The 57,003-nt window shown below is 61.6% G+C and carries 51 protein-coding genes (2 of these 51 cut by a window edge); 38 read left to right on the top strand and 13 right to left on the bottom strand.

Going from position 1 to position 57,003, the window contains the following annotated elements; genetic code table 11:
• From ACA046_RS13315 to ACA046_RS13330, 4 genes are all read left to right on the top strand, one after another.
• Nucleotides 1-5,522, top strand: partial view of an autotransporter-associated beta strand repeat-containing protein gene (locus ACA046_RS13315; RefSeq protein WP_497677077.1) — the 3' portion only. 4,903 nt of this gene lie to the left of the window's left edge; 5,522 of the gene's 10,425 nt are visible here — the last part of the coding sequence; its start codon lies off the left edge, out of view; it ends in the stop codon at nucleotides 5,520-5,522.
• 217 nt (nucleotides 5,523-5,739) lie between these two features.
• On the top strand, nucleotides 5,740-6,054 hold the full coding sequence (locus tag ACA046_RS13320; RefSeq protein ID WP_459029262.1) for a type II toxin-antitoxin system RelE/ParE family toxin: 315 nt from the start codon (nucleotides 5,740-5,742) through the stop codon (nucleotides 6,052-6,054).
• Nucleotides 6,047-6,352, top strand: coding sequence for an XRE family transcriptional regulator (locus tag ACA046_RS13325; protein WP_076016282.1), 306 nt, complete (start codon nucleotides 6,047-6,049; stop codon nucleotides 6,350-6,352). The genes ACA046_RS13320 and ACA046_RS13325 overlap by 8 nt, the downstream gene beginning before the upstream one ends.
• A gap of 117 nt (nucleotides 6,353-6,469) precedes the next feature.
• The gene (locus tag ACA046_RS13330) at nucleotides 6,470-7,345 is read left to right on the top strand and encodes a LysR substrate-binding domain-containing protein (RefSeq protein WP_497676734.1); all 876 of its coding nucleotides are present in this window, start codon (nucleotides 6,470-6,472) and stop codon (nucleotides 7,343-7,345) included.
• Nucleotides 7,346-7,356: 11 nt separating this feature from the next.
• Here the strand turns inward: ACA046_RS13330 and ACA046_RS13335 are convergent, their stop codons facing one another.
• Complete coding sequence (locus ACA046_RS13335) at nucleotides 7,357-7,758, bottom strand: RidA family protein (protein WP_076016281.1); 402 nt, start codon at nucleotides 7,756-7,758, stop codon at nucleotides 7,357-7,359.
• A gap of 107 nt (nucleotides 7,759-7,865) precedes the next feature.
• Nucleotides 7,866-8,411 (bottom strand): hypothetical protein, encoded by a 546-nt coding sequence (locus ACA046_RS13340; RefSeq protein ID WP_459028367.1) that lies wholly within the window; start codon nucleotides 8,409-8,411, stop codon nucleotides 7,866-7,868.
• A 117-nt stretch (nucleotides 8,412-8,528) separates the two neighbouring features.
• Here ACA046_RS13340 and ACA046_RS13345 point away from each other — a divergent pair, with 117 nt between their 5' ends.
• Together ACA046_RS13345 and ACA046_RS13350 are read left to right on the top strand one after the other, a co-directional pair.
• Entirely contained in the window at nucleotides 8,529-10,082 is a 1,554-nt protein-coding gene (locus ACA046_RS13345) for a DUF726 domain-containing protein (protein ID WP_497676735.1), read from the top strand.
• Between the two features lie 41 nt (nucleotides 10,083-10,123).
• Nucleotides 10,124-11,443 carry an Nramp family divalent metal transporter gene (locus ACA046_RS13350; protein ID WP_497676736.1) on the top strand — a complete coding sequence of 440 codons (1,320 nt, stop codon included), beginning with the start codon at nucleotides 10,124-10,126 and terminating at the stop codon, nucleotides 11,441-11,443.
• On the opposite strand, the gene ACA046_RS13355 is transcribed toward ACA046_RS13350, so the two are convergent.
• Nucleotides 11,444-12,376: a LysR family transcriptional regulator gene (locus ACA046_RS13355; protein ID WP_459029264.1), complete on the bottom strand. Its 933-nt coding sequence runs from the start codon at nucleotides 12,374-12,376 to the stop codon at nucleotides 11,444-11,446.
• Between the two features lie 118 nt (nucleotides 12,377-12,494).
• Here ACA046_RS13355 and ACA046_RS13360 point away from each other — a divergent pair, with 118 nt between their 5' ends.
• The 3 genes from ACA046_RS13360 to ACA046_RS13370 all read left to right on the top strand — a co-directional run bounded on the left by ACA046_RS13360 (nucleotide 12,495) and on the right by ACA046_RS13370 (nucleotide 13,703).
• Entirely contained in the window at nucleotides 12,495-12,980 is a 486-nt protein-coding gene (locus tag ACA046_RS13360; protein ID WP_497676737.1) for a DMT family transporter, read from the top strand.
• Nucleotides 12,981-12,984: 4 nt separating this feature from the next.
• Nucleotides 12,985-13,440: a DMT family transporter gene (locus tag ACA046_RS13365; protein ID WP_003208100.1), complete on the top strand. Its 456-nt coding sequence runs from the start codon at nucleotides 12,985-12,987 to the stop codon at nucleotides 13,438-13,440.
• 92 nt (nucleotides 13,441-13,532) lie between these two features.
• Nucleotides 13,533-13,703 (top strand): metallothionein, encoded by a 171-nt coding sequence (locus tag ACA046_RS13370; RefSeq protein ID WP_076016274.1) that lies wholly within the window; start codon nucleotides 13,533-13,535, stop codon nucleotides 13,701-13,703.
• Between the two features lie 126 nt (nucleotides 13,704-13,829).
• Here ACA046_RS13370 and ACA046_RS13375 read toward each other — a convergent pair whose 3' ends face one another.
• On the bottom strand, nucleotides 13,830-14,072 hold the full coding sequence (locus ACA046_RS13375) for a DUF6555 family protein (RefSeq protein WP_076016273.1): 243 nt from the start codon (nucleotides 14,070-14,072) through the stop codon (nucleotides 13,830-13,832).
• Nucleotides 14,073-14,187: 115 nt separating this feature from the next.
• On the opposite strand from ACA046_RS13375, the gene ACA046_RS13380 reads away from it, so the two are divergent.
• From ACA046_RS13380 to ACA046_RS13390, 3 genes are all read left to right on the top strand, one after another.
• The gene (locus ACA046_RS13380; protein WP_497676738.1) at nucleotides 14,188-14,952 is read left to right on the top strand and encodes an AraC family transcriptional regulator; all 765 of its coding nucleotides are present in this window, start codon (nucleotides 14,188-14,190) and stop codon (nucleotides 14,950-14,952) included.
• Between the two features lie 89 nt (nucleotides 14,953-15,041).
• The gene (locus tag ACA046_RS13385) at nucleotides 15,042-15,215 is read left to right on the top strand and encodes a DUF1427 family protein (protein WP_497676739.1); all 174 of its coding nucleotides are present in this window, start codon (nucleotides 15,042-15,044) and stop codon (nucleotides 15,213-15,215) included.
• 30 nt (nucleotides 15,216-15,245) lie between these two features.
• A complete protein-coding gene (locus ACA046_RS13390; protein WP_497676740.1) occupies nucleotides 15,246-16,205 on the top strand; it encodes a quinone oxidoreductase family protein in 960 nt (319 codons plus the stop codon).
• A 126-nt stretch (nucleotides 16,206-16,331) separates the two neighbouring features.
• Here ACA046_RS13390 and ACA046_RS13395 read toward each other — a convergent pair whose 3' ends face one another.
• Entirely contained in the window at nucleotides 16,332-17,369 is a 1,038-nt protein-coding gene (locus ACA046_RS13395; RefSeq protein WP_497676741.1) for a purine-nucleoside phosphorylase, read from the bottom strand.
• 20 nt (nucleotides 17,370-17,389) lie between these two features.
• The gene (locus ACA046_RS13400) at nucleotides 17,390-18,346 is read right to left on the bottom strand and encodes a nucleoside-specific channel-forming protein Tsx (RefSeq protein ID WP_167663875.1); all 957 of its coding nucleotides are present in this window, start codon (nucleotides 18,344-18,346) and stop codon (nucleotides 17,390-17,392) included.
• A gap of 224 nt (nucleotides 18,347-18,570) precedes the next feature.
• On the opposite strand from ACA046_RS13400, the gene ACA046_RS13405 reads away from it, so the two are divergent.
• Nucleotides 18,571-19,380, top strand: coding sequence for an aminoglycoside phosphotransferase family protein (locus ACA046_RS13405; RefSeq protein WP_497676742.1), 810 nt, complete (start codon nucleotides 18,571-18,573; stop codon nucleotides 19,378-19,380).
• Here the strand turns inward: ACA046_RS13405 and ACA046_RS13410 are convergent.
• Nucleotides 19,350-20,297, bottom strand: a complete 948-nt coding sequence (locus tag ACA046_RS13410) for a cupin domain-containing protein (RefSeq protein ID WP_497676743.1) — start codon at nucleotides 20,295-20,297, stop codon at nucleotides 19,350-19,352. The two genes, ACA046_RS13405 and ACA046_RS13410, sit on opposite strands and share 31 nt — an antisense overlap.
• 265 nt (nucleotides 20,298-20,562) lie before the next feature.
• Between ACA046_RS13410 and ACA046_RS13415 the strand changes: the two genes are divergently transcribed.
• Both ACA046_RS13415 and ACA046_RS13420 read left to right on the top strand, forming a co-directional pair.
• On the top strand, nucleotides 20,563-21,822 hold the full coding sequence (locus ACA046_RS13415; RefSeq protein WP_497677078.1) for an ABC transporter substrate-binding protein: 1,260 nt from the start codon (nucleotides 20,563-20,565) through the stop codon (nucleotides 21,820-21,822).
• A 22-nt stretch (nucleotides 21,823-21,844) separates the two neighbouring features.
• Complete coding sequence (locus ACA046_RS13420) at nucleotides 21,845-22,618, top strand: L-iditol 2-dehydrogenase (protein WP_459028387.1); 774 nt, start codon at nucleotides 21,845-21,847, stop codon at nucleotides 22,616-22,618.
• Nucleotides 22,619-22,781: 163 nt separating this feature from the next.
• On the opposite strand, the gene ACA046_RS13425 is transcribed toward ACA046_RS13420, so the two are convergent.
• Nucleotides 22,782-23,489: an NUDIX hydrolase gene (locus tag ACA046_RS13425; protein ID WP_445575317.1), complete on the bottom strand. Its 708-nt coding sequence runs from the start codon at nucleotides 23,487-23,489 to the stop codon at nucleotides 22,782-22,784.
• A gap of 147 nt (nucleotides 23,490-23,636) precedes the next feature.
• Between ACA046_RS13425 and ACA046_RS13430 the strand changes: the two genes are divergently transcribed.
• Genes ACA046_RS13430 through nadE form a run of 3 tightly spaced genes read left to right on the top strand, consistent with a single transcriptional unit; the run spans nucleotide 23,637 to nucleotide 26,338 of the window.
• The gene (locus ACA046_RS13430) at nucleotides 23,637-24,284 is read left to right on the top strand and encodes a nicotinamidase (protein WP_459028391.1); all 648 of its coding nucleotides are present in this window, start codon (nucleotides 23,637-23,639) and stop codon (nucleotides 24,282-24,284) included.
• Nucleotides 24,285-24,294: 10 nt separating this feature from the next.
• Complete coding sequence (pncB, locus tag ACA046_RS13435; protein WP_497676744.1) at nucleotides 24,295-25,521, top strand: nicotinate phosphoribosyltransferase; 1,227 nt, start codon at nucleotides 24,295-24,297, stop codon at nucleotides 25,519-25,521.
• 1 nt (nucleotide 25,522) lies between these two features.
• A complete protein-coding gene (nadE, locus tag ACA046_RS13440; RefSeq protein WP_497676745.1) occupies nucleotides 25,523-26,338 on the top strand; it encodes an NAD(+) synthase in 816 nt (271 codons plus the stop codon).
• Here nadE and ACA046_RS13445 read toward each other — a convergent pair.
• Nucleotides 26,335-26,697, bottom strand: coding sequence for an NUDIX hydrolase (locus ACA046_RS13445; protein ID WP_459029268.1), 363 nt, complete (start codon nucleotides 26,695-26,697; stop codon nucleotides 26,335-26,337). The genes nadE and ACA046_RS13445 overlap by 4 nt on opposite strands.
• 141 nt (nucleotides 26,698-26,838) lie before the next feature.
• On the opposite strand from ACA046_RS13445, the gene ACA046_RS13450 reads away from it, so the two are divergent.
• Nucleotides 26,839-27,819 carry a Gfo/Idh/MocA family protein gene (locus tag ACA046_RS13450; RefSeq protein WP_497676746.1) on the top strand — a complete coding sequence of 327 codons (981 nt, stop codon included), beginning with the start codon at nucleotides 26,839-26,841 and terminating at the stop codon, nucleotides 27,817-27,819.
• A gap of 36 nt (nucleotides 27,820-27,855) precedes the next feature.
• On the top strand, nucleotides 27,856-28,494 hold the full coding sequence (locus ACA046_RS13455) for a ribonuclease T2 family protein (RefSeq protein WP_459028415.1): 639 nt from the start codon (nucleotides 27,856-27,858) through the stop codon (nucleotides 28,492-28,494).
• 6 nt (nucleotides 28,495-28,500) lie between these two features.
• Here the strand turns inward: ACA046_RS13455 and ACA046_RS13460 are convergent, their stop codons facing one another.
• Genes ACA046_RS13460 through ACA046_RS13470 form a run of 3 tightly spaced genes read right to left on the bottom strand, consistent with a single transcriptional unit; the run spans nucleotide 28,501 to nucleotide 31,790 of the window.
• Nucleotides 28,501-29,343: a metal-dependent hydrolase gene (locus tag ACA046_RS13460; RefSeq protein ID WP_497676747.1), complete on the bottom strand. Its 843-nt coding sequence runs from the start codon at nucleotides 29,341-29,343 to the stop codon at nucleotides 28,501-28,503.
• Nucleotides 29,344-29,358: 15 nt separating this feature from the next.
• On the bottom strand, nucleotides 29,359-30,258 hold the full coding sequence (locus ACA046_RS13465) for an SDR family NAD(P)-dependent oxidoreductase (protein WP_497676748.1): 900 nt from the start codon (nucleotides 30,256-30,258) through the stop codon (nucleotides 29,359-29,361).
• Nucleotides 30,255-31,790, bottom strand: a complete 1,536-nt coding sequence (locus ACA046_RS13470) for a flavin-containing monooxygenase (protein ID WP_497676749.1) — start codon at nucleotides 31,788-31,790, stop codon at nucleotides 30,255-30,257. Before ACA046_RS13470 ends, ACA046_RS13465 begins: the two co-directional genes overlap by 4 nt.
• 303 nt (nucleotides 31,791-32,093) lie before the next feature.
• Here ACA046_RS13470 and ACA046_RS13475 point away from each other — a divergent pair, with 303 nt between their 5' ends.
• The 10 genes from ACA046_RS13475 (at nucleotide 32,094) to ACA046_RS13520 (ending at nucleotide 45,965) form a co-directional block, all read left to right on the top strand.
• Complete coding sequence (locus ACA046_RS13475) at nucleotides 32,094-33,092, top strand: alpha/beta fold hydrolase (protein ID WP_497676750.1); 999 nt, start codon at nucleotides 32,094-32,096, stop codon at nucleotides 33,090-33,092.
• A gap of 317 nt (nucleotides 33,093-33,409) precedes the next feature.
• Complete coding sequence (locus tag ACA046_RS13480) at nucleotides 33,410-34,690, top strand: alkane 1-monooxygenase (protein ID WP_497676751.1); 1,281 nt, start codon at nucleotides 33,410-33,412, stop codon at nucleotides 34,688-34,690.
• Between the two features lie 147 nt (nucleotides 34,691-34,837).
• Nucleotides 34,838-35,332: an alkane oxidation protein activator PraA gene (gene praA / locus ACA046_RS13485; protein ID WP_017479886.1), complete on the top strand. Its 495-nt coding sequence runs from the start codon at nucleotides 34,838-34,840 to the stop codon at nucleotides 35,330-35,332.
• 134 nt (nucleotides 35,333-35,466) lie between these two features.
• On the top strand, nucleotides 35,467-35,952 hold the full coding sequence (gene praB, locus ACA046_RS13490; RefSeq protein WP_497676752.1) for an alkane oxidation protein activator PraB: 486 nt from the start codon (nucleotides 35,467-35,469) through the stop codon (nucleotides 35,950-35,952).
• A gap of 343 nt (nucleotides 35,953-36,295) precedes the next feature.
• Nucleotides 36,296-37,741, top strand: coding sequence for an outer membrane protein transport protein (locus tag ACA046_RS13495; RefSeq protein ID WP_076016240.1), 1,446 nt, complete (start codon nucleotides 36,296-36,298; stop codon nucleotides 37,739-37,741).
• 259 nt (nucleotides 37,742-38,000) lie between these two features.
• On the top strand, nucleotides 38,001-40,538 hold the full coding sequence (locus ACA046_RS13500) for an acyl-CoA dehydrogenase (RefSeq protein ID WP_497676753.1): 2,538 nt from the start codon (nucleotides 38,001-38,003) through the stop codon (nucleotides 40,536-40,538).
• A 159-nt stretch (nucleotides 40,539-40,697) separates the two neighbouring features.
• A complete protein-coding gene (locus tag ACA046_RS13505) occupies nucleotides 40,698-42,041 on the top strand; it encodes a 3-oxoacyl-ACP reductase (RefSeq protein ID WP_497676754.1) in 1,344 nt (447 codons plus the stop codon).
• 3 nt (nucleotides 42,042-42,044) lie between these two features.
• Entirely contained in the window at nucleotides 42,045-42,935 is an 891-nt protein-coding gene (locus tag ACA046_RS13510; protein WP_497676755.1) for a MaoC/PaaZ C-terminal domain-containing protein, read from the top strand.
• Nucleotides 42,932-44,230 carry an acetyl-CoA C-acetyltransferase gene (locus ACA046_RS13515; RefSeq protein WP_497676756.1) on the top strand — a complete coding sequence of 433 codons (1,299 nt, stop codon included), beginning with the start codon at nucleotides 42,932-42,934 and terminating at the stop codon, nucleotides 44,228-44,230. Before ACA046_RS13510 ends, ACA046_RS13515 begins: the two co-directional genes overlap by 4 nt.
• Before the next feature lie 31 nt (nucleotides 44,231-44,261).
• Nucleotides 44,262-45,965 carry an AMP-binding protein gene (locus tag ACA046_RS13520; RefSeq protein WP_497676757.1) on the top strand — a complete coding sequence of 568 codons (1,704 nt, stop codon included), beginning with the start codon at nucleotides 44,262-44,264 and terminating at the stop codon, nucleotides 45,963-45,965.
• 99 nt (nucleotides 45,966-46,064) lie between these two features.
• On the opposite strand, the gene ACA046_RS13525 is transcribed toward ACA046_RS13520, so the two are convergent.
• A complete protein-coding gene (locus ACA046_RS13525) occupies nucleotides 46,065-46,961 on the bottom strand; it encodes a MurR/RpiR family transcriptional regulator (protein WP_076016234.1) in 897 nt (298 codons plus the stop codon).
• 303 nt (nucleotides 46,962-47,264) lie between these two features.
• Here ACA046_RS13525 and ACA046_RS13530 point away from each other — a divergent pair, with 303 nt between their 5' ends.
• The 8 genes from ACA046_RS13530 to ACA046_RS13565 all read left to right on the top strand — a co-directional run.
• Nucleotides 47,265-49,202, top strand: a complete 1,938-nt coding sequence (locus tag ACA046_RS13530) for a bifunctional 5-dehydro-2-deoxygluconokinase/5-dehydro-2-deoxyphosphogluconate aldolase (protein ID WP_497676758.1) — start codon at nucleotides 47,265-47,267, stop codon at nucleotides 49,200-49,202.
• A 167-nt stretch (nucleotides 49,203-49,369) separates the two neighbouring features.
• A complete protein-coding gene (iolE, locus tag ACA046_RS13535; RefSeq protein WP_497676759.1) occupies nucleotides 49,370-50,263 on the top strand; it encodes a myo-inosose-2 dehydratase in 894 nt (297 codons plus the stop codon).
• Nucleotides 50,260-51,054 (top strand): 5-deoxy-glucuronate isomerase, encoded by a 795-nt coding sequence (gene iolB, locus ACA046_RS13540; RefSeq protein WP_003214687.1) that lies wholly within the window; start codon nucleotides 50,260-50,262, stop codon nucleotides 51,052-51,054. The genes iolE and iolB overlap by 4 nt, the downstream gene beginning before the upstream one ends.
• 22 nt (nucleotides 51,055-51,076) lie before the next feature.
• Entirely contained in the window at nucleotides 51,077-52,579 is a 1,503-nt protein-coding gene (locus ACA046_RS13545; RefSeq protein ID WP_017479898.1) for a CoA-acylating methylmalonate-semialdehyde dehydrogenase, read from the top strand.
• 28 nt (nucleotides 52,580-52,607) lie between these two features.
• The gene (locus ACA046_RS13550) at nucleotides 52,608-53,423 is read left to right on the top strand and encodes a TIM barrel protein (protein ID WP_421526154.1); all 816 of its coding nucleotides are present in this window, start codon (nucleotides 52,608-52,610) and stop codon (nucleotides 53,421-53,423) included.
• Nucleotides 53,424-53,433: 10 nt separating this feature from the next.
• Nucleotides 53,434-55,365, top strand: coding sequence for a 3D-(3,5/4)-trihydroxycyclohexane-1,2-dione acylhydrolase (decyclizing) (iolD, locus tag ACA046_RS13555; protein ID WP_497676760.1), 1,932 nt, complete (start codon nucleotides 53,434-53,436; stop codon nucleotides 55,363-55,365).
• Nucleotides 55,366-55,384: 19 nt separating this feature from the next.
• On the top strand, nucleotides 55,385-56,395 hold the full coding sequence (gene iolG / locus ACA046_RS13560) for a bifunctional inositol 2-dehydrogenase/D-chiro-inositol 1-dehydrogenase (RefSeq protein WP_167663850.1): 1,011 nt from the start codon (nucleotides 55,385-55,387) through the stop codon (nucleotides 56,393-56,395).
• 160 nt (nucleotides 56,396-56,555) lie between these two features.
• A protein-coding gene (locus tag ACA046_RS13565; RefSeq protein ID WP_063029368.1) for a sugar phosphate isomerase/epimerase family protein crosses the window boundary here: on the top strand, nucleotides 56,556-57,003 show its 5' portion. 413 nt of this gene lie beyond the right edge of the window; the window shows 448 of its 861 coding nt (coding positions 1-448); it begins with the start codon at nucleotides 56,556-56,558; the stop codon falls past the right edge of the window.

Below are 57,003 nucleotides of genomic sequence, written 5' to 3' on the forward strand. Positions count from 1 at the left end.
AGGGCGGGACATTAGTGGTGGGCAGCAACACGGCCCTTGGCAGCGGACAACTGAGCACTTCGTCCGGCACCACGCTGGACAGCAACACGGCCGTGACCCTGGGCAACGGGGTGAGCCTGCTCGGCAACCTGACGGTCGGCGGCAGCAATGCACTGACCCTCAATGGCGTGATTGGCGGTGTGGGCGGGCTGGTCAAGAACGGCGCGGCCAACCTCACCCTGGGAGGCAATAACGCCTTCCTCGGCCCGGTTGCGCTGAATGCCGGCGGGCTGATCCTGGCGTCGAATTCGGCACTGGGCAGCGCCACACTCAATGCCGCCAACGGCACCACGCTGGATGCGGCCACTGCAGTGAGCGTGAACAACGCGATCAACCTGGCCGGTAACCTCGGGATCGGCGGCACGGCCGACCTGACCCTGGGTGGCGCCCTTAACGGCGCCGGCAGCCTGACCAAAAACGGCGGGGCCAACCTGATCCTGAATGGCACCAACGGCTTCCTCGGCGGGATTAACTTGACCGCCGGGACACTCACGGCGGGGAACGCTTCGGCGCTGGGCCTGGGTAACCTGACGGTGGCTGGCGCTTCGAACCTGGACAGCAACACGGCGTTGAGCCTGGCCAATAACATCGTTCTGAACGCCAACCTGGGCGTCACCGGCAGCAATGACCTGACCTTCGGCGGCGTGATCAACGGCGCAGGCGGCGTGAGTAAAAACGGCAGCGCCAACCTGACGCTCAATGGCACCAATACCTACACCGGCGGTACCACACTGAACGCCGGCACCCTGACCCTCGGCGGTGCAACAGCACTCGGCTCAGGCACCTTGACGGTGGCGGGGCCTTCGATGCTGGACAACAGTTCGGCGCTGGTGCTGGCCAACAACGTCACGGTCAACGACAACCTGAGTCTGGCCGGTACCAATAACCTGACCCTGGGCGGCGTGCTGGATGGCGCTGGCACCCTGACCAAAAATGGCGCAGCCGACTTGACCCTCGGCGGCAACAACACTTTCAGCGGCAACTTCAATGTACTCGGCGGTAGCCTGACCACCACCAGTGCCACGGCGCTCGGCAACAACGCCGGCTTGACCCTCGGCGCCGGTACCCAGCTCAACCTCGGCGCTTCTGCGAGCCTTGGCAGCCTGACCGGCAACGGCACGGCACTGATCGGCGCAGGCAATACCCTCAGCCTGGGCGGCGGCAACCAGAGCGGTACCTTTGACGGGGTACTCGACGGTGCCGGGCAACTGAACAAACTTGGCACCGGCACCTTGACCCTCAGTGGCATCAACACCCTGGCCGGCGACTCCAGCGTCAACGGTGGCACCCTGAACGTCAGCGGCTCCCTGGCCAGCGGCAATGTCGCGGTCAACAGCGGTGCGACGCTCACGGGCACTGGCAGCCTTGGCGGCGCCGTCACCGTGGCCGATGGCGGGCACCTGGCAGGCTCGACCGGCAGTACCTTGTCGGTGGGCTCGCTGGTGTTGTCAAGCAACTCCAACCTGGATGTCGGGTTGGGTACACCGGTAGTAGGCGGCGGTAATGCGCTGATCAATGTCGGCGGTAACCTGACCCTCGACGGTAACCTCAACGTCAGCGATATCGGCGGCTTTGGCAGTGGTGTGTATCGCATCATCAACTACACCGGCGGCCTGACCGATAACGGGCTGGTGGTCGGCGCGGTGCCCGGCAGCGTGACGCCGGGGGATCTGCAAGTGCAGACGGCAGTCGGCAATCAGGTCAACCTGCTAGTGACGGCACCCAACAACACCGTGCAGTTCTGGGATGGCAGCCAACTGGTGGGCGACGGCACCATCAACGGCGGCAGCGGCACCTGGGGCACTGGCACCACCAACTGGACCAGTGTGGACGGTACCGTCAACCAGGCCTGGGGCAACAGTTTCGCGGTGTTCCAGGGCACGGCGGGCACGGTCACGGTCAATGGAACGCAAAGCATCACCGGCCTGCAGTTCGCCACCGACGGCTACAGCCTGGTGGACGGCACGGCGGGCGCGTTGAACCTGGTCAATGGCGGCACGGGGAATGCGGCGATTCGGGTCGACCCTAACAACACCGCCACTCTCGGCGTAGCCATCAACGGCGCCGGCACGCTGGGCAAATACGACACCGGCACCCTGGTACTCAATGGCACCAACGGCTATACCGGCGGCACTGCCCTCAACGGCGGCAAGCTGGTGGTGGGCAATGACAGCGCACTCGGCACCGGCGTATTGACGACGGCCAACGGAACAGCGCTGGACAGCAACACGGCGGTCAACCTGGCTAACGCGGTGGTACTGAATGGCGCCTTGAACGTCGCCGGGTCCAACGCCTTGACCCTGGGCGGTGTGGTCAGTGGCAGCGGTAGCCTGGTCAAGAACGGTGCGGCCAGCCTGACCCTCAATGGCAACAACACCTACAGCGGCGGGACGCAGTTGGCGGCAGGCACGCTGATCCTCGGCAATAACAATGCCCTCGGCAGTGGCGCCCTGGGTGTTACCGGCAATTCAGTGCTCGACAGCACGGCGGCGTTGCAACTCAACAATGCGATCAACCTCGGTGCACAACTGGGCCTCGCGGGCACGCAAGACACCACCCTCGGTGGCGTCATCAGTGGCACCGGCAGCCTGGTGAAAAACGGCAATGGTTCACTGCTGCTGACGGGTGCCAACACCTACAGCGGCGGCACCACCTTGAACGGCGGTATCACTTCGGGTGACACCAGCAGCCTGCAGGGCGCGATCGCCAACAATGCGACCCTGACCTTCGAACAGGCGGCGGATGGCACCTACACCGGCAACCTCACCGGCGCCGGGGTGCTGAATAAAAGCGGCACGGGTGACCTGCTGCTCAGTGGCAACAACACCTTTACCGGCGATACCAACGTCAACGCCGGCGGCCTGTTGGTCAATGGCTCGTTGAACAGTGCCAATGTGCTGGTGGGCAGCGGCGCCTCCCTGGGCGGTTCGGGACAACTGGCGGGCACCGTCACGCTGGCGAACGGCTCGACCCTGACCGCAGGCACCGGCGGCACCCCGTTGTCGGTAGGCGGCCTCAACCTGTCCTCGGGAACCAACCTGGACTTCAGCCTCGGCGCGCCGGGCGCTTCTACCTCGGTGGTGAATGTGGCCGGCAACCTGACCCTGGACGGCACGCTGAATGTCACCGACGCCGGTGGCTTCGGCACCGGGGTTTACCAACTGTTCCGCTACGGCGGCAGCCTGACCGACAATGGCCTGGCTTACGGCACGCTGCCTTCGGGCATCCTGCCGGGCGCACTGACCTTGCAAACCGCGCTGGCCAATCAGGTCAACCTGCTGGTGCAAACCACCCCGGGGCAAATCCAGTTCTGGAACGGTGGCACCACCAACCCTGACGGCACGATCACCGGCGGCAACGGTACGTGGGGCCCGGGCACCAACTGGACCGATCCGAACGGCACCCAGGGCCAGGCGTCGACTAACCAGTTCGCAGTGTTTGGCGGGCAGGGCGGGACGGTAACTGTGCTCGGCAATCAAGGCTTTACCGGCCTGCAATTCCTAGATCCGGGCTACTCGCTGGTGGCCGGCGCAGGCGGCACTCTGAGCCCGACCAATGCGCCGGACGGCAGCTTGGCCGCAGCACGGGTTAACGCTGGCGTGACCACGCAGATCGATGCGCCGCTGGTGGGCACAGGCGGTATCAACAAACTGGATGCGGGCACCCTGGTACTGACGGGGGCCAATACCTACACCGGCGGCACCACCGTCAGTGGCGGGACCTTGGCCGGTAACACCACCAGCCTGCGGGGCAATATCCGCAACAACGCACGGTTGCTGTTCACGCAACTGAGCAGCGGGCAATTCAACGGAGTGCTGAGCGGTACCGGTGCGCTGGTCAAGCAGGGCGCGGGTACGCTGCTGCTGACCGGCAACCAGCCGTTCAGCGGCACGGTGGCGGTGGATCAGGGTGTGTTGCAAGTCGGCAACGCGGCCAATCCCAATGCCGTATTCGGCGGGCAGGTTACCGTGGCCAATGGTGCCGGGCTGACGGGCAATGGCAGCGTCGGCTCGCTGGTCAACCACGGTTCGGTGACGCCTGACAGTGGCAAGCTGAGCGTCGCCGGCAATTTCACCAACGCCGCCGATGGCGCGCTGAACCTGGTCATCACCCCGTCCGCCGCCGGCGCCCTGGCGGTAGGCGGCACGGCGGACCTGGCGGGCACGCTGAATGTGGTCAACCTGGCACCGTATGCCGGGCCCACCAGCTACACCTTGTTGACCGCCAGTGGCGGGGTCACCGGTACGTTTGCCGCTACCAACCTTGAGAACCTGGCGTTCCTCAATACCGCGCTCAGCTACAGCCCGAACCAGGTTGCGCTGGCGGTCAGCCGCAATAACGTCAGCTATGCCAGCGTGGCGGCCACCGGCAATCAGCGGGCGGTAGCCGCAGCACTGGGCAGTGGCGCAGCGGTGGGCGGTGAGGCCGTGCAAAACGCATTGCTTAGCGGCAGCGTCGCCGGGGCTCGCGCCGCGTTCGACAACCTGTCGGGGGAAATCCACGCCAGTACCGCCAGCGCCTTGCTCGAAGATTCGCGTTACATCCGTGACGCGGTCAATGAGCGCCTGCGCCAACCCGGTTGCTACCGCCAGGACGATCCACGCAGCAGCCTGGCACCGAGCGAAAATCAGTTGAGCAGCGCCGGTTGCCATGGCGAAATGGTCGGCTGGGCACGTGTGCTGGGCACCTGGGGGCATATGGGCGGCGACAGCAACACAGCCAGCCTGGACCGCAACCTCAGTGGCTTCCTGCTGGGTACCGACAAACAACTGGATGACGCCTGGCGCGCCGGTGTTGCCGCCGGCTACACCCGCAGCGACCTCGACGCCAAGCACCGCAACTCCAGCGCCGACGTCGACAGCTATCACCTGATGGCTTACACCGCGTATCAGCAGGAAGCTTTCGCCGCACGGATGGGCGTGGCCTACAGCTGGCACGACATCGAGAGCAAGCGCGATGTGGCGGTGGGGGGTGTCGGTCAACGTCTGAAGGCCGATTACAAGGCCCGCAGCGCGCAAGTCTTCGGTGAAGTCGGCTACACCATTCAAACCGGCAGCGTCGCACTGGAACCGTTCGCTGGCCTGGCCTACGTCAACTACGACAGCGACACCATCAAGGAGAAAGGCGGCTCGGCAGCCCTGCGCGGTGATGCCGATCAGGACATTACCTTCTCTACCCTGGGCCTGCGTGCCGGCCAGACCATCACCTTGGGCAACGGCTCGAAAATCACCCCGCGGGGCAGCATCGGCTGGCGTCATGCCTTCGGTGATACCAAGCCGGATGCCGACCTGAGCTTTATCAACGGCGGTGGAACTTCATTCAGCACCCAAGGCGTGCCGATTGCCAAAGACAGCGCCGTGCTGGAAGCCGGCATCGACTATCAGATCAGCCCCAACGGCAAGCTGGGCCTGGGTTACTCCGGCCAGGTCTCGCGCAACGACAAGGACCATGCGATGACCCTCAGTTTCTCCCTCGGTTTCTGATCACGACCGAGTTTCTTCAACCGCCCGAAAGGGCGGTTTTTTTTGGGGCGGATAATCGTGCGGGAATAATCTACAAACACTTTCCCGGGGAAAACGGGAGGCTGTGCGCCCCTCAGGCTTCTACAGTTATGCACTTGAGTTTATATTCCATAGACGGCATATTTACATGAGTTGGGACGTTGAATATACGGACTAGTTTGGAGGCTGGTGGGGCGATCTGGATACGAAGGAGCAATCCTCGGTATCGGCCAGCGTGGAGTTGCTGGGCCTTTTGGGGCCAGGCCTGGGGTTTCCCCACAGCAGTGATATCAAGGGGTCGCGGCATGGCAACCTGCGAGAACTGCGGATACAGCACGCGGGGCGACCTTATCGGGTGCTGTACGCATTTGATCCACGCCGGTGTGCCTTATTGCTGATAGGCGGGGACAAAACAGGACGAGGCCGCTGGTATGACGAATACGTCCCGCTGGCTGAGACGTTGTATGACGAACATTTGGAAACACTGCGTAAAGAGGGCCGTCACCATGGCTAAAAAATTCAGTGAGCTTCAAGCTGGCATGACACCGCAAGCTCGGGCCGATGCAGAGCGCATCCTCCAGCAGCACCTGAAAGAAATGCCTCTGCATGAACTGCGCAAGGCGCAACAGATGAGCCAGGACACGTTGGCCAAGGCGCTGAATATCAACCAGGCGGCAGTGTCCAAAATGGAGCGTCGCACCGACATGTATATCAGCACGCTGCGTAACTACATTCGCGCCATGGGAGGGGAACTGGAGATTGTCGCCACGTTTCCTGATGGCCAGGTAAAGATCGAAAACTTTGCCAACTGAGTCATTTTTTCCGTCAGCGCCCGGCCATGTGCCGGGCTTTTTGTTATCTGGAATACCTGTCGCCATTGTGCAGATTTATAGACAATACTTGGCATTCTCGCCCTATCGGCCATCACCATGAACCAACTCCTCGCCATGCGTGCCTTCGTCCGTGTCGTCGAAACCGGCTCCTTCAGCCGCGCCTCCGACCAGCTGGCACTGCCGCGCTCCACCGTCAGCAAACTCATCACCGACCTGGAGAAGCACCTTGGCGTCAAGCTGATGCACCGCACCACCCGTGCGCTGGCGGCGACGCCAGAAGGGTTGGCGTACTACAACCACGCGCTGTGCCTGGTGGCCGAGCTGGATGAACTGGACAATGCCCTGCGCGGGCAGAAGCTCAAGCCCAGTGGTCACCTGAAGGTGGATGCGCCGGCGTCCTTTGCCAATTGCCTGTTGATTCCTGCGCTGGTGGATTTTCATCGCGAGTATCCCGACATCACCATCGCCCTGGGCATCAGCGACCGCGCCGTGAATATTGTGGGGGAGGGTGTGGATTGCGTGCTGCGGGTTGGCAAGCTGGATGACATGGCCATGATCGGCCGCAAGGTTGCGGACCTGGAATATGTCACTTGCGCTGCACCGGGCTACCTGGAACGCATGGGTACGCCCGAGTCTCCCGAAGACCTCGAAAAAAACCACCTCAAGGCCGGCTATTTTTTTGCCGGATCGGGCAAGCCGGAACCATTGATTTTCGAGCAAGGCACGACTCGGTACGAGGTAGGCCAATGCGCCTTTTCGACCAACGAAGGCAACGGCCTCAAGGAAATGCTGCTCGCTGGCCTGGGCGTCGGGCAGCATTTCAAGTCCATCGTTGACTACTACGTCGAGACTGGCCAACTCGTCCCGGTGCTGGCGGACTGGACTCGGCCCGCCACCCCGTTGCACATCATCTACCCCCCCCAATCGACATCAGAACGCGCGGCTGAAGGTGTTTATCGACTGGGTGATTGAGCGGTTCGGCGTCAGGCAATAATTGCCGTCACGCGGATTTCAATACGCATCGCAGGCAGTCCCAGGGCTTCCACCCCCAGTTCGGTCCAGATCGGTGCGTGATTGGGCATGTAATGGCGGTACCACTTGACCATCTGCTCGTTCACCTCGGGAGGAAAACCGCCCACGTGGTAGGAGTTGACGTGAATCACATGCTCCCAGCCGGCACCCGCTTCTGCCAGGGTGCGATCCAGGTTGTGAAAGGCCAGGGCGATCTCGTCGGTGAGGGATTCGGGGATTTGAAACTGGTCATCCCAGCCGCCCTGGCCCGAGGTTTCGACGCGGTTACCCACTTTTACCGCTTGGGCGTAATGCAGGGTTTCGCGGGCAATGTCTCCGTAACCGGGCGTGATGAAAAATTCGGGCTTGCTCATGGTGTTCCTCGGCTTCAATTGACTACCCGGTGACTGTAGTGGACTGAATCCGTGAACAAAATCCCTGGTTTATGTCATCACTGTCCATGGCTGTGCACAATATGCACCTAGCAGTTAAAGACCGGTGCGTAGCGCTCTTCACGTTTTTTGAAGTGGATGGGTGCCATGGGGACTTTTTCACCGTTCACGAAGATATCGGGAAATGTCAGGGTGAAATCGTCCATATCGCCTTGCCCCAAACGCGTACCCGGTTCCTCGCTGCTGTAACGCACCCGGGGATCAAAGCCGGCTTCAAGTGGTTTGATGCTGAGCTGATAGGTTTTGCCCGACGCCAGTTGCACGGTGACCAGTGGCGACGCGGCGCTGACCCACAAAGGCGTGTCAGCTTTCCTGGCCGAGGGGTACAGTCGGCCGAACAGGCGCAATTCGGTGCTGGTTGAGCCGTCCGTCGCCTTAGGCGAGGCGACATACACTAATACGTGCACCCCTTTGAGTTCCGCAGAGAGTGGAGCGAAGCTGATAGCCGCCTTTGGGCCCGGGCAGGTGCGATAGAGCACGGCGTTTTGGCCAACGCTGGATTCAGGGTGCAAATAGGGGCCGGTGCTGCATCCGGCCAGAAGGGCCAGCAGAGAATAGAAAACGTAGCGTTTCAAAGGAACCACTCCATGGTGCATTGAGGGCGCTTGCTGCCCGGGCGGGCAGTTTTTCACATTTACCCCGGCAGTGCTTTGATACTATCGCCCTCCGTCGTCACCAGGAGTCACCGCCACATGCAACACCAGTGGGATGAAATGCACCGTACCCGCAAGCCCACGTTTGTGTTGTGTGGCGAGCCCCAGGGGGATGTGCTCAATCTCTATGTCCATGGTTATTCGGCGTTCTTCAGCCAACAGCAACTGGGCAATTTCTCGCAGCAACTGGCAACCATCGAAGGCTCGACCAACCTGATGCTTTTCTGGCCGGCGGGGCACTTCCTGGAAAACCTGTTTGCACCGTTCAAGGATGTGATTGCTTCGATGCTCGGCGGTGGCGCCCTGGGTGCGGCGACTATCGGGGTGGGCAAGGCGATTGCCTATTTCCTCGACCACTACAAAAGCGTCGAGGCGCGGGTGGATGAGGTCGCCAAAAGTCTGCTGCCCGAGTTGGCCAACTACCTGCACGGCGAGTCGATCAAGGTGCGGCAGATCAACCTGATCGGCCATTCCCTGGGCGCGCGGCTCCTGGTCAAGAGCCTGCTGGCGAGCCCCGAAGTGGCGCGTGAGTTGCCGCTGAACAACCTGTTGCTGATGGGTGGCGCGATTTGTACGTCCAGCCCTTGGGACCTGGTGTCGGCGCCGCTCAAGGGACGAGTGATCAACTGCCATTCGAGCAAGGATTGGGCGCTGGCGCTCAAGCCCGACACCGAGCGCTGCATCGGCCGTTATGCCATCCCGCTGACACCCGCGCTCAAGGCCAAGGTCGCCAATGTGCACCTGGCCAATTTCGACCATGCCGCTTACTGGCCGCAGTTGAAGACGGTGGTGCAGTACACCGACCTGCTGCAGGAGCGCCGGGGCATGATCCGCGCCGATCAGCGCAGCCCTGAAGTGCGCTTTGCCGAAGAGGATGTGGACCTGTTCCCGCTGCTGGTGCAGGCGCGGCCGGAGGAGCTGAAGTTCTTCGCCGAGCTGATGGCGCAAAAGCGCAGTGCCTCGATCGACGCCACAGTGCGCGAACCCTTGAAGCTGGCCATCGAGCTGCAGCGTATGGGCGGCGATACCTTTATGAACCTGGCCCGGGGTCACGGCGTGAGCTATCGCGAAATCGCCCAGGACGTCGCGCAGCGGGTCGGCATCAAGTTTGATGAACCGATCGAGAAAATGGCCCTGGCGGATCTGGAACTGCAAATCGCCGAGCGGCTGATCGAGCAATACAAGGACAAACTCAGCCAGGCCGATCGCCAGGTGTTCGAGGCGGAGCTGAAGGCTGCCGCGCAAAAGGAGCAGGGCTTTTTCAATCGTTTCGATGTCGGGCGTTCAGCCACCACCGCCCTGAGCGGCACCGCGCTGGCCGGGTTGACCGGGTTTATCCTGCGCCGGGGTGCGGCCACGGCCATTCCCGTGGTAGGGCAGGCGCTGGCGGCGGCGATGCTGCTGGTGAGCGGCGTGCGTGCGTTTTCCGGGCCGGCGTATTCCATCACCACCCTGGCGGTGCTGGTGATCGGGGTGATTCGCGAGCGCCTGGAGCGTGAGGCACTGAACCAGGAGATGGATCTGGTGGTCCAGGTGGTAGAGGCATTTGATCTGCCCCGGGAGACGGTGATGCGTACCGTCGCGTCTGACTGATAAGCTGCGTTCACGTCTTGTGTGAAAGCCTGGTACCCCGCGTGAAATTCAGCCTGCCAAAAATCGCTACTGCACCGTTCTGCCCGCCGGAAGTCGCCGGCTCCATCGTCGTTGATCCCCGTGCGTCGTTTTTCAAGCGCGTGCTGAAGTTCGCCGGCCCCGGCTTGCTGATCTCTATCGGCTACATGGACCCGGGCAACTGGGCCACGGCCATCGAGGCCGGTTCGCGCTACGGCTACAACCTGTTGTTCGTGGTGCTGCTGGCCAGCCTGGCGGGGATGGCGGTGCAGTGCCTGTGCTCGCGGCTGGGCATCGCCACCGGCAAAGACCTCGCGCAACTGAGCCGCGAGCGTTACAGCCGGCGCTCGTCGTTTGTGCAGTGGATCCTCGCGGAAATCTCGATCATCGCCACCGACCTCGCCGAAGTCCTCGGTTGCGCCCTGGCGTTTCACCTGTTGTTGGGGGTGTCGCTGACCACCGGGATTGTCATCACTGCCTTCGATACGTTGCTGATCCTGGCCCTGCAAAATCGCGGCTTCCGCCGACTGGAAGCGATCATGCTGGCGCTGGTGGCAACCATCGGCGTGTGTTTCTTTGTCGAGCTGGTGCTGATCAAGCCTTATTGGCCCGACGTGTTCCGTGGTTTCACCCCGTCGCTGTCGGCCATCAGTGACGCCGCACCGTTGTACCTGGCCATCGGCATATTGGGCGCCACGGTGATGCCCCATAACCTGTACTTGCACAGCTCCATCGTGCAAACCCGGCTGTTCGGCAAGGACCTGGCCAGCCGCCAGGATGCGGTCAAACTGGCGCGTATCGACACCATTGGCTCACTGGCACTGGCGCTGCTGGTGAATGCGGCGATCCTGGTACTGGCCGCTGCGGCTTTCCATCAGACCGGCCACACCGACGTGGTGGAAATCCAGGACGCCTACCACCTGCTCGACCCGCTGGTGGGCGGTGCCTTCGCCAGTGTGCTGTTTGGTATTGCGCTGTTGGCTTCCGGCCAGAGTTCCACGTTCACCGGCACCATTGCCGGGCAAGTGATCATGGAAGGCTATCTCAACCTGCGCATTCCCTGCTGGCAGCGGCGCTTGATCACCCGCGGCCTGGCGCTGATCCCGGCGTTTCTCGGGGTGTGGCTGATGGGTGACGATGCCATCGGCAAACTGCTGATCCTCAGCCAGGTGGTGTTGAGCCTGCAGTTGCCATTTGCGTTGTATCCGCTGATCCGCATGACGGGGGACAAGCGCCTGATGGGGCCGTTCGTGAACAGTTTGCCAACGCGGCTGTTGGCTTGGGGTTTGTTTGTGGTGATCAGCGGGGCGAATGCGTGGCTGATCGGGCAGTGGTTGTTTTGATCAACGGTCCCAATACGGCACCGTTCCAAAACACTCGACGAAGTAGTCAATCACCGTCCGCACCTTCAACGACAACCGCCGACTGCCCGGCCACAGCGCCGCAATCTGTTGCGGCTCCAGGGTTGTCGCCACTTCATAGTCGGTCAGCACCGCCTGCAGCGTGCCGGCGCGCAGGCTTTCACCGATCAACCAGGATGGAAACACCACCAGCCCCAGGCCCTGCTCGGCGGCGTGGGTCAGGGTGTCGGCGTGGTTGCCGGTGATCGGCCCCTTGACGCTGTAGGGGGTCCAGTCGTCCTGGTCGCGGCGGAAGAACCAGCGTTGTTGGCCGGTGACGCCCTTGTAGGCCAGGCACTGGTGGTTCACCAGTTCGTCTGGATGCCGGGGCGTACCGAAACGCTCCAGGTAGCCAGGGCTGGCAGCTAGGCGAAAGCGCTGGGGGGCGAAGATTCGCGCCTGCATGCCGGAATCGTTCAGCACGCCAATGCGAAACAGCAGGTCGGTGCCGTCTTGCAACGGGTCGACGTAGGTGTCGGTTTGCTGGATATCCAGTTGCAGCTTCGGATACCGCCGGCACAACTCCCCGAGCCACGGCGATAGATGGCGCTGGCCAAACACCATCGGCGCATTGATACGCACCAGGCCACTGGGTTCGCTTTCCTGTTCCTGCAATGCCTGGCCGGCGACTTCCAGTTGCTCCAGCATCAACCGCGCATGATGCCCCAGCAGGCGGCCGGCTTCGGTAGGGCTGACCGCGCGCGTATGGCGGTACAGCAACTGTTGGCCCAAGGCCTGCTCCATCAACTGGATTTGCCGCGAAATGGAGGAGGGCGCCAGCCCTTCACGGCGTGCGACTTCGGAGAAGCTGCCGTAATCCAGTACCGCGACAAACAGGCGAAGCGCCTTGAAACTCAGTTCGTTCAAGCCCTGCATCATGACTCCGTTCTGTGCGAATTGCGCAAAGGTGTTGTCGGCATGCTCCCATTTATCGCACAGCAGTGCCACCGGATAATGCGCGCCATTGTTCCTCTCTCTAACGCGCAGGTGATGTATGCAGGCTTCTTCAGTGGCGGGTGTGGCTCAGGCCAGGCCCAAGACGTTTCTTCGGTTGTTGCTATTGCCGCTGGTGATTTTCGCCGGCATGGGCTTGTCGGTGGAGGCCGGCTTGCTGGGCCCGCTGGGTGTGCAGGTCGGCCACTTGTGGGCGACCTTGAGTATCTTCGGCGTCGGCTCGGCGATCCTGTTTTTGCTGTTGCTGTTCAGCGGCCCGCAAAAGGGCCCGGCGTTGACCGACCTGCCGCGCTGGCAACTGATCGGCGGCTTCCTGGGGCCGATGTACGTGGTGGTGTTGACCCTGGCTACGCCACATATCGGCATCGCGATGACCATGATTGCGATCTTGTCGGGGCAGGTAGGCAAAAGCGTGTTGATCGACCATTTCGGCTGGTTCGGTGCCGCCCGCAAGCGGGTCAACGTTGAGCGCTGGATTGCACTGGCGTTGATTGTGGTGGCACTTGTTCTGATTGCGCGAGGTTAAGGCGATGAACCTGATTCTATTGTTGGTGTTGGTCGTGGCCGCCGGGGCGGTATTGAGTGTACAGGCCGCCATCAACGGCCGTCTCGGGCAGGCGGTGGGTGTATTGCGCAGCAGTCTGCTGACCTTTGTGGTGGGCGCGATCAGTACGGGCTTGCTGATTCTGTTCTTCGAGCCAGCCCACGCCGTCAGCCTGCTGGACGTGCCGAAATGGCAACTGACCGGCGCGTTATTCGGCGTGGTGTACATGATGGTGATGGTCGGCGCGGTACCGATTGTCGGCACGGCGGTGGCGACAGTGGCGGTGATTGTTGGGCAGTTGGGCATGGGCATGCTGATCGACAACTTTGGCTGGCTCGGCAACCCGGCGATCGAACTGTCCGGCAGCCGGATCGTGGCGATGCTCTGCCTGGCGCTGGCCCTGGTGTTCATGTATCGCAGCAACGCTCGTCGGGCTGACTGAGGGGCCTTTGAACCTTGAATCATTGCCTATAGTCACTGCTTGAGGTGCCGGCGTTCGCCACACCTGGACGACCACGAAAAAGGAGTCTGACCATGCAAGAGAAAACATGCGCCTGCCCCCACTGCAATTGCCAGTTGGGGAAAACCGCGGTGATGAAGGATGGCAAGGGGTATTGCTGCCAAGGCTGCGCCGAGCATCATGCCCATGGTGAGCCTTGTGCTTCGGCGACCGGGTGCGAATGCGCCAAGTCCGCCCACGGCTAACGCTGGCCCCCCGTAGGAGCGAGCTTGCTCGCGAAAAACCTGAGAGCGACGCGGGGTACCAGGTACCCCGCGTTATCGTTAACGACCTTCGCGAGCAAGCTCGCTGCTACTGTTTGCAGACGGTTTTCAGGCTGTGGAGCGCGCATCCGAGCGGCGCCACTGCACGTTTTCGATGCCGAATTTCTCGGCCTGGGGCTGGCTCGTCTTCTTCACCTGCTCCCGGGCAAAGCGCCCAATACGGCCTACGCCGGCATCGCAACTTGCCCAATGCCAGGCTTCGGCGTTGTCGAGTTTTTCCAGACGGATGATGAACGACTTGGGCTGGCCATGCAGCGTGTAGTCGATCACGAAAAGTTTTGCGTTAGTCATGGACCCGTTAACCCTCCCTGTGTCTTCAAGTGACCCTCCTGACGCGGTAAAAATTCACTCGGATTATCTACCGCAGGTCTTATCATGGCTCTCCGCCCTGAATGATGTGCCCTCCATGGCCCTTGCCGCGCCGCCCGACCTCAGTGATCACGCCGTCCCCGTGCAACCTTTGGCGCGCACTTACCCGCGCGGGTTGTACATCGAGCCCCATCAACACGATTGGGGCCAGTTGCTCTATGCCATGAGCGGCGTGATGTGGGTCGAGACACCCCAGGAAGCGTTGGTGGTGCCGCCCCAGCGTGCAGTGTGGCTGCCGCCGGGTGTCGAGCACGGGATACGCGTGGTGTCGGACTTGCAGATGCGCAACATCTACCTGCGCCCGGCGCTGGCAGCGACCCTGGACAGCCAGGTGCAAGTGATCGAGGTCGGCGGGCTGCTTCGCGAACTGATCGTGGCGCTGGTGGAGCAGGGCGACCAGGGAGACCAAGCCTACTACGAGGCCGTGGCTGGCCTGGCCCTGCTGGAACTGCAACGGGCCCGGCGCTCGCCGATCCGTGTCGCCTTGCCCGTGGGTGCCGACCGACGCCTGACGAGTGCCTGTCAGGCGGTAATGGCGTCACCGTCCCTGGATATTCCTTTTGAACAGCATGCCGAAGCGGCCGGTGCCAGCGTGCGTACGTTGGCCAGGCTGTTTCAGAACAGCCTGGGTATGGGCTTTGCCGAGTGGCGCCGCCAGGTGCAGTTGGCCACCGCCGTGGCCGAGTTGATCCAGGGCCAGCCGGTCAGCGCTATCGCCCGTTCCCTGGGGTATTCGCCGAGCAGTTTCAGCGACATGTTTCGCCGCGAACTGGGGATGGCGCCGTCGCAGTATCCCGTCTGAGGCTTGGCCGAAATCCTGAAGCAGTTGGCCGATGCTTCGGATTTGGCTTCCCTACACTGCCCGCATCAACCCTTGCTGCGGAGTGTTCCATGAATTACCTGATTTCCCTGGCCATCGGCCTGTCGGTCGGCGTGATTTACGGTGCCCTGGACTTTCGCTCGCCCGCGCCTCCTGCCATCGCCCTGGTTGGGCTGATGGGCATGTTGGTGGGAGAGAAGCTCTGGCCCATGGGCCGGCAGATGGTCAGCGCCTGGTTGTCCTGAAACCCTTTTTAACCTCGATGGATATTGGCCATGAAAGCACTGCAATTTTCCGCCACCGGCGATCTCGCTGCCCTTGCTTACGTCGACGTCGCCACGCCGGTGCCGGCGGCCGGTGAAGTCCTGGTGCAGATTAAGGCCGCCGGGTTGAACCCCAGCGACGTGAAGAACGTGCTCGGGCGTTTTCCCTACACCACCTTGCCACGCATTCCCGGGCGGGACTTCGCCGGGGTGGTGGTGGAAGGTCCGCAGGAGCTGGTCGGCCAGGAAGTCTGGGGCACCGGTCGCGACCTGGGCTTTTTCGCTGACGGTTCCCACGCCCAGTACCTCACCGTGTCGGCCAAGGGCGTGGCGCACAAACCCAGCCATTTGAGCTTTGCCCAGGCTGCCAGCCTCGGCGTACCGTACACCACGGCGTGGGATGCCCTTGAGCGCAGCGGTGTCGGCAAAGGCACTCGCTTGTTGGTGATAGGTGCCAACGGGGCGGTAGGCAGCGCGGCTTTGGCCCTGGCGAAAATTCGTGGGGCCCAGGTGCTCGGGGCGGTGCGTCGGCCGGAACAGGTCGAGGCCTTGCGTGAGCAGGGGTTCGAGGGCTTGTTACTGGGCCAGCCGGAGGCGCTGGGAGGGCAGGTTAATGCGCTGTTCGGTACGGGCGCCGATGTGATCTTTGACACCACCGGCTTCTGGTTGCCGGCAGCGGTGGCTGCACTCGCACCTTTTGGCCGCATCGCAATCATTGCCGCGCCGGTTGACGGGCACGTGCAACTGCCGGCCCTGGCGTTGTACCGCAAGGGTGGTTCGGTGGTGGGGATCAATTCGTTGCTCTACAACTGCGAACAGTGCGCGGTGATGCTGGAGCAATTCGGGCGGTTCTTCGATGAGGATTTGCTGCCGCTGCCGACCGGTTTGCGGGAAGTGTCGCTGGCTGAAGGTGTGCAGTGCTTTGAGGACGTGAATCAGGGCAGTGCAGACAAGATTATCTTCCTGCCCTGACCCGCTCATTGTGGACGCGGGCTTGTGTGGGCGCGGGCTTGCTCGCGAATACGGTGTGTCAGCCAATACATTCGGCACTGATCCACCGCTTTCGCGAGCAAGCCCGCTCCCACATTTGATCTTTATTCAGGCTTCGGGAACGCCTTTTTCCCACGCCGACCAGTTCTTCAGAATCGCCTGTACCAGCGGATTGCCGGTGCGGTACAGGTTCTCCAGCGCCGGCACGAAACCGCCCTGGTCTGCGTACTTCAACAGGTTGTCCACTTCACTGTAGCCCGGGTACGGCCGATCAAAGTCGGAACCGGCCCGCACCACCGCCAGGCGCTTGATGTCCACCAACCCTTCACGGCTGGCCCGCAGCAACGCTTCATAGGTGGAGTTGTCTTCCTGCTGGGTGGTGCAGTACACGCCTTTATTGTCCGTCAGCAACTTGGTCCAGACTTCGGCGCGCTCACTCAGGCGCGTCCCGGAGAACCAGGTATTGCCCGCCAGGGTGTCGCACTGGGTGACCTGCGGCGGTTGATTGGCCGGCGCGTAGGGATAGTGTTTGCGCCAGGCCGTGGACTCCTTGCTTTCACTGAGCTCGACTTTCTGCGACAGCGCAAACGCCTTGGCTTGCAGCTTGGGATTGAGTTCGAACACCTCGGTCTTGTAGTCCAGTGGCGGCTTCTCGTTCGGCCCCTTGGTATTGATGCCGATGTAGCCGGTCGGCCAATCCTTCGGCGCGTCCCGTGAATCCAGCTCCCATTGGGTGCCGAACTCCACCAGGTAATGCGCCCACGCGGCGGTGCCGATGGTGCCGTGGTGCGGGTTGATCCCGGCAATCCCGGCAATCAGGAAGTAGCTCTGGCGCAGATCGAACTTGGGCGACAACGCCAGTGCCAGGGTCGAGGCGGCGGCGTTGGTCTGGCCCATGCCGGTGACCAGCAGGCACACGTCCTGGGTGTTGCAGCGAATCACCGGATACTCGGCCGACAAGCCCGGCACGCGTACTTCCTGCTTGAGCTCCAGGCGGTCGATCCAGTTCTGCGCCTCAGGGGCGAACATGGTGATCAGCATCACCTTGGGCTTGATCGGGGCCTGTGCATCGGCCAGCACGACCTGCGGCAACAGCGCCCCGGCGGCCAGACCGATGGCGATAGAAAGGCGGGTAAAGGTCTTCATCTACTGCTCCTTGTTCACACTCAGAATTGATAGCCCACACCGGCGTAGTAACCCCAGCCGTTGGAGCGGGCGCGGAAATTACCGTCGCCAAAGTTCAGCTCGCTGCCGTCTTCCCAGTTGCCGCCATTGTGGAAGTAACGGCCTACCAGGGTGAAACGCAGGTGAGTGAACGAATACAACAGCACGTTTGTTGCAACCAGGGAGTTGGCGGTGCGCGCAGGGTTGTCTTTATGCAGGTCCGAGCCGAAATCGTAGTTGGTGAAGCCGATATAGGTCAGCGACGCACCATTGTCGAAGCTGCCGATGGGCACGATGTATTTCATCTGCGCACGGTAGCCGTCCCACGAATACTCGTTGCTGGCGCCGTAGTTTTCCCACTGGTAACGGCCGTAGAAGTTGGCCGACAGGTTGACCCGCGAGTGGGTCTCGATGTCGGTGCCGAGGCCGCTGTACAAGGTGTTGGCGCGGTTGGCCTTGTTGCTGCCGTGGTCGTAGATCCAGTCAAACGCCACATACCACTCTTTGAACGGCCCGATGGCCAGGCTGCGGCCCGCCAGGTAGTCAATGGAGATACGCGGCTCGTGCTCCATGAACACTGGGGAGCCGTGGTCCCACGCGCCTTTGTCATTGCTGTTGCCGATGCCGAAGATCTTCGGGATGTCGACGTAGCCATACAGTTCGAACGGGCCCTTGCGGCCGAAGTATTCGTACTCCAGGTACACGTCATCGGCGGGTTTGGGGCCGAAGCTGATGTCTTTGCTGCCGATTACCGTCAGGTCCTGGTTGAACCAGTCCGACAGGTACACGCCTTTTTTGGAAGGGCTGGCTTCCGGGGCCAGGGTTTCGCCCTGTGCTGAGTCATCGGAGGGTTTTTCCTGCGCCAAAATGGGTGCACTGAGTACTCCCGTAACGGCAGCCAGTAGCAGGGAAACAGCAAAAGGGGTGGCCGACGCGGGCCGTCTGGAAGTGGGTTGCATTGAAAATCCCTGTTCTTACGCGGTTGTGGCCCGATTCTTCGGGATGAGGTGAACCTGGTGGCCAAGTTCGTTCCGCAAACGTTTGCACAGGTTGTACCAATTTGTGTCAATTGCATGAAGGAATTGAGAAAAGTGCGATTTAGTCGGCCTTTTGGTCAGAAACGTAACGGACCGGGTAAAGGCGTGTGTGGCATCCTGCAGGACCTCGCACTGGGAGTCGTCCGATGTTCGATCACTATTTGAACCGCTGGAACCTGACACCCGAGGGTGACGCCATCATCACCCCCGGCAGCGACCTGCTGCCGGTGCGCTGGGACGGGCAGCCGGCGATGCTCAAGATCGCCCGCGAGCCCGAGGAAAAGCTCGGCGGCGAGTTGATGACCTGGTGGGCCGGCAAGGGCGCCGCCCGCGTGTTTTTCCATGATGGCGATGCCGTGGTGATGGAGCGTGCAACCGGCGCGGGTTCACTGATGCACATGGCCCTCAATGGCCAGGACGATGAAGCCAGCCGCATTGCCTGCGCCACCGTGGCGTTGTTGCATGCGCCGCGCCCGTCGCCACCGGCGGGCTTGCACTCATTGGAGCACTGGTTCCGCTCCCTGTGGCTCGCCGCTGAGGGCAAAGGCGGGCGGATACGCGAGTGTGCCTCCACGGCCCGCACCCTGCTGGCTTCACCTCAAGACCCGGTGGTGCTGCACGGTGATGTGCACCACGACAACATCCTCGATTTCGGCCCCCGGGGCTGGCTGGCGATTGATCCCAAGCGGGTGACCGGCGAGCGTGGCTATGACTACGCGAATTTGATCTGCAATCCGGATTTGCCCACTTGCACCGATCCGGCGCGATTTGCACGCCAGGTCGAGATCATCGCCGGGGCCGCGGGCCTGGAGCGCCAGCGCCTGTTGCAATGGGTGGTGGCGCACGCCGGCTTGTCCGCGGCGTGGTTTCTGGAGGATGACCAGCGGCACCGAGCCGATAGGGAGCTGGAAGTGGCGCGCCTGGCTCAGTGCGCCTTGGTAAACGGCAGCGCCTGATCACCGTTGCGGTTGAACAGGTACATCGCCGTCTCCCTGCGATACTCGCTGGGGGTCTGGTTCATCTCGATGCGAAAGTGCCGGTTGAAGTTGGAGAGGTTGGCGTAGCCCACTTCAAAGCAGATATCAGCCACTGACATTTCACTTTGCAGCAACAGTCGGCAGGCGCGCTGCACCCGGAACTTGCGCATCAGGTCGATAAAGCCGTGGCCGGTGACGCGCTTGAAGAACCGCGAGAAGCCCGGCTCGCTCATGTCCAGCCGTTGGGCGATCACCGACAGCCGCAGGTCGCCGGTCAATTCCGTCATCAGGTAGTCGAAAGCCTTGTGAATGCGCTCCGAACTGCGGGCGTCCAGGCTTGGCGTATAACAGGCACTGGCCAGGCAATGGGCTTCCGCGGAGGGCGCCTGCATCAAGGTGTGCAGCAGCTGGATGAACAGAATCAGACGCGCAAGCCCTTGGGCCGAGCCGATGGATTCCAGCAGTTGCGCGGCCTTAAGTGCCGTCTCGCCGGTGAACTCCAGGCCGCGCCGGGCCCGGTCAAACAGGCCTTGCAGGTCGCCCAGCTCAGGCAGCGTTGTGCGCAGGGCCAGCAGCGCGGCACCGTCGAACTGCAACACCACATCGCGCCCTGTCAGGTACTCGCCCGGGGCGAGGTCACCGATCCAGTCGTGGGGCAGGTCGGGGCCGATCAGCGCCACATGGCCGGCGCAAAATGCGCCGATATAGTCGCCCGCCACCAGCTTTCCGCTGCCTTGGCGGATCAGGTGGATTTCGAATTCGGGGTGATGGTTCCAGCGGGCGAGTTCGAACGGATAGTCATGTTCGTACCAGCGAAAGCCATGCTCGGGCTCGGCCAGAATCACTTCCAGCTCGGCGGGGCGTTGCTCGAAAAGGGCGGATCGGCTTGCGGGCATGGGCTTGGCCCTTCTGGGCTTTTTGGAATGGCACCAAAATACGCCCTTTGTCCAAGTAGCCGCTACCCCGGGTTTTGCCCGCTACTGATACTTTTTTGATCTTCGCGATGCGGTTAAAAAAGTATCAGCCGGGCATCCGCCAGTCGTTTGTCCGGCCCTGGGCAAGCTGCTGTAATCGGGCCGTCAACAACAAAAACAATAAGTGGAAACCGCCATGTTCAAGATTCCGAAAGCGCTGTTCCTGCTCTCCGGCCTCACACTCGCGATGGCCGCCCATGCTGCCGACACCGTGACCATCGCCACGGTCAACAACAGTGACATGATCCGCATGCAACGCCTGTCCAAGGTGTTCGAACAGCAGCACCCCGAGGTGAAGCTCAACTGGGTGGTGCTCGAAGAAAATGTGCTGCGCCAGCGCCTCACCACCGACATCGCGACCCAGGGCGGCCAATTCGACGTGCTGACCATCGGCACCTATGAAACCCCGTTGTGGGGCGCCAAGCACTGGCTGGAACCGATCACGCCGCTGCCCGCCGATTACGACGTGGAAGACATCTTCCCCGCAGTGCGCCAGGGCCTGTCGGTGAACAACACCCTCTACGCCTTGCCGTTCTATGGTGAAAGCACCGTCACTTATTACCGCACCGACCTGTTCAAGCAGGCCGGCCTGACGATGCCGGAACATCCAACCTGGACCCAATTGGGCGAGTTCGCCGCCAAGCTACACCAGCCCGCCAAGGACCAATACGGCATGTGCCTGCGGGGCAAGGCCGGCTGGGGTGAAAACGTCGCGCTGCTGAGCACCATGGCCAACGCCTTTGGTGCGCGCTGGTTTGACGAGCAATGGAAACCCGAGCTGACGAGCCCGGAATGGACTGCGGCGGCAAACTTCTACGTCAGCACCCTGAAAAACTACGGCCCGCCGGGGGTTTCCAGCAACGGTTTCAACGAAACCCTGGCGCTGTTCAACAGCGGTAAATGCGCGATCTGGGTCGACGCCAGTGTCGCCGGCTCCTTCACCACCGACAAAACCCAAAGCAAAGTCGCCGACAGCGTGGGCTTTGCTGCCGCGCCGACCGAGGTCACCGACAAGGGGTCGTCGTGGCTGTACGCCTGGTCCCTGGCGATCCCGGCTACCTCCAAGCACAAGGACGCCGCCAAAGCCTTCATCACCTGGGCCACTTCCAAGGAATACATCCAGCTGGTGGCGGACAAGGAGGGCATCACCAACGTACCGCCGGGCACGCGCCAGTCCACCTACAACGCGGCGTACCTGGCCGCTGCGCCTTTTGCCAAGGTGACCTTGCAGATGATGCAATACGCCGACCCGGCGCACCCGTCGGCCAAACCCGTGCCGTACGTGGGCATCCAATACGTGACGATCCCCGAGTTCCAGGCCATCGGCACCTCGGTGGGCAAGCTGTTTTCGGCGGCGCTCACCGGCGGCATGACCGTCGACAAGGCACTGGCCGAGGCGCAGTCCACCACGATGCGCGAAATGAAACGCGCCGGCTACCCGAAATAATCACCTTAGGGACACTGCATTCATGAAACGACTGGAAGGTAAAAGCGCGCTGGTCACCGGCAGCGCCCGAGGCATTGGGCGGGCGTTTGCTCAGGCCTACATCAATGAAGGTGCCACCGTCGCCATCGCCGATATCAACCTGGAACGGGCCCGGGCCACCGCCACGGAGTTGGGCCCGAAAGCCTACGCGGTGGCGATGGATGTCACCGACCAGGCGTCCATTGACGCCGCGATCGCCGCCGTGGTGGCGCAGGCCGGCAAGCTCGACATCCTGATCAACAACGCCGCCTTGTTCGACTTGGCCCCCATCACCGATATCACCCGCGACAGCTTCGACCGGCTGTTCTCGATCAACGTCGCCGGTACGCTGTTTACCTTGCAAGCGGCGGCCAGGCAGATGATCAAACAGGGCCATGGCGGCAAGATCATCAACATGGCCAGCCAGGCCGGGCGTCGGGGTGAAGCGTTGGTGGCGGTGTACTGCGCGACCAAGGCGGCGGTGATCAGCCTCACGCAGTCGGCGGGGCTGAACTTGATCAAGCAGGGGATCAACGTGAACGCCATCGCGCCGGGTGTGGTGGATGGTGAGCATTGGGACGGGGTGGACGCGATGTTTGCCAAACACGAAGGGCTGCCGCTGGGCGAGAAGAAAAAACGCGTGGGGGCCGAGGTGCCGTTTGGGCGGATGGGCACGGCGGAGGATTTGACCGGGATGGCGGTTTTTCTGGCCTCGAAAGATGCCGACTATGTGGTGGCACAGACCTATAACGTCGACGGCGGCAACTGGATGAATTGAGCAGGGCGCATCTCCTTGAACCACCGCAGATCAAAAAATGTGGGAGCGGGCTTGCTCGCGAAAGCGGTGTATCAGTCAACCTATCCGGCGACTGACACTCCGCATTCGCGAGCAAGCCCGCTCCCACAGTGGATCTGCATTGCCCAGGGAAGGGTGCTTGGTCTTATTCGGCAAAGCTGCGATCAAAAAAGTACACCGCCCCAGGCTTCAGGTTCTCCACTGTCGCCTGCGGCCGTCCGCCCTCGCCATGCTTCTTGCGCCCCGTCTCCCGCAAAAAGCCGGCCTCAGTCAACTTCAGCAACCGCTGGCGAATACTGGTCTTCAGCACCGGCCGCGCCAGCACCAGCGAAAAGATCGTGGTCGCTTCCGGTGCACTGAACTCATTGCCCAAAAACATCAACGGCAAGCTGCTGTACAGCGACTTGGAAAACAGCCTTTCCTGTACCGCCGCCACAATCCCGTTGTGATCGAACGGCAACTTGACCGCGCCAGCGGCCACCGCATCCAGCGAGAACCACCGCTGATGCCCAGCCAGCGTCACCTCGTCAGCCACAATCGCCAGGTAATAGGTTGACGACGACCAGCACCGCGGATCGCGAAACGCATCGCCCACCGTCCCCACTTGCTCATACCAGGCCAGCGCCAGTCCGACTTTGTCACTGGCCCGCAAGCGCTCCACGGCATCCTGAAGGCTCAGATCTTGCACGCCGCCATTCACTACCACGCCCGGTAACGCCCAGTGCCCGGCGAAGGGCTCGGCTTCGCGCTGGTTGAGCAAGATCTTCAACTCCCCGGAGGCACGGCAATAGAACAGCACGCACAAGTCGACGGTGTGCAGGTAAGCGCTAAGGGTTGGGGCGTGGTCTGGCATGTCGGGTCCTGTGGGCAGCGGTAGGGCACAGTCTAACGGATCAAACGGCGATGTCGTGTACTCGATCCAGCATAGGTATTTAAATGTTTCTTGCTATGAAAGTACATGACGTGTACTTTTGTGTCCGGGCCACAGGAGAACACGCACATGACCGTCTCTAAAAACGCTATCGCCTCATTCGACGTCGACGCCCAGAAGAGCTTCACGCCACTGTGCCCCAATGAATTGCCGGTCGCCGGCGGTGACGAGATCGGCGCCGAGCTCAATTACATGGCCAGCCTCGCCGGTCGCCGTGTCGGCAGCAAGGATGCCCACACCCCGCACGCGCCCTGGGTGGTGCAACACCACAGCGAGATGCTGCAACCCACCGGGCTGGCGCATGCCGACGTCACCTGGGTCGCCCACTGCGTACCGGGCACCGAGGGCTTCACCTTGCTGGACGAACTGCCCACGCCCTATGACTACGACTACTTCATCTGGAAAGGCGTCGAGCCCGACCTGCACCCCTACGGCGCCTGCTACCACGACCTCCACGACAAACTCTCCACCGGCGTCATCGAATACCTCAATGCCCAGGGCGTCCAGCGGGTGATCGTCGGCGGCCTGGCCCTGGATTACTGCGTCAAGACCACCGCCTTGCAACTGCTCAAGGCCGGCTTCGAAGTGATCCTGCACCTGCCGGCGTGCCGTGGCATCAGCGAGGAGGGCGGCGTGCAGGCGGTCAACCATCTGCAACAAGTCGGTGTTGTGATTACCCGCAATCGGGAAGAACTGGCCGCGATGGCCGCGCGTTAAGGAGTACCTCATGGAAAGTGCATACGACTACGAAAACAGTGTGATCCAGGGCTTGCTGGACACTGACTACTACACCTTCACCATGATGCAGGCCGTGCTGCACCAGCACCCGAATGTCGATGTGGAATACCAGTTCATCGTCCGCTCCAAAGAGAAACTCGGGCACCTGATTCCCGAGCTGCGGGCCGAGCTGGAAAAACTCGCCGGCCTCAACATGCGCGAAGGCGAACTGCGCTTTCTGTTCAACCAGCGCCGTGAGTACCTGACCCCGGATTTCGAGCGTTTCCTGGGCCTGTTCCGCTTCAACCTGCGCTACATCCACGTCAGTGAAGTCGACGGTCAACTGAACATCCGCGTGGTTGGCCCGATGCTGCACTGCATCATGTTCGAACAGCCGGTATTGGCCCTGGTCAGCGAGCTGCGCAACCGCGACAAATACCCCGACGTGACCCTCGAAGACATCACCCGCAAGCTTTATCAGAAGTTCGACTGGCTGGAGAAAAACCTCACCCGCGACGAACTGGCCGACCTGCGCGTCTCGGACTTCTCCACCCGCCGCCGGCTGTCGTTCAAGGCGCAGCGCGAAGTGGTCGACATCATGCGCCGTGACTTTCCCGGCCAGTTCATCGGCACCAGCAACGCGCACCTGGCCTACGAATTCGACTTGCCGCTGATCGGCACCATGGCTCACCAATGGCTGATGGTGCACCAGCAACTGGGCCGGCTGCGGGAAAGCCAGAACGCGGCGCTGGAAAACTGGGTGCGCGAATACCGTGGCCGGTTGGGCATCGCCCTGACCGACTGCATCAGCACCGACTTTTTCCTCAAGGATTTCGACCTGTACTTCGCCAAGCTGTACGACGGTTTACGCCAGGACTCCGGTGACCCCATCGTGTGGGCCGACAAGGTCCTGGCCCGCTACAAGGCACTGGGCATCGACCCGATGACCAAGGACCTGATGTTCTCCGACGGTCTGAACTTCGAAAAATGCCTGCCGATCCTGCGGCACGTGCGGGGCAAGGCCAAATTCGGCTTCGGCATGGGCACCAGCCTGGCCTGCGATGTGGACGGCGTAGAACCGCTGAGCATCGTGATGAAACTGGTGCGGGTGCATGGCGAGCCGGTGGTGAAATTCTCCGATGACCCGATCAAGAACGTCTGCGAAGACGCCTCGTTCCTGCAGTACGCGGCGCAGGTGTTCAACGTCAGCAACGTCAATCCGCAATTGGGGGTGTGACATGCACAATCAGGCACGTATCGCACAAGCACTGAATATCAACCGGCTGCTCGGCAAGGGCGGCGAAGGCGCTGAGCTACAGCGGCGTATCGACTTCATCAAGCGCACATTGCGCCAGTCCGGCTGCCACGCGTTGGTGCTGGGCATCAGCGGCGGCGTCGACTCACTCACCGCCGGGCGCCTGTGCCAACTGGCGGCGGAGCAACTGCGCAACGAGGACTACGAGGCGCGGTTTATCGCGATGCGCCTGCCCTATAAAACCCAGGCAGACGAACGCGACGCCCAGGCCTCCCTGGACTTTATCGCGCCGGACCAGATCGAGACGCTGAACATTGCCGCCTGCGTCGACGGGCTGATGGGCAGCCTGTCTGCCGGGCAGGCCAGTGCTGAACGCATCGACTTTATCAAGGGCAACGTCAAGGCCCGGGCGCGGATGATGGCGCAGTACGCCGTGGCGAATTTGTATAACGGCCTGGTGGTGGGCACCGACCACGGCGCAGAGGCGTTGATGGGTTTTTTTACCAAGTTCGGTGACGGCGCCTGCGACCTGGCACCGCTGTCCGGCCTGACCAAGACCCAGGTGCGCCTGCTGGCCGGCGCCCTCGGCGGGCCACCGCACTTGGTAACGAAAGCGCCGACCGCCGACCTGGAAGAGCTGGCCCCGGGCAAGCTGGATGAGCTGGCCTATGGCTGCAGCTATGACGAGATTGACAGCTATCTGATGGGTGAGGCGGTGAGTGAGCGGGTGAGGACGATTGTCGAGAACGCCTACTTCAAGACCGCTCACAAGCGGGCGCTGCCGTTCGTTCCCGACTAGAGGCGGCGCAGGAAAGATTTGACGATTTGCTGGGTGGCCTGGGTGGTGTCCAGGTCTTTCATCTGGGTGAAGGGATGCCACTGGCATTCCTTGATTTCACTCAGCGGCCGGGCTTCGTCGATATTCACCACCGACGCCTCGAACACGTGGTGCAGCGTGTCGCTGGCCTTCAGTTCCTGTAACAACAGCAAACCGTCGACGTTCAGCCCGGTTTCCTCTTCCAGTTCCCGCGCGGCCGCGCCCACTGGCCGCTCGTCGCGCTCGACCTTGCCGCCGGGCAGTGCCCATTTCGATCGGGCTTTACGCACGAACAGGATGTGCCCGTCGTGCTCGCAAATCACCGTGGCCCTTATTTTCATCGTCTGTGCCCCCGCAGTGAGATGATTGTCATAAAAGTGTAATGCAATTGTCATGCTCAGTCTTTATCCGGCAGGCTGGAGAGGGGGCCGGAAAACACCGATACTGCCCCATCGAAAAAACCTCACCTGAAGGAGACGCAGATGAACACCGTACGCTGGGGCATGATCGGCTGTGGCAGTGTCACTGAACTCAAGAGTGGACCCGCCTTCTACAAAGCGCCAGGTTCGGCGCTGGTGGCCGTGATGGGGCGCCGCGAGGAAGCCGTGCGCGATTATGCGGCACGCCATGGCATTGCCCGGTTCTACACCGACGCCCAGGCGCTGATTGACGACCCGGAAGTGGACGCGGTCTACATCGCCACGCCGCCCGACAGTCACCTCGAATACAGCCTGATGGTGGCCGCCGCAGGCAAACATTGCTGCGTCGAAAAACCGATGTCGCTGAATGCCGAGCAAAGCGCGCTGATGCAACGCACCTTCGAGCAGGCCGGGCTGCACCTGTTTGTCTCCTATTACCGGCGTTCCCTGCCGCGCTTCCAGCAGGTGCGGGACTGGTTGCAGGACGGGCGCATCGGCGAGTTGCGCCATCTGACCTGGACCTTGTGCAAGCCGCCGTCTGAAGACGATGCCAGCAGTGCCAACTGGCGCACCGACCCGCTGATTGCCGGCGGCGGGTATTTTGCCGACCTGGCCAGCCATGGTTTTGACCTGTTCCAGTACCTGGTCGGGGATATCGTCGATGTGGCCGGGTTTACCGCGCGCCAGGCCGGGCGTTATGCCGCCGAAGATGCCGTCACCGCCTGCTGGACCTTCGCCTCGGGCGCGTTGGGCATGGGCTGCTGGAACTTTGTCGCGGACCGTCGCGAGGACTTGGTGGAGATGATCGGCAGCAAGGGTCGCATCACGTTCTCGGTGTTCGATGAGGCGCCGTTGCGGCTTGAGGGCGAGACCAGCGAAGCGCTGGAGGTGCCCAATCATGCGAATATCCAGTGGCATCACGTGCTGGGAATGAACGCGCATATTCGCGGTGAGAGCAAACACCCGGCGCTGGCGATCGAGGCGTTGAAGACCGATCGGGTCATGGACCGGGTGCTACAACGTAACCCCAACCTGGCGGTCTAGCAGTGCTTCAATTTTCTGTTTTTAAGGAATGAACGGATGAAAATCAAAGCAGCCTGGATTGTGTTGTGGTGGGTACTGGCAAGTGCCGCGACGGCAGCGCCCCGGGCCCAAGGGCAGGCCGGGGAGTTTGATTTTTACGTGCTGTCGTTGTCCTGGTCGCCGACCTTCTGCCTGACGCACCCGGACGACCAGCAATGTTCGGGCAAGGGCTACGGGTTTGTGCTGCATGGGCTGTGGCCGCAATACGCGAAGGGTGGCTGGCCGGCGTCCTGTGCGCCGCAGTCGCGGTTGTCGGATGCCGACTATGCCCGGGGCAAGACGTTGTTCCCCTCGCCCAAGCTGCTCAAGCACGAATGGGCCAAGCACGGCACCTGCAGCGGGCTTGAGGCATCAGCCTATCTGGACAAGACCGACGCGGCACTGGGCGTGGTCAAGATCCCGCCGCAGCTGGAACCCTTCAATGTCCCCAGCGGCCTCGCTGCGCGGGACATTGAAGCGCTGTTTCGCGAGAGCAACCCGGCCATGGGCAACCACGGCCTTGCAGTGATTTGCAAGGGCGCAGTGTTGACCGAAGTGCGAGTGTGCCTGACCAAGGACCTGGCGTTTGCCGGCTGCCCGCGCAGCGTCAAAAGCCAGTGCCGGGATGGCGACATTCGTATCCCGACCCAGCGTTAAGCGGACTCAGGCGGGCCCATAACTTTTATGGGTCTGCTCGATCTCTTCCACCAATTGGTCAATGCCCGCCAGGCGCGCCCGGTTGTCGTGGTCCCAGGGATGAAACCCGGGCTTGAAGTAATGCAACCAGGGCAATGCCATACGCGGGAACACACCCTTGGGCCCGTAGAGAAACTTGAGCATCCGCCAGAAGCCCTTCAAATGCCCGCCTGAACGCCGGTCGGCAAACAGCAGGCGCAGATGGAAATCAAAGACCACCACCCAGAACAGCAGCGTGGTGGTCAGCATGGTGCCGGTGCGTAGCAAATAACGCAGGGGCCCTGGCTTGATCACGCTGTTCCACACATCAAAGGCCACCGCCTTGTGCTCGGTTTCTTCCAGGGCATGCCAGTACCACATCTGCTGATAACCCTTGACCGAATCACCGAACCGCGACGGGTCGCTGAGGAGGATTTCCGCGAGCATCGCGGTGTAATGCTCCAGGGCAATGGTCACCGCCAGGTTGAACGAGGCGGGCATGTATTTCTTTTGCGCGTCGAGGATTATCTTCAGCCGGCGATCCAGAGTATGCGCGGGCAGCCCGGCGGCTTGCAGCAGGTCGTTATAGGCCACGTGCTCGCGGCTGTGCATGGCTTCCTGGCCGATGAACCCCTGGATTTCCTTCTTCAGTTCCGGGTCTTCGATGCGCTGGCGATAGTGGCGCACGCTGTCCATGAAGAACAGTTCGCCCTGTGGAAACAGCAACGACAGCGCGTTGAAAAAGTGCGTGATGAACGGGCCTTGTTCATGCCAGTTCTTGATGCGTTCGGCCGGCAGGGCAAAACGGAGGTCGCGGCGAATCGGCAGCATGGTCGGTACTCCAGTTCAGAGACGGTGCTCTTCGTTGGTTTCAAGGACGGGCGAGGGCGCACTGCGTTGTTTCGGCGCCATGCGTTTGCTGGCAAACACCACCAGCGCTTGATAGGCGGCCGGCAGGCAGCGGGCGAGCAGGTCCAGGAAGTAGGCGTCGCGGCCGATCAGCACGCGGCGTTTGTTTTTGCGTACACCGTTCAGGATCACTTTGGCGGCCTGGTCGGCGTCGGTGATGAACAGCTTTTCGAAGTCGGCTCGGGCCTGCTGTTCGCTGTGGATCAGAAAGCCGGTCATGTTGGCGTCGATCCGGCTGCTGCGGCAGATGTCGGTGCGGATCCCGCCGGGGTGCACGCAAGTGGCCGAGACCCCGCTTTTTTGCAGGTCGAGTTCCTGGCGCAAGGATTCGGTAAAGCCGCGCACGGCGAACTTGGTGGCGTTGTAGCCGCTCATGCCCGGCTGGGCGAACAGGCCGAATACGCTGGAGGTGTTGATCACATGGCCGTCGCCGCTGGCCTTGAGGTAAGGCAAGAAGGCCTTGGTGCCGTAGACCACGCCCCAGAAGTTGATCCCGACGATCCACTCCAGGTCGGTGTAATCCACGCCTTCGACAGTGCTGGACAGCGCGACGCCCGCGTTGTTGAAGATCATATTGATCTGGCCATGTTCCGCGGCGCAGCGGGCCGCCCAGTCCTCCACCGCCTGGCGGTCGGAAACGTCCAGCACCTGCGAGGTCACCAGCACTGGCGCAAGCACCTGGGCCTTGATCAGCGCGACGGTCTGCTCCAGGCCCTGGCTGTTTTTATCCGCCAGCGCCAGGTGGCAGCCTTCACGCGCCAATGCCAGGGCCAACGCGCGGCCCATGCCTGACGCCGCGCCGGTGATGGCTGCCACGCGGCCGTTGAATGACTTCATGACAGGCTCCCTTCTGCTGTGGGGTGGGGATTTGCGGCCGGGCGCGGGGTGGACGGCACCGGCACCAGGCTGGCGACATAGTCCTTGAGGGCGAAATGCCGGGTGACCTGCTTGAAACGCCAGGTGGAGCCGGGCCACAGCGTGGTGTTCTTGCCGGTGCGCGGGTCGAGGTACCAGCTCTTGCAGCCGCCGGTGGTCCAGATGGTGCCTTTGAGTCGGTCCTGCAGCCTGGCGTTGTACGCGAGTTCGACCACGGGCTTGACGTCCACCGTGGCGATGCGATGGCGCTGCATTTGGCGCAAGGCATCGAGGATGTAGGTGACTTGGGCCTCGATCATCAAAATCATCGAGTTATGCCCCAGCCCGGTGTTGGGGCCGACGATCAGGAACAGGTTCGGGTAGCCCGGCACTGTGGTACCCAGGTACGCGTGGGCGCCGTCTTGCCAGGTGTCCATCAGGTCGATGCCGTGGCGGCCGATGATGCAGTCCCGGGGCAGGGGATCGGTGGCCTGGAAGCCGGTGCCGAAGATGATGCAATCGGCCGGGTGCTTGATGCCGTCGGCGGTGATCACCCCGTCGGCCTCGATGCGCAGCACGTTGTCGGTCACCACCTGCACATTGCTGCGCGACAGTGCCGGGTAGTAGTCGTTGGAGATCAGCACGCGCTTGCAGCCGATGGTGTAGTCCGGCGTCAGGGTCTTGCGCAGGGAAGGGCGGGCCACTTGTTTGTGCAGGTGGCGCACCGCGATTTTCTGCACCATTTTCATCAGGCGCGGGTGCAGGGCAAAACCCACGACGCGGCCTTCCAGCGCCCAATAGTACGCACCGCGCACCAGGCGCTGAGTGAAGGGCAGATGCTTGAAGGCCCAGCGCTCGACGCGTGAAATCGGCCGGTCGGGTTTGGGCATGATCCATGGCGGGGTGCGCTGGAACAGGTCCAGATGGGCCACCTGCGGCGCAATCTGCGGCACGAACTGAATGGCACTGGCGCCGGTGCCGATCACCGCCACGCGTTTGCCCTTCAACGAATACTCGTGGTCCCACTGCTGGGAGTGGAAGCGCTTGCCCTTGAAGCTGTCCAGGCCGGGAATGTCCGGCAGCGCCGGGCGCGACAAGCCACCCATCCCGGACACCAGCACCCGCGCGCTGACCTGGCGGCCATTGCTGAAACTCAGGCTCCAGCGCTGTTGCGCCTCATCAAACACTGCCTTCTCCAGCCCCATGCCAAAGCGCAGGAACGGCACCAGCTCGAAGCGTCGGGCGCACTGTTCCAGGTAGGCGCGGATCTCCGCCTGGGGCGCGAATTGCCGCGTCCAGTCCGGGTTGGGTGCAAAGGAAAACGAATAGACATGGGATTGCACGTCGCAGGCGCAGCCAGGGTAGTGGTTGTCCCGCCAGGTGCCGCCGAGGGCATCGGCCTGCTCTGCAATAAAGAAGTCGTTGAACCCGGCTTCCTTGAGTTTGATCGCCATGCACAGCCCGGCAAATCCGGAACCGATGATGGCGATGTCGACGGTGTCATGGGCATTCATAGGTTGTCCCTCGTGGGCCAGTGGCGCCTTACGGGTTTCGACATCGGATGTGCTCCTTGTTTTTGTTTTGGCTTTTAGATAGAACACCATTGCAAAGAAAAATTGAATTTATTATTTTAAAAAAGATTTTAAATAATCTACCTGAAAATTTCGTCTAGGCTACGACCCAGTTCCTCAAGTGCGACTTATCCGACGGACGAGGGCTTTTACGCACGCAGTTAGGTCCAGGGTGTGGACGATGGCTGAGGTCTTGACCAATACCGGTCGGGCCGCCAGCAACGCAGGGATGCAGAGGACCGAGCTATGGCTGTCGAGTGGGTTGTCGCTGCGGGTGTGTTTGTAGGGTTAAGCGTAGTGTTGTGGGGCTTCAGTGCCCGGATGACACGGCGTATAGAAGCCGCTGTTCCGATCAACGGGCGCTTTCTGGAGATCAATGGCGAGCGCTTTCATTATGTAGACGAGGGCAAGGGCCCGCCGTTGGTGATGATCCACGGGCTGATGGGCAGCAGTCGCAACCTGACGTATGCCTTGTCTGCCCAGTTACGTGAGCACTTTCGGGTGATCACCCTGGATCGTCCGGGTTCGGGCTATTCCACCCGGCGTGCCGGGACGGCCGCCGACCTGCCCGGCCAGGCCCGGCAAGTCGCCAGCTTTATCAAGACCCTGGACCTGGATAAACCGCTGGTGCTGGGGCATTCCCTTGGCGGGGCGATTTCCCTGGCCCTGGCGCTGGACCATCCCCACGCGGTGTCCGGATTGATCCTGGTGGCGCCGCTCACCCATCCCCAGCGCTTGCTGCCGCTGGTGTTTATGTCGTTGGCGATACGTCCGGGATGGCTGCGACGCTTCATGTCGCACACCCTAACCATGCCCATCGGCCTGCTGACCAAAGGCTCGGTGGTCAAAGGCGTGTTCGCCCCCGACCCCGCCCCGGAAGACTTCGCCACTCGCGGCGGCGGCTTGCTGGGCATGCGCCCCGACAACTTCTATGCGGCCTCCACCGAGATCAACCTGGTCAACGAGTTCCTGCCGGACATGGTCAAGCGCTACCCGCGACTGACGCTGCCCATCGGGCTGATCTATGGCGCGCAAGACAAGGTGCTGAACTTCCGCAAACACGGCCAGGCCCTGGCCAGCCTGGTGCCGGGCCTGAAGCTGCAGTTGGTGGAAGGGCGTGGGCATATGCTGCCGATCACCGCTACAGAGCGTGTGGCGGCGGTGGTCGAGCAGGTGGCCAAGCGTGTCCGGCCCCCGGAAAGCGCCACGGTGTTGCATCCGTCGTTTGCCGTGGTGAGTAAATAATTGTGCGACTGAACTCGCGGTTCGACCCCGTCAATGCTTGCCCTAGACACCTGACCAATCGGCTGAAAAAGAGACTGCCCGGTCACGTTCATAAGGGTTCAAGAATTTAGTTGACGACCTAACGATTCCGCGCTATTTATTTAAAAAAATATTTCAATGTCTAATTTGAAATAATTTTTGAAATGCCTAAGAGCGAATAAAATAATGAAAAAAACGCCTTTTATCGCATGGTTGAATTCTCGGAGCAGTCATCGCTCCGTGTACCTGTTTAGTGTTGATTTTTGCTCCCTGCCCACCTGCCTCGTACGGAGGTTGCCATGAATCAGACCCTGGCTGCCCCGAACGTCTGGACCGACGCCAAGCGCCACCTGTGGTGGCTCGGCATCATGCCCCTGGCAACCCCTTTGCTCTCAGGCGCCCTGGCAATCACCACCGGTGTGCAACAACTGTGGTGGGTTGGCGTACTGGTGATCTTCGGCCTGATCCCATTGATCGACGGCCTGCTGGGTGAAGACGTCAGCAACCCGCCGGAATCCGCCGTCAGCAACCTCGAATCCCAAAGCTACTACCGCTGGATCGTCTACACCGGCGTATTGTTTGTCATCGCCTCGGTGCTGGTCACCGGGTGGCTGGCGGCAGGCGGGATCGACTGGATCATCAGCGGCGGTCTGCTACAAGCCACCGCGGCGCTGGAACCGTCGAGCTGGCTGGCTAAAACTGCCGCATACATCACGGCCCGCACCCAACTGCACGGCGAAATCAGCTGGTTCACCTACCTGGGCATGGCGATGTCCACTGGCGCCGCCACCGGCATCGCCATCAACACCGCCCATGAGCTGGGGCACAAACCGCGCCTGCTGGAAGTCATCCTGGCCAAGATCACCCTGGCACCGACCTTCTACGGGCACTTCTATACCGAACACAACCGTGGCCACCACGTACGCGTTGCCACCCCGGAAGATCCGGCCAGTTCGCGGTTGGGGGAAAGCTTCTGGGCCTTCCTGCCACGCTCGGTATGGTTCAGCGCCCACTCGGCATGGAACCTGGAACGTGAACGCCTGCGCAAACTCGGCCTGCCGGCCTGGCACTGGAAAAACGGCGTACTCAGCGCCTGGATGTACAGCGTGGTGTTGTGGGGCGCGATGATCGCCTGGCTGGGTGCGGCAGTGATTCCGTTCCTGATCATCCAGGGCATCTACGGCTTCTCGCTGCTGGAAGTGGTGAACTACGTTGAACACTACGGCCTGAAGCGCCAGAAGTTGCCGAACGGGCGTTATGAACGCTGCTCGCCCCGGCATTCTTGGAACAGCAATCGGATTGTGACCAATATCTTTCTGTTCCAACTGCAGCGGCACTCCGACCATCACGCCAATCCAACCAGAAGTTATCAATCCCTGCGTCACTTTGATGAATCGCCGCAACTGCCATACGGCTATGCCAGCATGATTGTCTGGGCTTACGTGCCGTACTTGTGGCGACGACGCATGGACCACCGAGTCCTTAATCATTATGCCGGGGATATTACCCTGACCAATCTTCAACCTTCACAGCGTTTGAAGTACATGGAGAAGTACAGCAACACCACCAAACCCTTCTAACGTAAAGCAGTCAGTCGTAGGACGTACTCGGGATCTGTGTATCGCGCAGGTTTTCATCGCCCAGGCTTTACCGGTTTCGAGTACGGCTTAGTTGCAAGAAAGTTGTTTGACCCGAACAAAAATAAAATTAAGGGAAGGACGTACACCATGCAAAATCCTGCCAAGTTCACCACGCACATTGTATTGGCCGCCCTGGGCCTGATCGTTTACCACCAGGCCCAGGCCGCCCGTATCGAACCCGCCGGCAGCGCGTTTACTGCTCAGGGCCCCATCAGCTTTTCCAAGGGCGCGCTGATCAGCGCGGACTGCACCATCAAGGTCGCCGGCAAGGTGGCGGCGGATGGCTCGTCGGTGAACGTCGATAAAGTCGAGTTCGACGGCGGCCTCAAGTGCAGCCGGGTGGAAGCGATCAACTTGCCGTGGGTATTGGTGGCGAAAGATACCAAGAGTGGCTCGATGTCGAAGATCGCCGTGGATGTGCATGCCTTTGGCTTGGGCGGTAAATGCGGACCCTCTACCGCAGATGGCACTTGGGACAACGCCACCGGCAAGTTAGAAGCTGCCAATGTGCCTATTGGCGAGGACTGCACGATTAAAACGGTGTCGATCAAGATGCCCCCGACTTTCAAAGTTGTTGAATAACACCCCCCCGAATTTGTAGCGGTAATTGAATTGAAATTTGGCTGGAAAGGGAAGTTCTGCAGATTCACCGTGACCTCTCGATCATGGCCATTACCCCTGGCGAAACGACTCGCCATAACATGTGAGGAAAAACAATGAAAAGCTTGAAAACCCTCGTTTGTGCAACTTCTTTCGCAATGTGCTTCGGCGCAGCTTCCATGGCCAGTGCGGCTTCGATCTCTCCGGATGGTCCGTTCTCGACTAACGCCGGCACTATCGTAGTGAAGTCGCCTTCGTCCTTCGGTGCCGCCGTGACCTGCGGCATCACCTTTACCGGCAACGTTAGCGGTGGCGTGGCCTCGATCAACGGTGCATCCCTGACCGGTGGCGGTCTGTGTGGCCTGCCAACGCTGACCAACCTGCCTTGGGTACTGACGGCTGCAACGGGTACCACCGGTAGCGTCACCAACGTCGGCTACAAGATCACCTCGATCCCGGCCACCAACTGCGGCCCAACCACCATCGCTGTGACCTGGACGCCAGGCACCAAAACGCTGTCGGCAGCCAATCAGGCGCTGACCGGCAACTGCACCGTGGTTTCGCTGAGTGTTGTTGCCCCAACGCTGACCGTTAACCCGTAAGCGCGACTCCGTAAAGGGCTGATCACCCCGTTCAAAGACCGGTGCCTCGTGTGAGGCACCGGTTGGGGAAACCACCGGTGGAGCCGGTTGGATAATTTCACGCCCCGATGACCTGTGGTCTGAGTCCGTCGGGGAGAACAGGACCCACGTGTTGAGCGCAACCCGTCAAGCCATGAATGGCCACTGCACCCTGGTGTCGTTGAACGCCACGCTGACCGGTTCGCTCACCCGCAATCCCTGAATACCGATACACCGTTCCAGGACAGGCGTTCTTTGAAAGACGTTCTGTGGTTATACGACCCACCGGCAGGGGCCGGGTGTAAATAATAATAAGGAGTGCCGCATGAACAATAAGAAACAACACGCTCACACGTTACTGGGACTGGCCCTGTTGGGGGGCTTGATGACCGCGGGGCAAGTCCAGGCGGGTGGGTTCTCCACACCGACCTACGGCGCGCCTGGATGGGGTCGTGCGTTTGGTGGCGGTTCACTGTTCAAAAATGACCCCAGTGCCGCGTACAACAACCCGGCAGCCATGGCCTTTATCGATTCAACCATCGCGCAACAGACCGTTGACTACGCTCGGGTCAAGATCAAATACAGCGGCCAGGCCTATGACTACGCGGGCAACCCGGTGACCAATACGCCCGTACTGGATGACCTGGGCAATACAGGCGACCCGGCCCTTAACAATAATAATGGCGGGCAAGGCGGCTTCACTGCTTGGCTGCCAACCGGCTTTCTGGTGATTCCCATGGGCGACCGTTTCGCCTTTGGTCTCAGCCAAGTCGTACCGCAGGGTATGAAAACCACCTGGAACGAAGATTCAAAACTGCGGGATTTCGCGGTCGATACCAAAATCGAGACCATTGGTCTGACCGGCTCCCTGTCGTTCAAGGTGAATGATCAGTTCTCGGTCGGTGGTGGTGCCATCGTCCAGCGCAGTCAAGGGTTCGTCAGCCAGAACATTGATTTGCTGGCCGCTGCGGATGTTTCTCCTGGGCTGGGAGGCTCGGGTTTCCCCACGGGGCTGGGGCATTCCCTGATGCGTGTGAAAGTCGATAACATCTCTGTGGGCTGGTTTGGTGGCGTGGTTTGGAAGCCGACGCTGCAAGACACACTTGGCTTGAACTATCACGCCAAGATCAAAAACAAGATGACCGGCAAATACAATATCTACACCGATGCCATCGGCCGTAACGCGATGACCAATCCGATCGGTCCAAACGGCGAAACCCTGGTTGAAATCGCCTACCCGGGTCTCAAGCTGTTCCCGGACGGTGCCCACGCCAGTACCCAACTGGATATCCCGGCGACCGCGTCGATTGACTGGGTTCACCAGTTCAACGACCGCTGGACGTTGGGGGTGAGTGCCACCTGGACTGAATGGTCTTCCTTCCAGGACCTGACGCTCAAGTCCCAAGGCACCACCATTGTTGCCATACCCTACAACTACAAAAACGCCTGGATGACCTCGATTGGCGGCGACTACAAAGCCACTGACGAACTCACCCTGCGCGCCGGTGTGGCTTACGACCAGACGCCTACCCGCAACTCCACCCGTGACCCGCGAATTCCGGACGGTGACCGTTACTTCCTGGCCTTTGGTGCCGGTTATGACATCAAGGCGGTTCCTGGCCTGTCGGTGGATGCTGCGTACTCCCACCAGTTCGTGCAGAAGGTCAACCTGAAAACCAAGAACGTTGATCGTCTCGGTGGGGCACAGTTGGACGGCGAGGCTGAATCCTCGGGTGATGTGGTCAGCTTGTCGGCAACCTATAAGTTCTAAGGTTGTCGAGGGCAGTCGTGGAGTAGGGCAGCCATTGCCGTTTGGTGCCCGGCTCCACGCTGTCGTCCGATTTCGATTCCCTGCGCATAACCTGCAAGGCTGACTTTGTTCAGCCGCTATTTTTTCGTCCAAGCATTAAATAAAAATTTCAAAACAAAATTTGAATTTATCTTTTCAAGTTTGTAGTGTGGCTTTACGTCACAGGTCATTCCGATCTGTTTGGGCGCTGGCCGTACCCTGAATCGAGTAGAGGTATCCCATGGTTATCTGGTTATTGGCGGGACTCGCAGCAGCGATTGCCCTGGCGTATCGACAAGCCGCTGCCACCTTCTGGCTGGGTGCCGGCCTGGTCTGGCTGGCGGTCGGTTACCTGTTCAGCGTGGTGGCCAGTTTCGGCGCCAGCGTGGTGGCGGTGCTGGTGGTATTGCCCGCGTTGCTACTGACGATCAAACCCCTGCGCCGCGCGCTGTTGACCAGCAAGGCCCTGGGCCTTTTCCGCAGCATCATGCCGGCGATGTCCGACACCGAGCGCGCTGCCATCGAATCCGGCACCGTGTGGTGGGACGCCGAGCTGTTCAGCGGCAAACCGCGCTGGGAGCGCCTGCTGCAAGCCGCACCGGCCAGCCTCAGCGCTGAAGAACAGGCCTTCCTCGACAACGAAGTGGAGACCCTGTGCGACATGTCCAACGACTGGGAAACCACCCAGGTCTGGCAAGACATGTCCCCCGAAGGCTGGCAGTACACCAAGGATGCCGGCTTCCTCGGCATGATCATTCCCAAGCAATACGGCGGCAAAGGCTTCTCCCACTATGCGCATTCGCAAGTGGTAATGAAGCTCTCGACCCGTTGCTCGGCGGCGGCGATTTCGGTGATGGTGCCCAACTCCCTGGGCCCGGCAGAACTGCTGCTGCACTACGGCACCGACGCCCAGCGCAACTATTACCTGCCACGCCTGGCCCGTGGCGAAGACATCCCGTGCTTCGCCCTGACCAGCCCCTATGCCGGCTCTGACGCAGGGGCAATTCCAGACCTGGGCATCGTCTGCAAGGGCCTGCACGAAGGTGAGGAAGTGCTGGGTTTCCGCGTGACCTGGGACAAGCGCTACATCACCCTCGGCCCAATCGCCACCGTGCTCGGCCTGGCATTCCGTGCCGAAGACCCAGACGGTTTGCTCGGCCAGCCCGGCTCCCTGGGCATCACCTGTGCGTTGATCCCGACCACCCATCCGGGCGTGAACAGCGGCCGGCGTCACTGGCCACTCAACGCCGTGTTCCAAAACGGCCCAACCACCGGCAAGGATGTATTTATCCCGCTGGAATGGGTAATCGGTGGCCGCGAACAAGTCGGCAATGGCTGGCGCATGTTGATGGAATGCCTGGCGGCTGGCCGGGCGATTTCCCTGCCGTCGGCCAACGTCGGCCTGGGCAAGGTGGCCGTACGCGGCACCACCGCTTATGCGGCGATGCGCAAGCAATTCGGCCTGCCCATCGGCAAGTTCGAAGGCGTGCAAGCGCCCCTGGCACGCATGGCCGGGCATCTGTATGCCTGCGACGCAGTGCGCCAGGTCTCGGTGGCGTCACTGGATGCCGGTGAAAAGCCGTCGGTGATCTCGGCCATCGCCAAATACCACGTTACTGAGCGAGCGCGGATCATCGTCAACGACGGCATGGACATCGTGGCCGGCAAGGGCATCTGCATGGGGCCCAACAACTTCCTCGCCCGGGCTTACCAGCAAAGCCCCATCGCCATCACGGTGGAAGGCGCGAACATCATGACCCGTTGCCTGATCATCTACGGCCAGGGCCTGATTCGTTGCCATCCCTATGTGTTCCGCGAGATGGAAGCGGCGCGCAACACCGACCGGCGCAAGGCCCTGGTGGATTTCGACAGCGCGATGTTCGGCCATCTGAGCTTTGTGCTGGCCAATACCGTACGTGCCGCGGTGCATTCGCTGACGGGCGGGCGGTTGATTTCCGTGCCCGGCAAAACCGATCCGGCGCTGGCGTCCTACTACCGCCAGGCCAATCGGTTGTCGGTGGTACTGGCGTTGATCTCGGACATTTCCATGGGCGTGCTGGGCGGTGCCCTCAAGCGCAAGGAAAGTATCACCGGGCGGCTGGGAGACATTCTGTCCCAGCTGTACATCCTGTCCTGCGTGCTCAAGCGCTTTGAAGATGATGGCCGGCCTCAGGCAGATTTGCCGCTGGTGCATTGGGCGGCCCAGGACGCGTTGCTGCGTGCCCATGAAGCCCTGGCTGAAGTGCTCGACAACTATCCGTCGAAAGCCGCAGCGGCGGTGGTGCGTGGCTTGACCTTCCCGTTTGGCATTCCCCTGCGCAAACCGTCGGATCGCCTGCTGGCGCAAGTGGCGGAACTGGTGCAAGTGCCGGGGGAAACCCGCGACCGCTTGCTGGGCAATTCCTACATTCCGCGGCCGGAAATCGACAAGCTTGCGTATGGCGAACTGGGCTTCCGTCTGCTGCCGCAAGTGGAACTGATCGAGGCGCGGCTCAAGGGTGCGATCAAGCAAGGCCTGATCGAACCGATGCCGATTTCCGGTGTGGCGTTTACGCCGTGGCGAGTCAAGGCGCGGGCGCTGGACCTGATCAGCGACGACGAAGACAGCTTGCTGGCGCGCTATGTGGAATACGGCGATCACGCGATCCAGGTGGACGACTTCCCGCAGGACTTCGGCTTGCTGGAAGCCTTGCAACAGCGCCAACAGGCGCTGGAACAGGCCGCCAAACCGACCGCCAAGCGCCGCGCCAACCAAAGCGAAAACGCGCCGGTCAACTGATTGGAACTGGGGGAACACGGTCAATGTGGCAGCTGGCTTGCCTGCGATAGCGTTGGTTCAGTGCCAGATGTGTTGGCTGACACACCGCAATCGCAGGCAAGCCAGCTCCCACAGGGATCGGGTTTCCATGGCAAGACCGTGTTGTGAGTGAATTTATCCATGAGTGACAGCTACCTCTCGTTCGTCAATTCCCCTTGGGGCCGCTGGCTGGCGCAGACTGCGGGCCTGCCGCAACCCCTGGCATTGCAACGCCATCGCAGCGGCCAATACGGCCTGGCCAACCCGGTGATCGTCGCCGGGGCAGGGCGCCTGACTGCTGAGATCCAGCGCATCTTCAGCGCCACCGACACGGTGCCCGCCACCGCCGCGACCCTCAAGGCACCTTCCACCGTCAAGGTCCAGGGCGCGGTGTTCGACGCCAGCGACATCGCCGACCTCAAGCAACTGGACGAGCTCTACGCATTCTTCCACGCCAACGCCAAGCGCCTGGGCCAACACGCCCGGGTGGTGGTGCTGGGAACCGCGCCGGAGTTGTGCAAGGATTTGCCCCAGGCTATCGCCCAACGCGCCCTCGAAGGCCTGGTGCGCTCACTGGCCAAGGAACTGCGCCGGGCGATCACCGTGCAGTTGATCTACGTCGCCCCGGGTGCCGAAGGTGCACTGGAAAGCAGCCTGCGGTTCTTCCTGTCGCGGCGCTCGGCCTATGTCTCGGGGCAGGTGGTGCGTCTGGAAAAACCAGTCGACACCCAAACCGAAATCAACTGGGACAAACCCCTCAGCGGCCGCCGCGCCCTGGTCACCGGCGCATCCCGTGGCATTGGCCTGGCAATCGCCCAGGTGCTGGCCCGTGACGGTGCGCAGGTGGTCTGCGTGGATGTGCCCCAAGCCCAGGAATCATTGCAACAGGCGGCCAGCAGTGTCGGTGGCAGCGCACTGGCGCTGGACATCACCGCCACCGATGCCGCGCAGCAATTGCAAGCCCATATCAGCCAACACGGCGCATTCGACGTGGTGGTGCACAACGCCGGGATCACCCGCGACAAGACCATCGCCAAGATGACCGAATCCGCGTGGCGCAGCGTACTGGCGGTGAACCTGGAAGCACCTTTGCACCTGAGCACGGCGCTGCTGGAAAGCCAGGGCCTGAAGCCGGGTGGGCGGATCGTGTGTGTCTCGTCGATTTCCGGCATTGCGGGCAACCTCGGGCAAAGCAACTACGCCACGTCCAAGGCCGGTGTGATTGGCCTGGTGCAAGGCCTGGCACCGCAAGCAGCGGCGCAGCAAGTGACCGTGAATGCGGTGGCTCCCGGTTTTATCGAAACCCAGATGACCGCGAAGATCCCGCTGATGATTCGCGAAGCGGGGCGGCGGATGAATTCCATGTCCCAAGGCGGGCAGCCTATCGACGTGGCAGAAACCATCGCCTGGCTGGCGCATCCGGCTTCCGGCGGGGTCAATGGCCAGGTGGTGCGGGTCTGCGGCCAAAGCCTGTTGGGAGCCTGACCTATGGACTATGTAACGCAGATTATCGACCCGCCGCCATCACGCTCGCGGCTGTTGCTGGACGGGGTATTGGCCCTGCGCAAACCCAAGGTGGAAGGTACGCCGACGTTACCGAAAGACCGCCTGGTACGTTCGGCCGTTGAGCTGTCTGCCCAAGGGATCGCGGCCTACGGTCGGGCCTGCGGTTTTCGCCGTGAGCAAGGCGTGCCGCTGTCCTATCCCCATGTGCTGGCGTTCCCGCTGCACCTGATGCTGCTGACCCGGCCGAGCTTCCCGTACCCGGCCAGCGGCATGGTGCATTTGGCCAATCGCATCCGTCAGCATCAACGCCTGGACGCGGGCCAGGCCCTGCGGCTGGAGGTGTACTGCGAGCGCTGGGTCGCCCATCCCAAGGGCCAGGCCCTGAGCATCGCCACCCGCGCCTACAGTGCGGGCACCCTGGTGTGGGAGAGCGACAGCCTGTACCTGCGCCGTGACGTAAAAGACCCGGTCGGCGAACCGTGGGACGACGTGCTGCCGTTGCAGGAGGAAGGTTTGCTGCGCACCCAACGCTGGGTGCTGCCGGCCGACCTCGGGCGGCGTTTCGCCAAGGTCTCGGGGGATTTCAATCCGATTCATACCTCGGTGATCGGCGCCAAACTCTTCGGCTTTCGCCGGGCCATCGCCCACGGCATGTGGACCCTTGGCCGCGCACTGGCCGCCCAGCAACCTCCGGGTGGACTGGAGCAGGCCGAAGCCCACTGCGACTTCAAGTTGCCGATCTTCCTGCCCGGCCAGGTCGCCTTGTGGAACGTCCCGCCAACCGGCGCGCGTCGTGAGTTTGAAGTGCGCAATTTCGCCGGTGACAAACCCCATATGCGTGGGCTGTTTATCTGGAATGAGAACCCTCGATGAGTGACTACAGCTTCAACCCGGCCCCGACCCGCCGCGTGGCAATTATCGGCGGCAACCGTATTCCGTTCGCTCGCTCCAACACCGTCTATGCCCATGACAGTAATCAGGATTTGCTGGTCGCTGCCCTGCAAGGCCTGGTGGATCGCTACAACCTTCACGGCCTGCGCCTGGGCGAGTTTGCCGCCGGTGCGGTGATCAAGCATTCCCGGGATTTCAACCTGGCCCGGGAAAGCCTGTTGTCCACCACGCTGTCTCCGGAAACCCCGGCCTACGACCTGCAACAAGCCTGTGGCACCGGCCTGGAGGCCGCGTTGCTGGTGGCGAACAAGATCGCCCTTGGGCAGATCGAAGTGGGCATTGCCGGTGGTTCCGACACTACGTCCGATGCGCCCATCGGCATCAACGAGTCCCTGCGTCGGACCTTGCTTTCAGCCAACCGCGCCAAGGGTAACGGCGCCAAGTTGAAGGCATTGATGAGCGTGCGCCCGTCGATGTTCTTCAAGCCGCTGCTGCCGCGCAATGGCGAGCCGCGCACTGGCCTGTCCATGGGTGAACACTGCGAAGAAATGGCCAAGCGTTGGCAGATCAAGCGCCTGGCCCAGGACGAACTGACGCTCACCAGCCACCAGCGGCTGGACGCGGCGTACAAGCAGGGTTTCTTCGATGATTTGATCAGCCCGTATCGCGGCCTGGGCCGGGACAACAACCTGCGGGCCGACACCAGCCTGGAGAAACTCGCCGGCCTGTCCCCAGCCTACGACCGCCAGAACGGCACACTCACCGCCGGTAACTCCACGCCCCTGACCGATGGCGCCTCAGTGGTGTTGCTGGCCAGCGAGGAATGGGCCGCCGAACGCGGCTTGCCGGTTTTGGCCTATTTGAGAACCGGCGAAACCGCAGCGGTGAATTTCGTCGACGGCACCGAAGGCCTGCTGATGGCCCCTGCCTACGCCGTGCCACGCATGCTCAAGCGCGAAGGCCTGACGTTTGCCGACTTCGATCTTTTCGAGATCCATGAAGCCTTCGCCGCCCAGGTGCTGTGCACCCTCAAGGCCTGGGAAGACCCGGACTACTGCCGCGACCGCCTGGGCCTCGACGCGCCGCTGGGCAGCATCGACCGCGCCAAAATGAACGTCAACGGCGGCTCCCTCGGCTGCGGTCACCCGTTCGCTGCCACTGGCGGTCGGCAGCTCGCGGCACTGGCCAAGGCCATCCACCAGCGGGGCGGCGGGCGTGGCTTGATTTCGATCTGCGCGGCGGGCGGGTTGGGCATTACCGCTATTGTCGAAAAGTAGTTCCCACCATAAAAACAACAAGGAGACTGCCATGAACGCTGTAAGCCTGGAACAGACCGAACGCCTCTGGTTGAACGCTTACCTGCCCGGCGTACCGGCAGACATTGATGCAGGCATCGAGGAGTACCCGTCGTTGCGCGAGGTGTTCCTGGAGCACCTGCACAAATTTCGCGAGCGCGTGGCCTACGTCAGCATCGGCACCGAGATGACCTACGCCGACTGGGAGGTGCAGGGCATCGCCTTTGCCGCGTGGCTGCAAGCCCAGGGCGTGAAGAAGGGCGATCGGGTGGCGCTGATGATGCCCAACTGCTTGCAATACCCGATCTGCCTGCTGGGCACGATCCTCGCGGGCGCCGTGGTGGTCAACGTCAACCCGCTGTACACCGCCCGAGAGCTGCAGCATTTGCTCAAGGACAGCGGAGCGGAGACCCTTGTGATCTTCGAAAACTTCGCCCACACCTTAGAGAAGGTGGTCGCGGCCAGCACCGTCAAACGTGTGGTGATTGCCGCTATCGGCGATTTGCTTGGCACCTTCAAGGGCGCGGCGATGAACTTCATCCTGCGCAGCGTGCAGAAGCAGGTTCCGCGCTTCAACCTGCCGGGGGCGGTGCGCTTCAACCAGGTGCTGAAGCAGGGACGCGGGCAGACCCATCTCGCGGTGCCGATGAATCGCGAAGACCTGGCCTTCCTGCAATACACCGGCGGCACCACCGGCGATGCCAAGGGCGTGATGCTCAGCCATCGCAATATTATCGCCAACCTATTGCAGGCCAAGGCGTGGGTGGGTGATCAACTCGACCAGAACCAGCAGGAAACCAACGTCACGCTGCTGCCGCTCTACCACATCTTTTCCCTGACGGTGAACTGCCTGATGTTCATGTGCCTGGGCGGGCGCAACATCCTGATCGCCAACCCGCGGGACGTGAAACGGGTGCAGATGATCCTGCGCAAGGAGCGTTTCAACGGGATTGCCGGGGTGAACACGCTGTTCAATGGCCTGCTGGAAAACAAGGAGTTCTGCGCCCGGGACTTTTCCGATTTGCGCATGGTGATTGCCGGCGGCATGGCCACCCACACCGCCGTGGCCAAGCGCTGGAAGGAAGTCACCGGCTTGCCGATCATCGAAGGCTACGGCCTCACCGAGTGCTCGCCGGTAGTGAGCATCAGCCCCATCGACATCTCACGCATGCGCGAGATGGAATTCACCGGCAGCATCGGCGTGCCGCTGCCGTCGACCTGGGTGCGGTTTGTTCGTGAAGACGGTGAACTGGCGGAGCTGGGCGAGCAGGGCGAACTGCAAGTACGCGGGCCGCAGGTGATGCAGGGTTACTGGAAGCGCCCGGCAGAAACGGCCGAGGTGCTGGATGCCGAAGGGTGGTTGTCCACCGGCGATATCGGGGTGATGAATGAGCAGGGCTTCATCCGCCTGGTGGATCGCAAGAAGGACATGATCCTGGTCTCCGGTTTTAACGTGTACCCCAACGAGATCGAAGACGTGGTGGCGCTGCATCCCGGCGTGGCGGAAGTGGCGGCGATAGGGATTGAGGATGGCGTGACCGGCGAGCGGGTGAAAATCATCGTGGTGCGCAAGGACCAAAGCTTGACCCAGGAGCAGATTCTGGCGCATTGCCGGGAATACCTGACGGGGTACAAGGTGCCGCGGTTTGTGGAGTTTCGTACGGAAGAGTTGCCGAAGACGACGGTGGGCAAGGTGTTGCGAAGGGCACTGCGCTAAATGTAGGAGCTGGCTTGCCAGCGATGACGGTGTGTCAGCCTGTACATCTGGCACTGATCCACCGCCATCGCAGGCAAGCCAGCTCCTACATGATCGCCGTCAGTCGTCGAATCCCACCTGCTCATGTATCTCATCGACCTTCAATTCCAGCCGATACGCCACGGCAATAAACAATGCCTGGCACAGGCACAGCGTCGCGCTCAATGACCTGAACGCAAACGACGAGCCTTCATTCACCAGCAACACCGTGCTCGCCCGCTTGGCCAGGGGCGACAGGTTGCTGTCGGTAATAATCAACGTCTTGGCCTGATGGTGCTGGGCAATCCGCAGGCAGTGCTGGGTTTCCTTGCCATAGGGCGTAAAGCTGATGGCAATCACCAGGTCATTCGCCCGTACGCTGCGCATCTGCTCGCGGTAGCTGCCGCCCAACCCCGACACCAGGTGAATGCGCTTGTTGGTGTGCTGCAGGTTGTACACCAGGTAATCCGCCACGGCGAACGAGCGGCGCACGCCCACCACGTAGATATTGTCGGCATTCACCACCAGGTCCACGGCCTTGTCGAAGGCCACGTCATCCAGTTCCAGCCCCAGGCGTTCGATCCCCGACAGCGTGGCATTCACGCACTCACGCGCCAGGTCGCCGCCGCTGGCTTTCTGCGACTTGTTGGCGATCATGCTGCGGATGCGCTGCTGGTAGTTCTGCACCGGCGTGGTCTTGTGGGTGTAGGCCTCGCGGAACAACGCCTGCATCTCACTGAAGCCACTGAACCCGAAACGCTGGGAAAACCGCACGATGGCCGACGGGTGCACTTCGCATTCGCGGGCAATGTCGCTGATGCGGTCGACCATGATCCGGTCGCTCTGCTGGCTCATGTAGCTGGCGATGCGCTTGAGCTGGCGCGGCAGGCTCTCGTACTCATCGGTGATCAGCTGCAACAACCGCTCGGCGTTCAGCGGTGGGCTGGCGAGTGCGTCTTCCGGGGCGCTCTGGGACATAGGGAATCCTTCTGGCTTGTTCTTATAGGGCGCGTTGAGTCGCCCCAGACAATAAGTCGATGTGCGCAAGTCTACAGGGTAGGCGCAAAAAAATACCTCGGCATCCCGCCCCACGGTGCAGCTGAAACGATGCACCGTGGCTGGAGCACGCCAATGGTGGCTTATTGGAAAATATATTCCACAAAAAATATTTATAGAATAAATATTGATTGGCGTCGCCAGACGTTCTAGTCTGCTTGCACCAAGAGCGTATGCCGCCACCACGACGGCACACGCAGGCTGATAAAAATAACAGGAGCCAGCATGGGCCAGACTCGTTTTGCCAGTGGGCGTCAATTGGATCTGATTTGCCTGGGACGCCTGGGCGTCGACCTTTACGCACAACAAGTGGGTGCACGGCTGGAGGATGTCTCAAGCTTCGCCAAGTACCTCGGCGGTTCCTCCGCCAACATCGCGTTCGGCACCGCGCGGCTGGGGCTCAAGTCGGCGATGTTGAGCCGGGTAGGGGACGACCATATGGGGCGTTTCCTGCTGGCGTCCCTGGCCCGTGAAGGTTGCGATGTCAGCGGCATCAAGGTCGACCCGGAACGCCTCACCGCCCTGGTGCTGCTGGGCCTCAAGGATCGCGAAACCTTCCCCCTGGTGTTCTACCGCGAGAACTGCGCCGACATGGCCCTGCGCGCCGAAGACATCAGCGAAGCGTTTATCGCTTCCAGCAAGGCGCTGCTGATCACCGGCACTCACTTCTCCACCGACGGCGTGTACAAGGCCAGCGTCCAGGCCCTGGACTACGCCGAGAAGCACAACGTCAAACGCGTGCTCGACATCGACTACCGCCCGGTACTCTGGGGCCTGGCCGGTAAGGCCGACGGTGAAACCCGGTTTGTGGCCGACCAGAATGTCAGCCAGCACGTGCAGAAAATCCTCCCGCGTTTTGACCTGATCGTCGGCACTGAAGAAGAATTCCTGATTGCCGGTGGCAGCGAAGATTTGCTCACTGCACTGCGCACGGTGCGTGGCCTGACTTGCGCAACCCTGGTGGTCAAGCTTGGCCCGCAGGGCTGCACGGTAATTCACGGCGACATCCCGGCCCGCCTTGAAGATGGCGCGATCTACCCTGGCGTACGGGTGGAAGTGCTCAACGTCCTGGGCGCCGGTGATGCCTTTATGTCCGGCTTCCTCAGTGGCTGGCTTGAAGACGCCAGCGACGAGCGCTGCTCCCAGCTGGCCAATGCCTGCGGCGGCCTGGTGGTGTCGCGCCATGCCTGCGCACCGGCGATGCCCACCCGCGCCGAACTCGATTACCTGTTCAACAGCCCGGTGCCGATTACGCGTCCGGACCAGGACGCGGTGTTGCAACGCCTGCACCGGGTCAGCGTGCCGCGCAAAGCCTGGAAGCAGCTGTTTGTGTTTGCCTTCGATCATCGCTGGCAGTTGGTGGAACTGGCCCAAAAAGGCGGCCAGGACCCGACGCGCATCAGCGCCCTCAAGCAACTGTTTATCCAGGCCGTGGAACGGGTTGAAAGCAAACTGGCGGAGCAGGGCATCGAGGCTGACGTCGGGATTCTGGCCGATCAACGCTTCGGCCAGGACGCGCTGAACGCCGCCAGCGGTCGCGGCTGGTGGATCGCCCGCCCCGTGGAAGTCCAGAACTCACGGCCGCTGGCCTTTGAACACGGCCGCTCGGTGGGCAGCAACCTGCTTGCCTGGCCCCAAGAGCAAATCATCAAGTGCCTGGTGCAATTCCACCCCGACGACGAGCCGCTGCTGCGCCTGGAACAGGAAGCTCAACTCAAGGCCCTGTATCAAGCGTCCCTGGTCAGCGGGCATGAGTTGCTGCTGGAAATCGTGCCGCCCAAGGACCATTCGTCCACCTATCCCGACGTGCTCTACCGCAGCCTCAAGCGCCTGTACAACCTGGGTATCTACCCGGCGTGGTGGAAGATCGAGGCGCAGTCGGCCGCAGACTGGAAAAAGCTCGACGAACTGATCCAGGAACGCGATCCCTACTGCCGGGGCGTGGTGCTGCTGGGCCTGAACGCTTCCGCCGAATGCCTGGCCGATGGCTTCCAGCAAGCCAGCCAGAGCCAGACCTGCCGTGGTTTCGCCGTGGGTCGCACGATCTTCCAGGAGCCAAGCCGAGCCTGGTTGGCGGGGGAGATTGACGATGAGGGGTTGATTCAACAAGCCCAGGGCATATTCGAACAGCTGATCAATGCCTGGCGCAGCGCCCGAAGTTAAACACCGGTCGTTGACTGGAATGCAATCCAATGTGGGAGCTGGCTTGCCTGCGATGCAGACGACTCGGTCCAACAGGTGCACCGAGGTGATGCCATCGCAGGCAAGCCAGCTCCCACATAAAGCAGATCTCACCCGCCTTAAGCTAGAAAACAATAATAGGTGCAGCCATGCCCGCTATCCGAATTGGCATCAACCCGATCTCCTGGAGCAACGACGACCTGCCGGCCCTGGGCGGCGAAACGCCGTTGAGCACGGCCCTCAGCGAAGGCAAGGACATCGGCTACGAAGGTTTCGAGCTCAACGGTAAATTCCCCAAGGACGCCAAGGGCGTTGGCGATGTCTTGCGCCCTTATGACCTGGCACTGGTCTCCGGCTGGTACTCCAGCCGCCTGGCCCGGCGCTCGGTGGCGGAAGAAATCGAAGCCATCGCCAGCCATGTGGAACTGCTGCGCGAAAATGGCGCCAGCGTGTTGGTGTATGGCGAAGTCGCCGACTCGATCCAGGGTTCACCGGTGCGCCTGATGGAACGCCCGCGTTTCCACAGCGAACAGGCCTGGCAGGAATACGCCGACAAACTCACCGAACTGGCGCGCTTCACCCTGTCCCAGGGCGTGCGCCTGGCGTACCACCACCATATGGGCGCCTACGTCGAATCCCCGGAGGACATCGACCAACTGATGCGCCGCACCGGCCCGGAAGTCGGTCTGCTGTTCGACTCGGGCCACTGCTACATGGGCGGCGGCGAACCGATCGAGGTGCTGCGCAAACACATCGACCGCATCTGCCACGTGCACTTCAAGGACGTGCGCAAGCCGGTGGTGCAACTGGCGCGCAACCAGATGTGGAGCTTCCCGGACTGCATCGTCAACGGCACCTTCACCGTGCCCGGCGACGGTGATATCGACTTCGCCGCATTGCTGGACGTGCTGCTGGCCGCCAATTACAAGGGCTGGCTGGTGGTGGAGGCGGAACAGGATCCAGCCGTGGCGCCGAGCTACATCTATGCGAAGAAAGGCTACGACACGCTGCGCGCGCTTCTCAGCGAGAGGATTGAACAATGAGCCTGTTGGTCAAAAGCAGCAAACGCGGGCAAACCATGGTCGCCCTGGAAGAAGGGCGTCTGGAATACGTGGGGTTTGCCGCCTACCGCCTGAGCCTGGGCGAAACCCTGCCCGTGACGGCCGGTGATAAAGAGCTGTGCCTGGTGCTGCTCAGCGGCCGGGTGACGATTCAGGGCGAAGGCTTCAACTGGGAAAACCTCGGTGATCGCCACTCGGTCTTCGAAGACAAATCCCCCTTTGCCGCCTACCTGCCACCGGGCACCGACGCCCAGGTCACCGCGTTGAGCGACGTACAAATCGCCGTCTGCGCCGCTCCCGGCTCAACCGACGCCGGCCTGGCCCCCCGCCTGATCCGCCCCGAGCAATGCAAGCGCAGCGTACGCGGCAAGGGCGCCAACACCCGCTATGTGTGCGACATCCTGCCCGACAGCGAACCCGCCCATTCGCTGCTGGTGGTGGAAGTGCGCACGCCCTCCGGTCACTCGTCGAGCTACCCGCCCCACAAGCACGACACCGACGACTTGCCGCACCAGAGCTTTCTCGAAGAAACCTATTACCACCAGATCAACCCGCCCCAGGGCTTTGTGTTCCAGCGCGTCTACACCGACGACCGCAGCATCGACCAGGCCATGGCCGTGGAAAATAGCGACCTGGTGGTGGTGCCCAAGGGGTATCACCCGGTCAGCGTGCCGTATGGCTACGAGTCTTACTACCTGAACGTGATGGCCGGCCCCAAGCGCGCCTGGCACTTCCATAACGACCCGCAGCACAGCTGGCTGCTGGATCTTTAAGCACTTTCGACGGAGAACAATAATGAGCAACGCCCCGGTAATCGGCCATTACATCAACGGCCAGGTGCAGGACAGCAGTAGCGAGCGCTTCAGCAATGTGTTCAACCCGGCCACCGGCGAAGTCCAGGCCCGCGTCGGGTTGGCCAGCCAGAAGACCGTCGATGAAGCCGTCGCGTCGGCACTCAAAGCCTTCCCGGCGTGGTCCGAACAATCGTCTCTGCGCCGGTCGCGGGTGTTGTTCAAATTCAAGGAACTGCTCGACCAGCACCATGACGAGCTGGCCGAAATCATCAGTCGCGAACACGGCAAAGTGTTCTCCGACGCCAAGGGCGAAGTCACTCGCGGCATTGAAATCGTCGAGTACGCCTGTGGCGCGCCGAATCTTTTGAAAACCGATTTCAGCGACAACATCGGCGGCGGCATCGACAACTGGAACCTGCGCCAGCCACTGGGTGTGTGCGCCGGCATCACCCCGTTCAACTTCCCGGTGATGGTGCCGCTGTGGATGATCCCGCTGGCCCTGGCCACCGGTAACTGCTTCATCCTCAAGCCCTCCGAGCGCGACCCGTCCGCCAGTTTGCTGATGGCCCGCCTGCTGACCGAAGCTGGGCTGCCTGACGGCGTGTTCAACGTGGTGCAGGGCGACAAAAGCGCGGTTGACGGCCTTCTGCAGCACCCGGACATCGAGGCGATTTCGTTTGTTGGCTCCACGCCGATTGCCGAGTACATCCACCAGCAGGCCACTCAGCGCGGCAAGCGTGTGCAGGCGTTGGGCGGGGCGAAGAACCATATGATCGTGATGCCGGACGCCGACCTGGATCAAGCAGCTGATGCCTTGATCGGCGCGGCTTACGGCTCGGCCGGCGAGCGCTGCATGGCGATCTCGATTGCCGTGGTGGTGGGCGATGTCGGCGACAAGCTGATCGAAAAACTGCTGCCGCGTATCGATCAGCTGAAGGTCGGCAACGGCCTGCAGAAAGACAGCGAGATGGGCCCGTTGGTCACCGCTGAACACAAGGCCAAGGTCGAAGGTTTTATCGACCAGGGCGTGGCCCAGGGCGCGAAGCTGATTGTCGACGGTCGTGGCTTCAAGGTGCCGGGCGCGGAGGGCGGTTTCTTCGTCGGCGCGACCTTGTTCGATAACGTCACCACCGAGATGAGCATCTACCAGCAAGAAATTTTTGGGCCGGTGCTGGGCATCGTGCGCGTGGCGGATTTTGCCAGCGCCGTCGCCTTGATCAACGCCCACGAGTTCGGCAACGGCGTGTCGTGCTTTACCAGCGACGGCGGCATCGCCCGTGCCTTTGCCCGCACCATCAAGGTCGGCATGGTCGGCATCAACGTGCCGATTCCGGTGCCGATGGCCTGGCATTCGTTTGGTGGCTGGAAGCGCTCGCTGTTCGGCGACCACCACGCCTACGGTGAAGAAGGCATTCGTTTCTACAGCCGCTACAAAAGCGTGATGCAACGCTGGCCCGACAGCATCGCCAAGGGCCCTGAATTCAGCATGCCAACCGCCAAGTAAATTTTTTCGAGTGTGGAGCACAACAATAATGAAGTCGCCTCTACGTTTTGCCCTGAACCGCATGGTCGCCCCCAGCCTTTCCCTGCCGGACTTTATCCAGCTGGCGGTGACCCTGAAATGCGACGCCATCGAGATCCGTAACGACCTCAAGGGCATCGAGATTGAAGACGGCACCCCCGCCAGCCGCGTGCGCGAACTGTGCGCGGTGCACGGCATCACCGTGCTGTCGATCAACGCGCTGTACCCGTTTGATGTATGGAATGACGAGCGCCGCGCCCAGGCCATCAAGTTGGCGGCCTATGCCCGCGAGAGCGGTGCGCAGGCGTTGGTGATGTGCCCGTTGAACGACCGCGCCGACCCGCGCAACGAAGCCCAGCGCGCCGCCGGTTTGCGCACGGCCTTGAGTGAACTGGCGCCGATCCTGCGGGAATACGGGATTCTCGGTTTTGTCGAACCCCTGGGGTTTGAAGAATGCTCCCTGCGCCGCAAGCGCGTGGCAGTGGATGCGATCAAGGCCATCGGCGGGCTGGATGTGTTTCGCGTGGTGCACGACACCTTCCACCACCACCTGGCCAGCGAACATGAGTTTTTCCCCGAGCTGACCGGGTTGGTGCACATCTCCGGCGTGGAAGACGCCGACGCGCCGCTGAACTCGATCCGCGACGGTCACCGTGTGCTGGTGGGCGAGGGCGATATCCTGGGCAATGCCGCGCAGATCGACACCTTGCTCAGCACCGGCTACAGCGGTTACCTGTCGTTCGAACCGTTCGCAGAAAGCGTGCACGGCCTGGCAGATATCAAGCAGGCGTTGGGGGCGAGTATCGCCCACCTGCAGAAACGATAAGGGGCACTCCATGACCACAACCCGATTGACCATGGCTCAGGCCCTGGTGAAGTTTCTGGATAACCAGTACATCGAAGTCGACGGTGTTCAAAGCAAATTTGTCGCCGGCATCTTCACGATTTTCGGCCACGGTAATGTGCTGGGCCTGGGCCAGGCCCTGGAGCAGGACAGCGGCGACCTGGTGGTGCATCAGGGCCGCAACGAGCAAGGCATGGCCCACGCGGCGATTGGTTTTGCCAAGCAGCACCTGCGCCGCAAGATCTATGCGTGTTCCTCTTCGGTAGGGCCGGGTGCGGCGAATATGTTGACTGCCGCGGCGACCGCGACCGCCAACCGGATTCCGTTGCTACTGTTGCCCGGTGATGTCTACGCCAGTCGCCAGCCCGATCCGGTGCTGCAACAGATCGAGCAGTTCCACGATCTGAGCATCAGCACCAACGACGCGTTTCGTGCGGTCAGCAAATACTGGGACCGCATCAACCGCCCGGAACAGCTGATGACGGCGGCGATCCATGCCATGCGCGTGCTCACCGACCCGGCCGAAACCGGCGCCGTGACCCTGGCGTTGCCGCAGGACGTGCAGGGTGAAGCCTGGGATTACCCGGATTACTTTCTGCAAAAACGCGTGCACCGGATCGACCGTCGCCCGGCGACCGAAGCGATGCTGGGGGATGCCGTGGCGGCGTTCAAGGGCAAGCGCAAACCGCTGATCGTGTGTGGCGGCGGGGTCAAATACTCCGGCGCGAATGCCGCGCTGCAAGCCTTTGCCGAGCGCTTCGACATTCCTTTCGCGGAAACCCAGGCGGGCAAGAGTGCGGTGGTTTCAAGCCATCCGCTGAACCTCGGCGGCCTCGGTGAAACCGGCTGCCTGGCGGCGAACCTGCTGGCACCGGAGGCCGACCTGATCATTGGTATCGGCACGCGCTATACCGATTTCACCACCTCGTCGAAGTCACTGTTCAAGCATCCTGAGGTGCAGTTTCTCAACCTGAATATCAGCCCGTGCGACGCACTGAAACTCGATGGCGTGCAGTTGCTGGCGGATGCCAAGGTTGGCCTGGAAGCACTGGCTGAAGCCTTGGGCGACTACCGTTCCAGCTGGGGCGATCAACCACGGGATGCCAAGGCGCAATTGGACGTCGAGGTCGATCGCATCTACCAGGCCGAATACCGGACTGAAAACTTCGTCCCGGAAATCAATGACCACATGGACCCGGCGGTGCTGCGTGAATTCATCGAGCTGACCGGTTCCTGCCTGACCCAAAGCCGCGTACTCGGTGTGCTGAACGAAACCCTGGCCGACGACGCAATCATCGTCGCCGCCGCCGGTAGCTTGCCCGGTGACTTGCAGCGCAGCTGGCGCAGCAAGGGCGTCAACACTTACCACGTCGAATACGGCTATTCGTGCATGGGTTACGAGGTCAACGCTGCGTTAGGCGTCAAGCTGGCCGAGCCTGAGCGCGAGGTGTACGCACTGGTGGGCGACGGCTCGTACATGATGCTGCACTCGGAGCTGGCCACCTCGATCCAGGAGCGGCGCAAGATCAACGTGGTGTTGCTGGACAACATGACCTTTGGCTGCATCAACAACCTGCAGATGGAACACGGCATGGACAGCTTCGGCACCGAGTTCCGCTTCCGCAATCCCGAGACCGGCAAGCTCGACGGCGGTTTTGTACCGGTGGACTTTGCCATGAGCGCGGCGGCCTATGGCTGCAAGACCTACAAGGTCAACACCGTGGAGCAGCTGCAGGCGGCGCTGGCCGATGCGCGCACGCAAACGGTGTCGACGCTGATTGATATCAAGGTCCTGCCGAAAACCATGATCCACAAATACCTGTCGTGGTGGCGAGTCGGTGTGGCGCAGGTGTCCACCAGCGAGCGCACCGATGCGGTGGCCAAACAACTCAATGAACGCCTGGCAAAGGCCCGGCAGTACTAATAACAAGAGGAGTGTTTTCATGTCTTTGAAGTTGGGTGTTATCGGTACTGGCGCCATCGGCCAGGATCATATTCGTCGTTGCAGCCAGACCTTGCTCAACAGCCAGGTGGTGGCCGTGACCGACATCAACCTTGAGCAGGCTGCCAAGGTCGTCTCGGACCTGAAACTCACCGCCGAGGTGTATCCGGACGGCCACGCGCTGATCAACTCGCCGCAAGTCGAGGCGGTGCTGGTGACCTCCTGGGGCCCGAGCCACGAAGAGTTCGTGCTGGCGGCAATTGCCGCCGGCAAACCGGTGTTCTGCGAGAAGCCGCTGGCGGTGACTGCCGAAGGCTGCCGCAAGATCGTCGAGGCCGAAGTGGCCCACGGCAAGCGCCTGGTGCAGGTGGGTTTCATGCGTCCGTATGACCAGGGCTATCGCGCCTTGAAAGCTGTGATCGACAGCGGCCAGATCGGCGAGCCGTTGATGCTGCACTGCGCTCACCGCAACCCGACGGTGGGTGAGAACTACAAGACCGACATGGCGATCACCGACACCTTGATCCACGAGCTGGATGTGTTGCGCTGGTTGCTGGCCGATGACTATGTGTCGGTGCAGGTGGTGTTCCCGCGTAAATCGAGCAAGGCATTGGCCCATCTGCGTGACCCGCAGATCGTGCTGCTGGAAACCGCCAAGGGCACGCGCATCGATGTGGAAGTGTTTGTGAACTGCCAGTACGGCTACGACATTCAGTGCGAAGTGGTGGGGGAGACCGGTATTGCGAAATTGCCGGAGCCGTCCCAGGTGCAGATGCGCAGCGGGGCCAAGCTGTCCAACGCGATCCTGATGGATTGGAAAGACCGGTTTATCGCGGCGTATGACGTTGAGTTGCAGGCGTTTATCGACGGCGTAAGGGCAGGGCAAGTGGGTGGGCCGTCGGCGTGGGATGGTTTTGCGGCGGCGGTGGCGGCGGATGCGTGCATTGAGGCGCAGAACAGTGGGCAGATTGTGAAGGTGGGGCTGCCAGAGCGTCCGCATTTCTACGGCTAACCACAACCCTCACTGATGGAATGCAGTCAGTGTGGGAGCGGGCTTGCTCGCGAAGGCGGCCTTTCAGTCAACATTTTCATCGACTGACCCACCGCATTCGCGAGCAAGCCCGCTCCCACATTTGACCGAGTTCCTACCTCGAATTCGGGAGATCTCAAGCATGCGCATCGCCCTAGACCCCTACATGTACCGCCACCTGCCTCTCGGCCAAATGGTCGACAAGGCCGCCGAGCTCGGCTACCAGCACATCGAACTCTCGCCCCGGGAAGACTTCCTGCCGTTCTACAAGGCCGCCCGGGTCGACCGGGCGCGCATCAAGGAATTTCGCAAAGCCCTGAGCGACGCCGGCGTGCAACTCTCGTCCCTGCTGCCCATGTACCACTGGGCCGCCGCCGACGAAGGCCTGCGGGTTGCCGCCGTACGCAACTGGAAGCGTGCGATCCAGATCGCCGTGGAAATGGACTGCGAGCTGGTCAACACCGAATTCACCGGCCAGTCCGACAACCCGCTGGTGTGCGAAAACCAGTTCATGCGTTCCATGGACGAGCTGATGCCGGAATTCGAACGCGAAGGCGTCAAGCTGGATATCCAGGCCCACCCGTACGACT

Source organism: Pseudomonas sp. LBUM1641, from assembly GCF_059716235.1.

Bases quoted from the DNA above. Each gene is read 5' to 3' on its own strand.
- iolD (WP_497676760.1), top strand. From the start codon at position 53,434: ATGACCACAACCCGATTGACCATGGCTCAGGCCCTGGTGAAGTTTCTG.
- ACA046_RS13410 (WP_497676743.1), bottom strand. From the start codon at position 20,297: ATGCCCGCAAGCCGATCCGCCCTTTTCGAGCAACGCCCCGCCGAGCTG.
- ACA046_RS13375 (WP_076016273.1), bottom strand. From the start codon at position 14,072: ATGACTAACGCAAAACTTTTCGTGATCGACTACACGCTGCATGGCCAG.
- ACA046_RS13550 (WP_421526154.1), top strand. From the start codon at position 52,608: ATGAAGTCGCCTCTACGTTTTGCCCTGAACCGCATGGTCGCCCCCAGC.
- ACA046_RS13330 (WP_497676734.1), top strand. From the start codon at position 6,470: ATGAACCAACTCCTCGCCATGCGTGCCTTCGTCCGTGTCGTCGAAACC.
- ACA046_RS13470 (WP_497676749.1), bottom strand. From the start codon at position 31,790: ATGAATGCCCATGACACCGTCGACATCGCCATCATCGGTTCCGGATTT.
- ACA046_RS13495 (WP_076016240.1), top strand. From the start codon at position 36,296: ATGAACAATAAGAAACAACACGCTCACACGTTACTGGGACTGGCCCTG.
- ACA046_RS13405 (WP_497676742.1), top strand. From the start codon at position 18,571: ATGTTCGATCACTATTTGAACCGCTGGAACCTGACACCCGAGGGTGAC.
- praA (WP_017479886.1), top strand. From the start codon at position 34,838: ATGCAAAATCCTGCCAAGTTCACCACGCACATTGTATTGGCCGCCCTG.
- ACA046_RS13500 (WP_497676753.1), top strand. From the start codon at position 38,001: ATGGTTATCTGGTTATTGGCGGGACTCGCAGCAGCGATTGCCCTGGCG.
- ACA046_RS13400 (WP_167663875.1), bottom strand. From the start codon at position 18,346: ATGCAACCCACTTCCAGACGGCCCGCGTCGGCCACCCCTTTTGCTGTT.
- nadE (WP_497676745.1), top strand. From the start codon at position 25,523: ATGCACAATCAGGCACGTATCGCACAAGCACTGAATATCAACCGGCTG.
- ACA046_RS13455 (WP_459028415.1), top strand. From the start codon at position 27,856: ATGAAAATCAAAGCAGCCTGGATTGTGTTGTGGTGGGTACTGGCAAGT.
- ACA046_RS13465 (WP_497676748.1), bottom strand. From the start codon at position 30,258: ATGAAGTCATTCAACGGCCGCGTGGCAGCCATCACCGGCGCGGCGTCA.
- ACA046_RS13515 (WP_497676756.1), top strand. From the start codon at position 42,932: ATGAGTGACTACAGCTTCAACCCGGCCCCGACCCGCCGCGTGGCAATT.
- ACA046_RS13365 (WP_003208100.1), top strand. From the start codon at position 12,985: ATGAACCTGATTCTATTGTTGGTGTTGGTCGTGGCCGCCGGGGCGGTA.
- iolB (WP_003214687.1), top strand. From the start codon at position 50,260: ATGAGCCTGTTGGTCAAAAGCAGCAAACGCGGGCAAACCATGGTCGCC.
- ACA046_RS13445 (WP_459029268.1), bottom strand. From the start codon at position 26,697: ATGAAAATAAGGGCCACGGTGATTTGCGAGCACGACGGGCACATCCTG.
- pncB (WP_497676744.1), top strand. From the start codon at position 24,295: ATGGAAAGTGCATACGACTACGAAAACAGTGTGATCCAGGGCTTGCTG.
- ACA046_RS13325 (WP_076016282.1), top strand. From the start codon at position 6,047: ATGGCTAAAAAATTCAGTGAGCTTCAAGCTGGCATGACACCGCAAGCT.
- ACA046_RS13370 (WP_076016274.1), top strand. From the start codon at position 13,533: ATGCAAGAGAAAACATGCGCCTGCCCCCACTGCAATTGCCAGTTGGGG.
- ACA046_RS13420 (WP_459028387.1), top strand. From the start codon at position 21,845: ATGAAACGACTGGAAGGTAAAAGCGCGCTGGTCACCGGCAGCGCCCGA.
- ACA046_RS13395 (WP_497676741.1), bottom strand. From the start codon at position 17,369: ATGAAGACCTTTACCCGCCTTTCTATCGCCATCGGTCTGGCCGCCGGG.
- ACA046_RS13385 (WP_497676739.1), top strand. From the start codon at position 15,042: ATGAATTACCTGATTTCCCTGGCCATCGGCCTGTCGGTCGGCGTGATT.
- ACA046_RS13460 (WP_497676747.1), bottom strand. From the start codon at position 29,343: ATGCTGCCGATTCGCCGCGACCTCCGTTTTGCCCTGCCGGCCGAACGC.
- praB (WP_497676752.1), top strand. From the start codon at position 35,467: ATGAAAAGCTTGAAAACCCTCGTTTGTGCAACTTCTTTCGCAATGTGC.
- ACA046_RS13415 (WP_497677078.1), top strand. From the start codon at position 20,563: ATGGCCGCCCATGCTGCCGACACCGTGACCATCGCCACGGTCAACAAC.
- ACA046_RS13475 (WP_497676750.1), top strand. From the start codon at position 32,094: ATGGCTGTCGAGTGGGTTGTCGCTGCGGGTGTGTTTGTAGGGTTAAGC.
- ACA046_RS13520 (WP_497676757.1), top strand. From the start codon at position 44,262: ATGAACGCTGTAAGCCTGGAACAGACCGAACGCCTCTGGTTGAACGCT.
- ACA046_RS13355 (WP_459029264.1), bottom strand. From the start codon at position 12,376: ATGCAGGGCTTGAACGAACTGAGTTTCAAGGCGCTTCGCCTGTTTGTC.
- iolG (WP_167663850.1), top strand. From the start codon at position 55,385: ATGTCTTTGAAGTTGGGTGTTATCGGTACTGGCGCCATCGGCCAGGAT.
- ACA046_RS13390 (WP_497676740.1), top strand. From the start codon at position 15,246: ATGAAAGCACTGCAATTTTCCGCCACCGGCGATCTCGCTGCCCTTGCT.
- ACA046_RS13525 (WP_076016234.1), bottom strand. From the start codon at position 46,961: ATGTCCCAGAGCGCCCCGGAAGACGCACTCGCCAGCCCACCGCTGAAC.
- ACA046_RS13450 (WP_497676746.1), top strand. From the start codon at position 26,839: ATGAACACCGTACGCTGGGGCATGATCGGCTGTGGCAGTGTCACTGAA.
- ACA046_RS13425 (WP_445575317.1), bottom strand. From the start codon at position 23,489: ATGCCAGACCACGCCCCAACCCTTAGCGCTTACCTGCACACCGTCGAC.
- ACA046_RS13510 (WP_497676755.1), top strand. From the start codon at position 42,045: ATGGACTATGTAACGCAGATTATCGACCCGCCGCCATCACGCTCGCGG.
- ACA046_RS13380 (WP_497676738.1), top strand. From the start codon at position 14,188: ATGGCCCTTGCCGCGCCGCCCGACCTCAGTGATCACGCCGTCCCCGTG.
- ACA046_RS13480 (WP_497676751.1), top strand. From the start codon at position 33,410: ATGAATCAGACCCTGGCTGCCCCGAACGTCTGGACCGACGCCAAGCGC.
- ACA046_RS13345 (WP_497676735.1), top strand. From the start codon at position 8,529: ATGCAACACCAGTGGGATGAAATGCACCGTACCCGCAAGCCCACGTTT.
- ACA046_RS13530 (WP_497676758.1), top strand. From the start codon at position 47,265: ATGGGCCAGACTCGTTTTGCCAGTGGGCGTCAATTGGATCTGATTTGC.
- ACA046_RS13545 (WP_017479898.1), top strand. From the start codon at position 51,077: ATGAGCAACGCCCCGGTAATCGGCCATTACATCAACGGCCAGGTGCAG.
- iolE (WP_497676759.1), top strand. From the start codon at position 49,370: ATGCCCGCTATCCGAATTGGCATCAACCCGATCTCCTGGAGCAACGAC.
- ACA046_RS13335 (WP_076016281.1), bottom strand. From the start codon at position 7,758: ATGAGCAAGCCCGAATTTTTCATCACGCCCGGTTACGGAGACATTGCC.
- ACA046_RS13360 (WP_497676737.1), top strand. From the start codon at position 12,495: ATGCAGGCTTCTTCAGTGGCGGGTGTGGCTCAGGCCAGGCCCAAGACG.
- ACA046_RS13505 (WP_497676754.1), top strand. From the start codon at position 40,698: ATGAGTGACAGCTACCTCTCGTTCGTCAATTCCCCTTGGGGCCGCTGG.
- ACA046_RS13430 (WP_459028391.1), top strand. From the start codon at position 23,637: ATGACCGTCTCTAAAAACGCTATCGCCTCATTCGACGTCGACGCCCAG.